A 40,833-nucleotide genomic window follows, 5' to 3' on the forward strand; every position below is an offset into this window, starting at 1 on the left:
GACGGCGGGCGCATGATGCTTGCAGGTGCTGGATCGGGTGGTTATTTTCAAAGCATGGACTTTGACAATAATCCCCGGGAGCCGGCGACGGCGGCGGAGCGGCTGCTCCTGCTGCTGAAGACGCGCGGCAGCCAGAGCGCCGCGGCACTCGGCGCCGCGCTCGGCACCACCGGGGAGGCGGCGCGGCAGCAGCTGGTCAAGCTGGCCGAGGCCGGGCTCGTCGACTCGGCGCCGCAGCGCGCCGGGGTCGGCCGGCCGGTCCAGCTCTGGTCCCTCACGGAGGCCGGCCACGCCCGGTTCCCCGACGGCCATGCCGATATGGTGGCAGGGCTGATCGCCGGCATCCGGCGCGAGCTGGGCGAGGCAGCGCTCGACCGGCTGATCGCGGCGCGCGAGGCCGAGACCACCGCCCGCTATGCCGATGCCGTGGCCGGCGCAACGACGCTGCGCGACCGGGTCGCGACCCTGGCTGGCCTTCGAACGCGTGAGGGCTACATGGCTGGGTGGGAGGAAGACGAAAACGGCTTCCTTCTGGTCGAGAATCATTGTCCGATCTGCGCCGCGGCGGCGGCCTGCCAGGGCTTCTGCCGCTCCGAGCTCGACTTGTTCCGCCGCGTGCTCGGGCCCGAGGCCCGGGTGGAGCGGACGGAGCACATCCAGGCGGGGGCGCGCCGTTGCGCCTACCGTATCCTTCCGCAACCAAGCCGATCAGAAAGTGAGCACGACCATGGCGTTTGAACTCCCCTCGCTGCCCTACTCGCACAACGCCCTCGCCGAGCGCGGCATGTGCCAGGAGACGCTGGAGCTGCATCACGGCAAGCACCACCAGGCCTATGTCACGGCGCTGAACGGCTTCGTCGAGAAGGACGATTCGCTGAAGGGCAAGTCGCTCGACGAGATCGTCACCTTCGCCTACGGCAAGGACAACCTGGCGCCGGTGTTCAACAATGCCGGGCAGCACTGGAACCACATCCTGTTCTGGCAGAACCTGTCGCCGAAGGGCGGCGCCATCCCGGGCGCGCTCGAGGCCAAGCTGAACTCCGACTTCGGCAGCGTCCAGGCCTTCAAGGACGCCTTCAAGGCGGCTGCGATCGGCCAGTTCGGCTCCGGCTGGGCCTGGCTGGTGCTGGGCCAGGACGGCAAGCTGAAGGTCACCAAGACCCCGAACGGCTCGAACCCGCTCGCCACCGGCGAGGGTAAGGTCCTGCTCGGCCTCGACGTGTGGGAGCACAGCTACTATCTGGACTTCCGCAACCGCCGTCCGGACTACGCCCAGAACTTCCTCGACAAGCTCGCCAACTACGACTTCGCCGAGGCCCAGCTGAAGGCCGCCTGACGCCGATCCCGCCCGCCGGTCCGGCCGACCGGCGGGCGGCTCCTACCGATGGCCGTCAGGAACCCACCTTGGTCGCGCGTACCTCGCTTCGTCTGAACCCGGACCCGCATCACCCGCCGGCGGTCTCCCGCACCCGCTTCGCCGAGGCGTTGTCCCGCCTGACCGCGACCGTCTGCGTGGTCGGGGCGACCGAGGCCGACGGCACCCGCCACGGGCGCACGGCCACGGCGGTGATGTCTCTGGCGGCCGAGCCGCCGACCATGCTGGTCTCGATCGACCGCACCAGCGCCATGGCCGGCGTGATCGAGGCGACCGAGGGCTTCTCCGTCGCCATGCTGGCCGAGGACCAGTCCGAGGTCGCCGACGCCTTCGCCGGCAAGCTGCCGATCCCCCGGTCCGAACGCTTCTCCCGCGGCACCTGGTCCGCTTGGCCGTCCGGCCGACCGAAGCTGGAGGGTGCGGTCGCCGTGGTCGATTGCCACCTGATCGGCCTGACCGAGGTGACCACCCATATCCTGTTCGTCGGCCTCGTCACCGAGGTCGAGACCCGCGACGCCTCGCCCCTGCTCTGGAGCCTGCGCCGCTACGCCAGCGTCGCGGCACGCCGGGCCGCCGGGCCTGACGAGGACTGACGCCGGCGCTGCCGGCATCGGAGGGCAGGCGCCTCCTCTAATGCTCGTGCCCGTGCTCCCCGTCCTCCGGCAGGTCAAGCTTGAACACTTCCTTCAGTTCCGAGATCTGCCCCGGCGACAGCAGGCGCGGATTGAGGCCGCGCAGCAGCAGGTGCAGCTTCGCCGTCTCCTCCAGCTCCTCGGTGGCGTAGGCCGCCGCCTCCAGGCTCTCGCCCGCCACCACCGGGCCGTGGTTGGCCAGCAGCACCGAGGAGTAGCGGCCGGCCAGGCCGCGGATGGCGTCGGCCACCGCGGGGTCGCCCGGCCGATAGTACGGCACCAGCGCCGTCGCCCCGACCCGCATCAGGTAATAGGCGGTCAGCGGCGGCAGCACCGCCTTGGGGTCGATGCCCGGCAGCATCGACACGGCGACCGAATGGGTCGAGTGCAGGTGCACGATGGCGCGGGCCGAGCCGCGCGTCTCGTAGAGAGCGCCGTGCAGCGGGATCTCCTTGGTCGGCTTGTCGCCCGACAGCAGCCGCCCCTCCGCGTCGAGCCGCGACAGCCGCGCCGGATCGAGGAAGCCGAGCGAGGCGTTGGTCGGCGTCACCAGCCAGCCGCCGTCGTCGAGCCGCACGCTGATGTTGCCGGAGGAGCCGGGCGTCAGCCCGCGCTCGAACAGCGAGCGGCCGAAGCGGCAGATGTCCTCGCGCAGCTTGGTCTCGTCCATGGATTCGTCCTTCCGATAGCGATCACGCCGTGGCGCCGGTGATGAGCTCGAAACCGAGATCGACGACCGCCGATGGCTCGCGACCGCAGACCAGCCGCGCCCCGACCTCGCCCATCTGCACCCGCGGCGAACGGATGGTGGAGAGCGGCTGCGGCAGCGCCTGGGCCAGGTCGAGCCCGTTGAAGCCGAACAGCGCCACCCGGTCCGGCACGGCGAGACCGCGGGCGAGGCACAGGAAATAGCCGCCCATCGCCATATCGTCGTTGGAGAAATAGACCGCATCGACCCTGGCGCCACGGTCGAGGATGCGGGCCAGCCCCTCCCGCCCCGAGGCGGCGGAGGACCGGCCCGGCAGAAGCTCGGTCGCGACCAGGGCCGCCGGGCTCTCCGCCAGCGCCTCGCGGAAACCCTCGAACCGCTTGGCCGCGCGCCGGTCATGGCCGAGATCGTGGCCGACATAGGCGAGGCGGCGATAGCCGCGCTCGACCAGGTGGCGGGCGCTGGCCCGCCCGACGGCGCGGTTCGACAGGCCGACGACGATGTCGAGCCCGGTGCCGTCGAGGTCCATCAGCTCGGCCACCCGGATTCCGGCATTGGCGAGCATCGCCCGGCCGCGGTCGGTGTGCTCCAGCCCGGTGACGATCAGCCCGGCCGGGCGCCAGGCCAGCATCGCCTCGATCAGCCCCTCCTCCCGCTCCGGGTCGTAGTCGGTGACGCCGACGACCAGCCGGAACCCGGCCGCGTCGAGCACGCCTTCCACCCCGCGCAGCACATCGGGAAAGACGATGTTGGCGAGCGACGGGATGATCACCCCGACCAGGTTCGAACCGGCGGAGGACAGCGTGCCGGCCAAGCGGTTCGGCACGTAGCCGAGGCGCCGAACGATCTCCAGCACCCGATCGCGCGTCTCGGCGGCCACCGGCCCGCCGCGCAGCACCCGCGACGCGGTGATCTTGCTGACCCCGGCGGCGCGCGCGACATCCGCCAGCGTGATGCCCCTGGGATCGGGCCTTCTCGTGCGCGCCATCAGGACACTGCCTCCCGGGATCTGCGTCGACTCGGCCCCCATCATCCCCGCATCCCGGGTGCGAGCGGAAGCCCTCGCACCGCCCGGCTCCAGCCGCCTCGCAGCCTCGCTCTTGACGCCGTTGCCAGCTTCGCCCATGAGTGTTGATACCGATATCATTCCGGCGTCGCAGAATCCAACCCTTTGGGAAGATTGGCGGCAATCCGGAGATGATACCGGCGTCAATGTCCGTCACGGACGAGCCGAGGGAGGAAGGATGAGCGTCCAAGCCATGCCGTTGCCGTGCGAAGCGGCGGGAGCGATCGAGAAGCGGGTCTACCGGACGAGAAGCGGGTCTACCGGAAGGTGTTCTGGCGCATCGTGCCGTTCCTGATGCTGTGTTACGTGATCGCCTATCTCGATCGCGTGAATGTCGGCTTCGCCAAGCTGCAGATGTCGCAGGACCTCGGCTTCAGCGAGGCGGTGTTCGGCCTGGGCGCCGGCATCTTCTTCGTCGGCTATTTCCTGTTCGAGGTGCCGAGCAACATCATCCTGCACCGGGTCGGCGCCCGGGTCTGGATCGCCCGGATCATGATCACCTGGGGCATCGTCTCCGCCGCCTTCATGTTCGTGCCCTCGGCACCGTGGTTCTACGCCCTGCGCTTCCTGCTGGGCTTGGCCGAGGCCGGCTTCTACCCCGGCATCATCCTGTACCTGACCTACTGGTATCCGTCGCACCGTCGGGCCAAGATCATCGCCGTGTTCATGGCCGCCATCCCGGTTTCCGGCATCTTCGGCAATCCGCTGTCCGGCTGGATCATGGACGCTTTCCACGAGACGCACGGCCTGGCCGGCTGGCAGTGGATGTTCCTGATCGAGGCGATCCCCGCCGTGCTGATCGGCCTCGCCGTGCTTTTCGTGCTGGACAACAGCGTCCGCGAGGCGAAGTGGCTGACCGAGGAGGAGAAGGCGGTGATCGAGCGCGAGATCGCGGCCGATGCCAAGGGCAAGGACAGCCCCGCCTCGCTCGGCGCGGTGTTCCGCGACGGCCGGGTCTGGCTGTCCTGCTTCATCTACTTCGCCTTCGTCTCGGGCCAGTACGGGCTGACCTTCTGGATGCCGACCCTGGTCAAGGCGACCGGCGTCACCGGCAACCTCAACATCGGCCTGATCAGCGCCATCCCCTTCCTGTGCGCCGTCGTCGCCATGATTCTGTTCGGGCAGAGCGCCGACCGGCGCCGCGAGCGCCGCTGGCATCTGGTGATCCCGGCGACCATGGGCGCGGTCGGCTTCGTCGTCGCCGCGACCGCCAGCGACACGACGATCGCGATCGCCTTCCTCTCGCTGGCCGCGGCCGGCGTCCTGACCTGCGCGCCGCTGTTCTGGTCGCTGCCGACCGCCTTCCTGCACGGCGCGGCCGCGGCGGCCGGCATCGCGATGATCAACTCGATCGGCAACCTGGCCGGCTTCGCCAGCCCTTACGCCATCGGCCTGTTGAAGGACCTGACCGGCAGCACCGAATTCGGCATGTATATGCTTGCGATCATGCTGGTGCTGGGCGCCGCCGCCGTCCTGACCACCCCCGCGAAGCTCGTCAACCGCTAGGATCGGACGAGGGAGAACCAAAATGACCAAACCGCTTGGCCGTGCCGCTGTGATCGGCCTGGGCTCGATGGGGCTGGGCATGGCCCTGTCCCTGCGCCGGGCCGGATTCGAGGTCGCCGGCTGCGACCTCTCCGCCGCCGCGGTCGAGCGCCTGGTCGCCGCCGGCGGCACCGGCGCCAGGACCCCGGCCGAGGCCGCCGCGGGCGCCGATATTGTGGTCTCGGTCGTGGTCAACGCGACCCAGACCGAATCGGTGCTGTTCGGCGAGAACGGCTGCGCCGCCGCCATGCCGGAACGCGGGGTCTTCGTGTCGTCCGCCACCATGGCGCCGGACGCGGCGCGCAGCCTGGCCGAACGGCTGGAGGCGACCGGCCGGCACTATCTCGATGCGCCGATCAGCGGCGGCGCCCAGCGCGCGGCCGAGGGCGCGCTGACTGTCCTCGCCTCCGGCAGCGCCGCCGCCTTCGCCGCGGCCCGGCCGGCGCTCGACGCCATTGCGGCGAAGCTCTACGAACTCGGCGACAAGCCCGGCACCGGCGCCGCCTTCAAGATGGTGAACCAGCTGCTGGCCGGGGTGCACATCGCCGCCGCCTGTGAGGCGATCGCCTTCGCCGCCAAGCAGGGCCTGGACATCCGCAAGGTCTATGAGGTGATCACCGCCTCGGCCGGCAATTCCTGGATGTTCGAGAACCGCATCCCGCATGTGCTGGACGGCGACTATGCGCCGCGCAGCGCGGTCGACATCTTCACCAAGGATCTCGGTATCGTCATGGACATGGCGCGCAGCGGGAAGTTCCCGGTGCCGGTGGCGGGTGCCGCGCTGCAGATGTTCCTGATGACCGCCGCCGCGGGCATGGGCCGGGACGACGACGCCTCGGTCGCCCGGCTCTATGCCCAGATCGCCGGCCTCGACCTGCCCGGCGCGAAGAAGGAGGATTAGGCCGATGCCGCGCTTTGCCGCCAATCTCAGCCTGATGTTCACCGAGTGGGACTTCCTCGACCGCTTCGACGCGGCGGCAGGGGCTGGCTTTACCGCGGTCGAATACCTGTTCCCCTACGAGCATCCGCCGGAGGCGATCGCCCAGCGGCTGTCCCGCAACGGCCTGACCCAGGCGCTGTTCAACCTGCCGCCGGGCGACTGGGCCAAGGGCGAGCGCGGCCTGGCCGCCCTGCCCGAACGGGCGGAGGAGTTCCGCGCCTCGGTCGCCACCGCCCTCACCTATGCCGAGGCCACGGGCGTCGGCCGCGTGCACATGATGAGCGGCAACGCCGATCCCGCCGACCCACAGGCGCAGCGCGCCTGGCGCGATGCGGTGTCCCTCGCCGCCGAGGCCTTCGCCGAGAAGGGCGTCGACGTCCTGTTGGAACCGCTGAACACCCGTGACATGCCGGGCTATTTCCTGGGCGACTTCAACCGGGCCGCGGCGCTGATCCAAGAGCTGGGCCTGCCCAACCTGAAGCTGCAGTTCGATTGCTACCACCGGCAGATCTTGCACGGCGACGTGACCATGGCGCTGCGCGCCCTGCTGCCGATCACCGGCCATGTCCAGATCGCCAGCGTGCCGGGCCGGCACGAGCCGGATATCGAGGAGCTGAACTATCCGTTCCTGTTCCAGGAGTTGGAGCGGCTGGGCTATGCCGGCTTCATCGGCTGCGAGTACCGGCCCCGCGCCGGCACGCTCGAAGGCCTGGGCTGGTTCGCGCCCTATGCCGGCCGCCGCGAAGGATGAGGAGAAAGCGATGACGCTCGTGCTCGGCTGCGTGGCCGACGACTACACCGGCGCCTCCGATTTGGCGAACACCTTGTCCAAGGCGGGCCTGCGCACGGTCCAAACCATCGGCGTGCCGCGCGACGACCTGGATCTCCCGGCGGTCGACGCCGTGGTGGTGGCGCTGAAAAGCCGGTCGATTCCGGCCGCCGAAGCGGTGGAGCGCAGCCTGGCGGCGGCCCGCTGGCTGCGCGGCCGCGGCGCCGGCCATGTGCTGTTCAAGATCTGCTCGACCTTCGATTCGACCGATGCCGGCAATATCGGTCCGGTGACCGATGCGCTGCGGGCCGAGATCGGCGCCGGGCCGGCCCTGGTCACCCCCGCCTTCCCGGAGACCGGGCGGACAGTCTATCTCGGCCACCTATTCGTCGGCACCGTGCCGCTGCACGAGAGCCCGCTGAAGGACCACCCGCTGAACCCGATGCGGGATTCGAACCTGGTCCGCGTTCTGGGCCGGCAGAGCAAGGCACCCGTCGCCCTCCTGCCCTTGGCCACTGTGGAGGCCGGGCCGGAGACGGTGCGGACCTATCTCCGCCAGCTCGCGTCCGAGGGCGCCGGCGCGGTAATCGCCGACGCGGTGCTGGACCGGCATCTCGAGACGCTGGGCGTGGTCGCGCTCGACCAGCCGGTCTCGACCGGGGCCTCCGGCCTCGGCCTCGGCATCGCCCGGGCGCTGGTCGCCGCCGGCCGGATCACGGCCAAGGGCGCGGGCGAGACGCCGGCGCCGATCGGCGGTCCGGCCGCGATCCTGGCCGGAAGCTGCTCGCAGGCGACGCTGGGCCAGATCGCGGCGGCGGAGCGGAGCATGCCCACCCTGCGGCTCGACCCGGAGGCGCTGGCCGCCGATCCCGGCGAGGTCGGACGCGCCCTCGCCTGGGCCGAGCGGCATCGCGCCGAGGGGCCGGTGCTGATCGCCAGCAGCGCGCCGCCGGAGCAGGTGGCGGCGGTGCAGCAGAAGCTCGGCCGCGAGGCCGCCGGCCATGCGATCGAGCAGGCGATGGCTCGGATCGCCACCGGCCTGGTGGAGGCCGGCGTGCGCCGCCTGGTGGTGGCGGGCGGCGAGACCTCGGGCGCCGTGGTCGATGCCCTGGCCCTGCCCGCCTTCCGCATCGGCGCCGAGATCGCGCCGGGCGTGCCGGTGCTCTACACCGTCGGCCGCGAGCCGCGGATGGTGCTGGCGCTGAAATCCGGCAATTTCGGCGGCCCGGACTTCTTCGCCGACGCGCTCGAGGCGATGCCGTAAGGCGTCGCCTCAGAGGATCACCGGCTCAGGCTCCAGCGCCACACCGTAGGTGGCGCGAACATCGCCCTGGATCTGCCGAGCCAGGTCGAGGATCTCGGCCCCGGTGGCGCCGCCGCGGTTAACCAGGACCAGCGCCTGCCGGTCGTGCACCGCGGCGCGGCCGACCGACCGCCCCTTCCAGCCGCAGCGGTCGATCAGCCAGCCGGCGGCCAGCTTCACCCGGCCGTCCGGCTGCGGATAGCCGACGATGCCGGGGAAGGCCGCGGCGAGATCCTGGTACTGCGCCGCCGGCACGATCGGGTTCTTGAAGAAGCTGCCGGCATTGCCGATCACCGCTGGGTCGGGCAGCTTCTGCCGCCGCACCGCGACCACTGCCTCGAAGATCTCCGCCGCCGTGACGTCCGTTCTGTCGCCGAACACCCGCGCCAGGTCGGGGTAGGCCGTCACCGGCGACCAGGGCCGCGGCAGGCGCAGGGTGACGGCGGTGACGATCCAGCGGTCCGGCTCGCGCTTGAACAGGCTGTCGCGATAGCTGAAGCGGCAGGCTGCCCTATCGAGCGTGACGAAGCCGCCGGTCGCGGTGTCGAAGGCGCGCAGGCTCAGGAACCGCTCCTCCAGCTCCACGCCATAGGCGCCGATGTTCTGGATCGGCGCGGCGCCGACCGTGCCCGGGATCAGCGCCAGATTCTCCAGCCCCGGCTGGCCCTGGGCGATGGTCCAGGCGACCAGATCGTGCCAGACCTCCCCCGCCCCGGCCTCGACCAGCACCGCCTCCCCGCCGTCCCCCGCCAGCCGCCGGCCGGGGATGCGCATCAGCAGGGTCAGGCCGTCGAAGTCGCCGGTCAGCACGACATTGCTGCCGCCGCCCAACAGCCGCCGCGGCAGCCCGGCGAAGCGTGGATCGGCCAGCACCGCCGGCAGGTCGGCCTCGTCGCGGATTTCCACCGCATAGCGGCTGCGCGCGGCGATGCCGAAGCTGTTGGCGGATTGCAGAGGGTGGTCGGTCAGGACTTGGTACATAGGTACAGCTTTAGGGCGCGGTCGCCATCCGGGCAATCGCCGAACCTCACACGATCTCCTCGACCAGCTTGGCGATCAGCGCCTGGACGAAGGTGTCGCGGCCTTCCGCCGTGAGGACGAAGGCGCCGATACCGCCGATCACAGACTGCCGGTAGTAGTTCTCCAGCCAGTCGAATTCGTCGAGGATGACCAGGGCGTTGACCGTCACCCCGGCCTTCTCCGCCGCGTCGCGGGCGAGGGCGGGGTCCGGCCCGGCATTGGAGAAGCCGTTCGAGACGATGTCGACGGTCCGGCGCGGACCATCGAAGCCGTTGCCGTCGAACAGTTCCAGCGAGTCGAGCACGGCGCTGCCGATCGCGGTCGACCCCGCCTCCTCCCCCGCCGACGCCGCCAGCACCGCTTCCGCGAAGGCGTCGGCATCGGCCCCGCCGGCTAGGCGGCGCCAGGGCAGCAGCACCTTCAGGCTGTGCGGACCGTCGAAGCGGGCCAGCGTCACCGCGATGCCGCCGAGCGGGCCGGCGGCGATCGCCGCTTTCACCTTGTCGTCGCGGAAGGCGGCGGCATGGCCGCGGAGCTGGAAGTCGAGCGCACCCGTGGTGATGCTGGCCGAGGCGTCGACCAGCAGCACCAGCTCGAGATCGACCGCCTGCTCCGCCGGCGCCTGGGGGAGCGGCGCGGGAGCGGGAGCCTGTGTCTGGGCCGCGGCCAGGAGCGGCCGGGCCAGCAGGGCACTTGCCAGCCAGCCGGCGAAATGCCGCCGCCTCATGGTGCCAGCGTCGCCAGGAAATCGTCGGCGTCGCGCCAGAAGGCGCCGCGGATATCGTCGCGTTCCATCAGGATCTCGTGCAGGGCGTCCGGATAGGTCATGACCCTGCAATGGGGCATCCGTCGGGCAACCCGGCGGGATGCGACATTGTCGACCAGCGTCTCTCGCCCGGCCAGCAGCATCAGCACCGGCACGCGGATCCCGGGCGCCGCCCGCTGGATCACCCCTGCCGAGCGGAAGGCCGCTGCCAGCCAGCCCCAAGTGACGCCGGAGACGCGGTATTCCGGATGGTCGCGGAACCAGTCGGCGTGGATGCGGTTGCGCACCGGGTCGCTGGACAGCAGCCGGCGCGGGTTGAGCATGCGGTCGCCGTCATAGGCACCCTCGCCCGGCGCATAGCGGCGGCCGTTCCCCAGGGCGGCGGCGATCGGGGACAGCAGCCGCGCCGCCTGCCGGGCATAGGCCACGGCGATCGGCGCGACCATCGGCGCGGTCAGGATCGCCCCCGCCGCCAGGTCCGGCCGGGCCGCCAGCAGACGGAGGGCCAGATGCCCGCCCATGGAATGGCCGAGCAGGATCAGCGGCCCCTCCCCCGCCGGCCGCACCACCTGGTCCGCGATCAGCGCGGCATCGCGCACCAGCGGGTCGAAGCTGTCGTAGTGGCCGGTCTCGTCGCCCACCGGGGTGCGGGACGACAGGCCCTGGCCGCGCCAGTCGAAGCCGAAGACGCGAAAACCGCGGGCGGCGAACTCGCCCGCGGTCTCGCGGTACTTCTCGATGAACTCGCTGCGGCCGTTCAGGATCAGCGCGGTGCCGCGCACCCGCCCCTCCGGCTCCGGCCACGCGCCCCAGCGCAGCCGCGCCCCGTCCGGCGTCGTCAGGACATCGGTGCGGGGCGCGACGGCGAGATCCATCCGCCTGCTCTACTCGGCCTTCACCTCGGAGCGCAGCGCCGCCTGGGCCGCGGCCAGGCGGGCGATCGGCACCCGATAGGGCGAGCAGGAGACGTAGTCGAGCCCGACCGATTCGCAGAAATGGATCGAGGCCGGGTCGCCACCGTGCTCGCCGCAGATGCCGAGCTTGATGCCCGAGCGGGTCTTGCGGCCGCGCTCCGCCGCCAGCGACACCAGCTCGCCCACCCCGTCGCGGTCGAGGGTGACGAAGGGGTCCTGCTCCACGATGCCGGCGCGGGTGTAGTCCGGCAGGAAAGTGCCGGCGTCGTCGCGGCTGATGCCGAAGGTGGTCTGGGTCAGGTCGTTGGTGCCGAAAGAGAAGAACTCCGCCGTCTCCGCCAGCTCATGCGCCCGCAGCGCGGCGCGCGGCAGCTCGATCATGGTGCCGACCAGGAAGTCGAGCTTGATCCCCTTCTCCTTCTCGACCGCGGCGGCCACCGCCACGATCGCGGCCTTGAGGATGTCGAGCTCCTTCTTCGAAAAGGCGAGCGGGATCATGATCTCCGGCGTCACCGTCTCGCCGCTCGCGGCCTGGACCTCGGCCACGGCCTCGAAGATCGCCCGCGCCTGCATCTCGTAGATCTCCGGATAGGAGATGCCGAGGCGGCAGCCGCGATGGCCGAGCATCGGGTTGGTCTCGTGCAGCTGCGCCGTGCGGTGGCGCACCCGGCCGAGATCGACCCCGGCGGTCCGGGCGACCTCCTCCAGATCCTCCTCGGTCCGCGGCAGGAACTCGTGCAGCGGCGGGTCGAGCAGGCGGATGGTGACCGGCAGGCCGGCCATGATGGTGAACAGCTCGACGAAGTCCTGCCGCTGCATCGGCAGGATCTCGGCCAGCGCCGCCTTCCGCGCCTCCACCGTCTCGGCCACGATCATGCGGCGCACGGCGGTGATGCGGTCGGCCTCGAAGAACATGTGCTCGGTCCGGCACAGGCCGATGCCCTCGGCCCCGAACTTGCGCGCGGTGCGGGCGTCGAGCGGGGTCTCGGCATTGGTGCGGATCTTCATCCGCCGCACCTCGTCGGCCCAGCCCATCAGCGTGGCGAAGTCGCCGGACAGCTCGGGCTGCACCGTCGGCACCTCACCCTTCATCACCTCGCCGGCGGCGCCGTCGATGGTGATGATATCGCCGGCCTTCAGCGTGACGCCGCCGACCGAAACGGTCTTCGCCTTCGGGTCGATGCGCAGCTCGCCGGCGCCGGAGACGCAGGCCCGGCCCATGCCACGGGCGACCACCGCCGCATGGCTGGTCATGCCGCCCCGCGTGGTCAGGATGCCGGCCGCGGCGTGCATGCCGTGGATGTCCTCGGGGCTGGTCTCCTCGCGCACCAGGATGACCTTCTCGCCCATCTGGGCCAGGGTCTCGGCCTCGTCCGCGGTCAGCACGATCTTGCCCGAAGCGGCGCCGGGCGAGGCCGGCAGGCCGCGGGCGATGACCTCGCGCTTGGCCTTCGGATCGAGGGTCGGGTGCAGCAGCTGATCGAGCGCCTGCGGCTCGACCCGCCGCACCGCCTCCCGCTTGTCGATCAGCCCGTCATTCGCCAGCTCGACCGCGATGCGCAGCGCCGCGGCGGCGGTGCGCTTGCCGTTGCGGGTCTGCAGGATATAGAGCCGGCCCTGCTGGACCGTGAACTCGATATCCTGCATGTCGCGGTAGTGGCTCTCCAGCCGGTCGCGGATCTCGCAGAGCTGCCGGTACGTCTCCGGCATCGTCTCTTCCATCGACGGCAGGTCGCTGCCCGATGCCTCGCGCGACGCCTTGCTCAGGGTCTGCGGCGTACGGATGCCGGCAACCACGTCCTCACCCTGGGCGTTGACCAGATACTCGCCGTAGAAGGCGTTCTCACCGGTCGACGGGTTGCGGGTGAAGGCGACGCCGGTGGCGCAGTCGTCGCCCATGTTGCCGAACACCATGGCCTGGACGGTGACCGCCGTGCCCCAGCTCGACGGGATGTCGTGCAGCCGGCGGTAGGTGATGGCGCGCTGGTTCATCCAGGAGCCGAACACCGCGCCGATCGCACCCCACAGCTGGTCCTGCGGGTCCTGCGGGAAGGGCTGGCCGAGATCGGTCTGGACCACGCCCTTGTAGCGGTCGACCAGGTTCTTCAGGTCGGCGGCCGTCAACTCGGTGTCGAGCGCCACGCCGCGCTCGCGCTTGATGCCTTCGAGCTCGTCCTCGAAGCGGTAGTGCTCCACCCCCAGCACGACATCGCCATACATCTGAATGAAGCGGCGGTAGCTGTCATAGGCGAAGCGCTCGTCGCCGGTGCGGGCAGCGAGGCCCAGCACGGTCTCGTCGTTGAGGCCGAGATTGAGCACCGTGTCCATCATGCCCGGCATCGAGGCGCGGGCGCCGGAGCGGACCGAGACCAGCAGCGGGTTCGCCTTGTCGCCGAACTTCGCACCGACCAGGCCCTCGATCTGGGCCAGCGCGGCCTGCACCTGCTCCTTCAGCTCGTCCGGATAGGTCCGGCCGTGGTCGTAATAGTGGGAGCACAGCTCGGTGGTGATGGTGAAGCCGGGCGGCACCGGCAGCCCCAGGACGCTCATCTCGGCGAGGTTGGCCCCCTTGCCGCCGAGCAGGTTGCGCATGTCGGCGCGGCCGTCGGCCGTGCCGTTCCCGAAGCCGTAGACCCATTTGGTCATTTCGTTCTTTTCTCCGCCTTGGCGTTCGTGGGAGACGTTGGTCCGATCTTAGACCGGAAACGGCGAGAGCGGTACGCCGGCCCCGGACCGGGCGTTCGGGCCGGCGACGGGCAGGCAGCCCCCTTCCAGAGCCCATGCGGTCGGAATCATCGTACCTCCGCCTCGATCCAGCACAGCGGGAACAACGATTTGATCCCCGCGCGTGTTCCGTGTCTTGCACCGCAGCGAGACGATGAAGTCAAGCGCAGAAAAACCGCGGAATTCCTCAGAGTTTTAGGAGTTTGCAATGCAACATCGCCAATTGCGGAACTGCTAAGGGCGAAGATGAAAATCTGCGCGCATTCGATAAGCGGGCATAGCGAATAACGAGTGTTCGAAGGCCCCAGCGTCTGCATGCCGATGCCGTCGCTTCCATAGAGAAACAAGAACGAATCTGTCTCATACGGACAATAGGCGACAATTCACCCGATCGTGGTACCGCCCTCGGCAACGCGACCGAGATGGGAAGTGCGGCGCCGGAGCTGCGATCGGGTTCGCGCGTGCAAACCCGATCTCTCCACTACCCCTCGACCCGAGAGAAATCGGCGACGGCATCCATTGAGCGGGCCAGATCCTCCAGCAGCGCCAAGCGGTTGCGGCGCAGCCCCTCGTCCGGGTCGTTGACCAGCACCGCGTCGAAGAAGGCGTCGACCGCTGGCCGCCAGCCGGCCAGCGACGTCATCGCCCCGCCGAAGTCTCCGGCCGTCAGCACCGCCTTCAGCGGCTGCGCATCCGCTTCCAGCCGCTCGAACAGCGCCCGTTCCTCCGCCATGGCGAAGCGGGCGGGATCGACCTCGCCGAAGGCCTCGATCCCGTCCTTCTTGCTCTCGATCCGGACGATGTTGCCGGCGCGACGATAGGCGGTGAGGAGATTGGCGCCGTCCTCGCTGCCGAGGAACCCGGCCAGGGCCTCGACCCGGCCGAGCAGGCGAAGCAGGTCGTCCTCGGCCCCGACCGCGAAGACCGCGTCGATCAGGTCGTGGCGTACGCCCTTCTCGCGCATCGCCACCTTCAGCCGGTCGGCGATGAAGGACAGCAGTTCCTCCACCACCGTGACCTGGTCGCGCAGCGGCGTCGCCGGCGGGCGGCCGCCCTGGACCGTCTCCGGGATGCGGTCCCCCGCGTCGCGTGACTGCTCCATGCGCGCATAACCCGCAGCCGCCCCGCTCTCATACAGCCGGTGGGCGATGGCGAAGGCCTCGCGCAGCGGCAGGGCGACGCGGTTCTCGACCACCAGCCGGATCACGCCGAGCGCGGCACGGCGCAGCGCATAGGGGTCGCGGCTGCCGGTCGGCTTCTCGTCGATCGCGAAGAACCCGGCCAGGGTGTCGAGCTTGTCGGCCAGGGCCACGGCGATCGACACCGGCGCGGTCGGGCAGCGGTCGCCCGGCCCCACCGGCTTGTAGTGGTCGGCGATCGCCTCGGCGACTTCCGGCGGCTCGCCCTGGGCCAGGGCGTAGTAGCGGCCCATCAGCCCCTGCAGTTCCGGGAACTCGCCGACCATGCCGGAGGTCAGGTCGGCCTTGGCCAGCCGGGCGGCGCGGTCCGCCCGGGCCGGGTCGGCGCCGAGCTTCGGCGCCAGCCAGGCGGCCAGCGCCGCCATGCGCTCGACCTTCTGCGCCACGCTGCCGAGCTTGGCGTGGAAGATGATCGGCTCCAGGTCGCGGAGCCGGCTCTCCAGCGGGGCCTTGCGGTCCTGATCCCAGAAGAACTTGGCGTCGGACAGGCGGGCGCGCAGCACCCGCTCGTTGCCCGCCACGACGGTGGCGCCGCCGTCCTTGGTCTCGGTGTTGGCGACCACGGCGAAGCGCGCCGCCAGCCTGCCGTCCGCCCCTTCCAGGGCGAAGTAGCGCTGATGCGTGCGCATCGAGGTGACCAGCACCTCCTCCGGCACCTCCATGAAGGCTTCGTCGATGCGGCCGAGATGGGCCACCGGCCATTCGACCAGCCCCGCCACCTCCTCCAGCAGGCCAGGATCATCGCGCAGCACGAGGCCGGCGGCCTTGGCCTGTGCCTCGACCTGCTCGCGGATCAGCGCCTTTCGCTCCTCGCGGTCGAGCACGACATAGGCGTCGCGCAGCTTCGACCTGTAGTCGGCGAAGCCGGTGACCGCGATCCGGCCGGGCGCCAGGAAGCGGTGACCGACCGTCGAATCGACGGCTGCCTTCGCCCCCTCGCCCGAGCCGTCGATGTCCGGCTTGTGCAGGTCGTAGCGGAACGGCACCAGCTTGCCGTCGAACAGCGCCAGCACGTAGTGCAGCGGGCGCACCCAGCGCACCACCTCCTCCGCCGCGCGCATCGACTTCGGCCAGGGCAGGCCGAGGATCGCCTTGCGGATCACTTCCGGCAACAGCTCCGCGGTCGGGCCGCCCGGGATGGTGAGATTGGCGAACCAGATCTTGCCCTTGGGCGTGTCGCGCTGCTCGCACTGGTCGAGCGTCAGCCCGGTTGACTTCAGGAAGCCGTCGATCGCCTGCTGCGGCGCGTCGACCCGCGGGCCCTTGCGCTCCTCGACCACGTCGGGACGAGCGGCCGGCAGCCCGTCGACCACCAGCGCAAGTCGCCGCGGCGTGACGAAGGCCTCGGCACGGTCGAAGCTGAGCCCGGCCGCCTTCAGTGCGTCGGTGACGAGAGTCTTGAGGTCCTCCGCCGCCCGCGCCTGCATGCGGGCCGGGATCTCCTCGGAGAAGAGTTCGAGCAGGAATTCGGCCATGTCAGGCGGCGTCCAGCCAGAGTCGGCAGCAGGCCCGGGCGAGGTCGCGCACGCGGCCGATATAGGCGGCGCGCTCGACCACGGAGATCACGCCGCGGGCATCGAGCAGGTTGAAGGTGTGGCCGGCCTTGAGGCACTGGTCATAGGCCGGCAGCGCCAGGCGGCGGTCCAGGAGGGCCCGGCACTCGCGCTCCGCATCCTCGAAATGGCGCAGCAGCACGGCGGTGTCGGCGTGCTCGAAATTGTAGGCCGAGTATTCGCGCTCGGCTCGCAGGAACACGTCGCCGTAGCGCTTGGCGCCCGGCGTCTGCGGGTCGTTGAACGGCAGGTCGTAGACGCTCTTCACGTCCAGGAGATACATCGCCAGGCGTTCCAGCCCGTAGGTCAACTCGACCGGCACCGGGTCGCATTCGATGCCGCCGACCTGCTGGAAATAGGTGTACTGGGTGACCTCCATGCCGTCGCACCAGACCTCCCAGCCGAGGCCCCAGGCGCCGAGCGTCGGGTTCTCCCAGTCGTCCTCGACGAAGCGGATGTCGTGCAGCGCCGGGTCGATGCCGAGGGCGTAGAGGCTCCGCAGATAGAGGTCCTGCGAGTCCGCCGGCGCCGGCTTCATCAGCACCTGGAACTGGTAGTAGTGCTGCAGCCGGTTCGGGTTCTCGCCGTAGCGCCCGTCCTTCGGCCGGCGCGATGGCTGGACATAGGCGCAGTTCCACACCCGGTCGGGGCCGAGCGAGCGCAGCGTCGTCGCCGGATGCGAGGTGCCGGCGCCGACCTCCATGTCGTAGGGTTGCAGGATCACGCATCCCTGTGCGGCCCAGAAATTCTGCAGCCGCAGGATGATCTCCTGGAAACTCTTCGGGGGTGGGGCGACCACTGCTAAGTCTCGGGGCGGCATGTCTCGGGCTGGCGCTGAAGGAAGGCCGCGCACCATAGGGCGCCGGGCGGGAGGCTTCAAGCGGGGGCAGCGCCCGTCCGGCGCTTCCACCCCTATCTCTCGCAGCGATGCCCGAGGCCGTCGGCGTGGTAGGCGCCGCAGCGGGGGCAGCGGACCAGATCCTCGGCCCCCTTCACGGCCGGCCGCGACCGATGCTGCCGCGACAGCGCATCGCGCCGCGCCGCCGTTTCGCGGGCCATGCCGACGCGGCGGAGCATGCCCATCAGCCAGAGCACGCCGACCACCAGGGCGATCGCAACGAGGATCTTGCCGAGCATAGCGTCCTTACAGCCCGTAGCGGGACCAGAGCAGCCGATCCTCCACCGCGCCGACGGCGCTGTCCACAGCGGCGGCGGCCAGGCTGTCGGCCCGGGTCAGGCGGCGCAGCCAGCCGGTCGGCTGCTGCACCAGCTTCAGCCGCACCTTCGGCCCGAACTTGGCGCGCAGCACGGCATGGGCATGGCCGATACCGTCGGCGAGGCCGAGGGCGCGGCCCTTCGCGCCCGTCCAGAACTCACCATTGAACAGGGTGGCGTCGTCCGCCGTCAGCCGCCCGCCGCGGCGGGCGCGGATATGGGCGATGAAGGCGGCGTGGATCTCGCGCTGCAGTTCCTCCAGCTTGGCCACGTCCTCCGGCTTCTCGGGCTGGAACGGGTCGAGGATCGCCTTGCGCGTGCCGGCGGTGTGCACCCGGCGCTCGACCCCGATGCGCGCGATCGCGTCCTGGAAGCCGAAGCCGGCGGAGACGACGCCGATCGAGCCGATGATCGAGGCGTCGTCGACCCAGATCTCGTCGGCGGCGCAGGCCAGCCAGTAGCCGCCCGAGGCGGCGACGTCCTCGACGAAGGCGTAGACCGGCACCTTCTTCTCCTCCGCCAGGTCGCGGATGCGGCGCGCGATCAGCGAGGACTGCACCGGCGATCCGCCGGGGGAGTTGATCAGGAGCGCCACCGCGGCCACTCGCTTGGCGCTGAAGGCGGCCGCGATCGGGCGGGCCAGCTTCTCCATCGACAGGCCTTGGGCCAGGAACCCGCGTCCGCCCCCGATCACGCCGCGCAGCGGCAGAACGGTCACCAGCGGCGCGTCGCCGCGGCCGAGGAAGGGAAGTCGGGACAGGAGACCCATGGATGCGCTCTCGATCGGTTGCCGTCGGCAGGATATGGCCCGCCGCAGCGCGATTGCAAAAGGCCCTGCTTCAAAGTTGGAGCGGCACCGCGTCGCGCAGCACCGCCTGCGCCGCCGCGGTGAAGCTTCCGTCGGGTTCGTGCAGCACCAACCCGGCCGCGAGGACGGCGGGCGACCGGCCGCCCCGCCGCGCCTGCACCAGCACCCGCCGCGCCGTCTCCCCGGCCCTGGGCCAGAGCGGGAGCAGGGTCAGCGAGCCGAAGGCGGGGCGCAGCGTGGCGCAGATCTCGTCGATCCGGTCGGCGCGATGGATCAGGGTCAGCCAGCCGCGCGGCTTCAGCGACCGCGCCGCGGCGGCGACCCAGCCGGCGAGATCGAGCCCGTGCTCGACATTCGCCGCGGCCTTGACCGGATGGTCGGAGGCGCGGCCGCGGCCCGGCGGCAGGAAGGGCGGATTCATCATCACCCGGTCGAACGGCGCACCCGGGACCGGGTCGGCGACGCTGCCCTCGACGATGGCGGCACGGCCAACCAGCCCGTTCAGCTCGAGATTGTCGCGCGCCAGCGCCACCAGGCCGGGGTCGCGCTCCACCCCGGTGACCGAGACATCCGGGCAGCGCGCGGCGAGGCAGAGCAGCGCCGTGCCGACGCCGCAGCCGAGATCGGCCACGCGCTCGCCGGGCCCGGCCGGCACGGCGGCGGCCAGCAGCACTGGGTCGATCGCGGCGCGGTAGCCGTCGCGCGGCTGCAGCAGACGGACCCGCCCGCCGAGCAGCCGGTCCTCGCCGGCCGCGGCAACTCCCCCCTGCCCCTCAGGCATCGGGCAGGCTTTCCCCCGCAGAGAGCAGAACATAGCGCGCCCTGGTCCAATCCTCGGCCGCCACCATCAGGCGGCGCGGCAAGATGCCCAGGCTTCCTTCCAGCACGGATGTGTGCATATCAAGGATGATGCTTTCGATCCGCGCATCCGCCAGCAGCGCCGTCAGAAAGGACAGCCGGACCGGGTCATTGGTTCGCAGAAGCTCTTTCACGGGGCCGATTTCTCGTCTATGCAGCGCACACACGGGTCATGGTGACACAATCCGGTCCGGATCGCCGCATCTGCTGCGGGCCGGGGCCGGAGATCGGAAGCCGATGTTGAGGAGCCGGGCTTGACCGCCAGTCTTGGAGCGACGAGAGCCGAGTCCCTGCCGCCGGAGCCGGCCAGCGACGCCGGCGCCCTCGACCGCCTGACCGCCCTCGTCGCCGCGGATCTCGAGGCGGTCAATGCCCTGATCCTGGAGCGGATGCAGAGCTCGGTCGAGCTGATCCCCCAGCTCGCCGGCTATCTCATCGCCTCCGGCGGCAAGCGCATCCGGCCGGTCCTCACCCTCGCCTCGGCCCGGCTCTGCGGCCATCGCGGCCGCCGCCACATCGGCCTCGCCGCCGCGGTCGAGTTCATCCACACCGCCACCCTCCTGCACGACGACGTGGTGGACGAGAGCGACCTGCGCCGCGGCCAGGCCTCGGCCAACGTCGTGTTCGGCAACCAGGCCAGCGTGCTGGTCGGCGACTTCCTGTTCTCCCGCGCCTTCCAGGTGATGGTCGAGGACGGGTCGATCGACACGCTGCGCATCCTGGCCAACGCTTCGGCCGTGATCGCCGAGGGCGAGGTGCTGCAGCTCTCGGCGGCGCACGACACGGTGACCAGCCGCGACACCTATCTCCGCATCATCCGCGCCAAGACGGCGGAGCTGTTCGCCGCGGCCTGCGAGATCGGCGCCGTGGTCGCCGATCGCAGCCCGGCCGAATGCGCCGCCATGCGCGACTTCGGGACGGAGCTGGGAATCGCCTTCCAGATCGTCGACGACGTGCTGGACTACTCCGCCCGCCAGGCCCGCCTGGGCAAGACCATCGGCGACGACTTCCGCGAGGGCAAGATCACCCTGCCGGTGATTCTGGCGGTGGAGCGCGGCGGCGAGGAGGAGCGCGGCTTCTGGCGCCGGACGCTGGAGGAAGGCCAGCAGAGCGAGCAGGATCTCGACCATGCCGTGGCCCTGCTGCAGCGCCACGACGCGCTGGCCGACAGCATGGCGGCGGCGCGCTTCCATGCCCAGAACGCCATCCGGGCGATCCGTCTCCTGCCCGCCTCGCCGATGCGCAAGGCTTTGGAGGACGTGGTCGATTTCGTGGTCGAGCGGGATTTCTGACGGAACTGCGACACAGGCCTTGCAGCCCCCCGCCAGTCCCGCTATAAGCCCATCCGCCGGTGCGACGGAGTGTAGCTCAGCCTGGTAGAGCGCTACGTTCGGGACGTAGAAGCCGGAGGTTCGAATCCTCTCACTCCGACCATTTCCAACCGGTTTGACGGCGCCCTCCCGAGGCGCCGTTTTCGTTTGCGCTCCCCGGACGTGAAAGGAGGCCGGCCCGGTTGCGGTGCGGGCCGGCCCTGGAGTGGAGCAATGGAGTCAGTCCGGCGAAGCCTTCGCCGGCCACCCCGACCGGGTCGAGGCGGTAGTTGGAGTGTCCGTGATCCCGGACCGGCCCGACACCCCCATTTGGGAGGGCGCGTGGAATTTCGGCCGATCTCAGCGCCGCCCCCGCCACTCCATCCGGTCCTGCCGCGTCGCCTCGGCGACCTTGCCGGCAGCGTCGCGCAGCCAGGCGGGCTTGCGCGCCTCGAGGTCCGCGGCGATGGCGCGGGCACGCGAGCGGCGGGCGGAGTGCAGATTCGCCAGCTCCGCCCCCATCGCGGTCAGCAGGCGGCGCGCCAGGCCGCGATCGGCCAGGGCCGGGAAGTCGAGCTTGCGGCTGTTCGGCGCCAGGCGGCGGACGACGATGCCCTTGCGCGCCTTGAGCCAGGGATCGGGGACGCGGAACCTGCCGGAGGCGATCTCGGCGAAGCGCAGCTTGCGGTCGCCGCCCCGCACCAGCGACCAGGCCGAGGGCAGCAGCGGCTTGGCCTCGCGCGCCGCCGGGCCGCCATGCCAATCGGCAATCGCGACCCAGCGCGGCCGGCCGAGGCTGCCGATCCCCGCCGTCCGCCGGGCCGTGACGACCGCGAGATCCGGATCGGGCATCGCCGCAGCCAGCGCCTCGCGATAGCCGCGCGGTGGCGATTCGCGCGGCAGATCCTCCAGCTCGGCCCAGAACCGCTCGCGCCTCTCGTCGCTCGCCAGCACCAGGTCGCGCAGCCACAGGTGCCGGCGTTCCAGCACGAAGGCGCCGGGCGCCCGCAGCCCCTCGACATAGCCCCCGAGGACCGCGGCGCAGACCTCGTCGGCCGAGACCGAGCGGTCGCGGCCGCGGGCCAGGAGGGCGCTGGCGGCGAGGCGGACGAGGTCCAGGGCATAGGGCGTCTCCGCCGCCTCGTCGAAGTCGTTGACGCCCCAGACCAGCCGCCCCTCTGCATCGCGCCACAGACCGAAATTGCCGATATGCGCATCGCCCACCGCGACCACGCGCGGCGCGTCCATCAGGCCGGGGCACAGCTCATGCGCCGTCTCGGTCCAGCGGAAGCAGGTGGCGCGCAGGAAGAGGAAGTCGTTCTCCTCCATCTTCCGGTGCTTGCGGTCGAGATCGGCCTGGACGAGCTGCCGGCCGAGCTGTCCCTCGAGCCAGACCTCGTAGCGCTTGACCGACGCGGTGATGGACCCCATGGAGACCCCGGCGCTGCACCGCGGCCATCATAACCGGCCGCGGCCCGCCGTCCACCGCTGCGCAGGGCTTCGCTGCAGGCTTAGTGCGGCAGGGTCTCGACCGCCTCGACCACCAGCGGGTTCAACTCCACGTCCTTCGCCGCCACCTTGGCGCGGATCTGCTCCTTCATCCGCGGCTCCCAGAAGTCCTGGATATGCTTGCGCACCCCGGCCACCGCCTCCTCCTTCGGGTAGGCGGCGAAGAAGCCGGCGATCTGGTTCGCCATGCGCGTGATCTTGTCGGCGCTCATGCCTCGACCTTGGCTGGAAGCAGTGGGGAGAAATCGGTGTAGGCGGTCATCGCATGGCCGCGGGCGAAGGCGACCAGGGTGACGCCGGCCGCCCTGGCCGTGTCGATGGCCAGCGTCGTCGGCGCCGAGATTGCGATCACGATCGGGATCCCGGCCGCCGCCGCCTTCTGCACCATCTCGAAGCTGCAGCGGCTGGTGATGACGCAGAAGCCCTGGCCCGCGTCGATGCCGGCCCGGGCCAGGGCCCCGACCAGCTTGTCGAGCGCGTTGTGCCGGCCGACATCCTCGCGCACCAGCCGGATCCGGCCCTCGCGATCAGCCCAGGCGGCGGCATGGACGGCGCCGGTACGGCTGCGGATGTCCTGGAACGCATCCAGGTCGCGCAGCGCCCGGCGGATCGCCGCCCGCTCCACCTCGATCGGCTTCGGGGCGCGGCGCTTGCGGCCGTGCAGCGTGTCGAGGTCGCTGGTGCCGCAGATGCCGCAGCCGGTGCGGCCGGTGATGTTCCGCACCTTCTGCAGCATCTGCGAGAACTGCGCGCCGCGCAGCGTCATCCGCACCTCGACGCCGCGCTCCTCGTCGGCCACCACCTCCTCGACCGTGAGGTCGGCCGGCGCCTCGGCCAGGCCCTCGGTCAGGCTGAAACCGAGGGCGAAGTCCTCGAGATCGGCCGGCGACGCCATCATCACGGCATAGGACATGCCGTTGTAGACCAGCACCACCGGCACCTCGGCCGCGACCACCTCCTCCACCGGCTCGGCCCGGTCGTCCCGGGTCAGCCGCCGGGCCGGCAGGCGCAGATCGGTCGCCGGGAGTTTGGTGGGGGGCAGGACCATGCTACTCCGCCGCCTCCTGCGGCTGCTCGATCCGGATCGTCTTCTCGCGCAGCTCGCGATAGGCGATCTGCCAGTCGGAGAGGTGGTTCACCCGCCGCACCTGCACCGCCGTCACCTTGTATTCCGGGCAGTTCGTGGCCCAGTCGGAATAGTCGGTGGTGACCACGTTGGCGCCGGTCTCGGCATGGTGGAAGGTGGTGTAGACGACGCCCGGCTGCATCCGGTCGGAGATCTTGGCCCGCAGGCTGGTCTCACCCGACCGGCTGGCCAGCGCCACCCAGTCGCCGTCGCGGATGCCGCGGTTCTCGGCGTCGGACGGGTGGATCTCCAGCACGTCCTCGTCATGCCAGGCGACATTGTCGGTGCGCCGGGTCTGGGCGCCGACATTGTACTGGCTGAGGATGCGGCCGGTGGTCAGCACCAGCGGGAAGCGCGGGCCGGTGCGTTCCTCCGTCGGCACGAATTCGGTGATCATGAACCGGCCCGAGCCGCGCACGAAGCGGTCGATATGCATGATCGGCGTGCCCTTGGGCGCCGCGTCGTTGCAGGGCCACTGCACCGAGCCGAGCTCGTCCAGCCGCTGGTAGGACACGCCGGCGAAGGTCGGCGTGGTCCGGGCGATCTCGTCCATGATCTCGCTCGGATGGCTGTAACGCATCGGATAGCCCAGCGCTTCGGACAGCATCATCGTCACCTCCCAGTCGGCATAGCCGGCCTTGGGCGGGATGGCGCGACGGACACGGCTGATCCGCCGCTCGGCATTGGTGAAGGTGCCGTCCTTCTCGAGGAAGGAGGAGCCGGGCAGGAACACATGGGCGTAGCTGGCGGTCTCGTTCAGGAACAGGTCCTGGACGATGACGCATTCCATTGCCGCCAAGCCGGCGGTGACGTGCTTCACGTCGGGGTCGGACTGGGCGATGTCCTCGCCCTGGATGTAGATGCCCTTGTAGGTGCCCTCGACCGCGGCATCGAGCATGTTCGGGATCCGCAGCCCCGGCTCGGCCGAGAGCTTCACGCCCCACAGCTCCTCGAAGATCTGCCGCGTCGCGTCGTCGGAGACGTGGCGGTAGCCCGAGAACTCATGCGGGAAGGACCCCATGTCGCAGGAGCCCTGGACGTTGTTCTGGCCGCGCAGCGGGTTCACCCCCACGCCGCGCCGGCCGATATTGCCGGTCAGCATGGCGAGGTTGGCCATGCCCATGACCATGGTCGACCCCTGGCTGTGCTCGGTGACGCCGAGGCCGTAATAGATCGCGGCGTTGCCGCCGGTGGCATAGAGCCGCGCTGCCGCCCTCACCTCGGCTGCCGGCACGCCGGTGATCTCCTCGACCGCCTCCGGTGCGTGCCGCGGATCGGCGATGAAGGCGGCCCAGCGCGAGAACTCCTCCAGGTCGCAGCGCTCGCGGATGTAGTCGTCCGCCGCCAGCCCCTCGGTCACGATCACATGCGCCAGGGCGTTGACGATCGCGACGTTGGTGCCGGGTTTCAGCTGCAAGTGATGTTCGGCCCTGATGTGCGGCGACTTCACCAGGTCGATGCGGCGCGGGTCGACCACGATCAGCCGGGCGCCCTCGCGCAACCGGCGCTTCATCCGGCTGGCGAAAACCGGATGCGCGTCGGTCGGGTTGGCGCCGATCACCACGATCACATCGGACTCGTCGACGCTGTCGAAATCCTGCGTGCCGGCCGAGGTGCCGAAGGTGGTCTTCAGCCCGTAGCCGGTGGGCGAGTGGCAGACCCGGGCGCAGGTGTCGACATTGTTGTTGCCGAAGGCGGCCCGGATCATCTTCTGGACGAGGAAGGTCTCCTCATTGGTGCAGCGCGAGGAGGTGATGCCGCCGATCGCATCGCGGCCGTAGGTGGCCTGGATCCGCTTCAGCTCGGAGGCGGCATAGGAGATCGCCTCCTCCCACGACACCTCGCGCCACGGATCGGTGATCTTCTTCCGGATCATCGGCTTGGTGATCCGGTCGCGGTGGGTGGCGTAGCCCCAGGCGAAGCGGCCCTTGACGCAGCTGTGGCCGTGATTGGCCTTGCCGTCCTTGTACGGCGTCATCCGCACCACCTCGGTGCCCTGCATCTCGGCCTTGAAGGCGCAGCCGACGCCGCAATAGGCGCAGGTGGTGACCACCGAATGCTCCGGCTGCCCGGCCTCAATGATGCTGTTCTCCATCAGCGTCGCGGTCGGGCAAGCCTGGACGCAGGCGCCGCAGGAGACGCATTCGCTCTCCTTGAAGCCGTCATCCTGGCCGGCCGAGACGAAGGAGGCGAAGCCGCGCCCGTCAATGGTCAGGGCGAAGGTGCCCTGCACCTCCTCGCAGGCCCGGACGCAGCGCGAGCAGACGATGCATTTGGTCGGGTCGAAGGTGAAATAGGGGTTTGAGGTGTCCTTCTCGCCCACCAGGTGGTTGGCGCCGTCATAGCCGTAGCGCACCTCGCGCAGGCCGACGACGCCCGCCATGTCCTGCAGCTCGCAATCGCCGTTGGCGGCGCAGGTCAGGCAGTCCAGAGGGTGGTCGGAGATGTAGAGCTCCATCACGTTCCGGCGCAGCTTCGCCAGCTTCGGCGTCTGCGTCCGGACCTTCATCCCCGGCTCGACCGGCGTGGTGCAGGAGGCCGGCGTGCCGCGCCGTCCCTCGATCTCGACGACGCAGAGCCGGCAGGAGCCGAAGGGCTCCAAGCTGTCGGTCGCGCACAGCTTCGGGATCGCGGTCTCGATCTCGGCCGCCGCGCGCATCACCGAGGTGCCGGCCGGCACGGTCACGGTCCGGCCGTCGATCTCCAGCGTCACCAGGGTCGCCGAAATCCGCGCCGGGGTCCCGAAATCCTGTTCCGTCACGAGAGCCATCGGATGGCCTCCCTATTCCGCGGCCTGCGCCGGGGCGGGCGCGCGGTCGAAATCCTCGGGGAAGTGGGTCAGGGCGCTGAGCACCGGATAGGGGGTAAGGCCGCCGAGGGCACAGAGCGAGCCGTCGAGCATGGTCTCGCAGAGGTCCTCGATCAGCGTCAGGTTGCGCCCGAGCTCGCGCCCGCCCGTATCCCGGTTGGCGATGATCTTGTCGATCACCTCGGCGCCGCGGGTCGAGCCGATGCGGCAGGGCGTGCACTTGCCGCAGCTTTCGATGGCGCAGAACTCCATGGCGAAGCGGGCCTGGACGGCGAGGTCGACGCGGTCGTCGAACACCACCACGCCGCCATGGCCGAGCATACCCTTCTTCGCCGCCATCGCCTCGTAGTCGAGCGGCGTGTCCAGCAGGCTTTCGGGGAAATAGGCGCCGAGCGGGCCGCCGACCTGGACCGCACGAAGCGGCCGGCCGCTGGCGGTGCCGCCGCCGAATTCCTCGATCAGCTCGCGCAGGGTCAGGCCGAAGGCGACCTCGACCAGCCCGCCGCGCTTGACGTTGCCGGCCAGTTGCAGCGGCTGGGTGCCGCGCGACCGGCCGGTGCCGTAATCGGCGTAGAAGGCGGCGCCCTTGTCGAGGATGATCGGCACCGAGGTCAGCGACAGCACGTTGTTGATCACCGTCGGACGGCCGAACAGGCCCTTCAGCGCCGGCAGCGGCGGCTTCGGCCGGACCATGCCGCGCTTGCCCTCCAGGCTTTCCAGCAGCGAGGTTTCCTCGCCGCAGATATAGGCGCCGGCGCCGACCCGCACCTCCAGGTCGAAGCGCTTGCCGCTGTCCAGCACGCTGGGGCCGAGCAGGCGGCGCTGATAGGCGATGTCGATCGCCGCGTTCATCGCCGCCACCGCATGCGGGTATTCCGAGCGGATGTAGATGAAGCCTTTGGTCGCGCCGGTGGCGATGCCGGCGATGATCATGCCCTCGATCAGGAGGAAGGGGTCGCCTTCCATGATCATGCGGTCGGCGAAGGTGCCGCTGTCGCCCTCGTCGGCGTTGCAGACGATGTATTTCCGGTCGGCCTCGGCCTGCAGCACGGTGCGCCATTTGATGCCGGTCGGGAAACCGGCGCCGCCGCGGCCGCGCAGGCCGGAGGCCGTGACCGTCTCGACGATCGCCGCCGGCTCCATGGCGAGCGCGTTGCGCAGGCCCTTCAGCCCGTCATGCGCCTCGTAGTCGTCCAGCGACAGCGGGTCGGTGATGCCGCAGCGGGCGAAGGTCAGACGCTGCTGCCGGGCGAGATACGGGATCTCCTCCGGCCGGCCCTGACGCAGCGGGTGGTCGCCGCCCTCGGCGAAGCCGGCGGCGAACAGGCCGGACACGTCCTCCGGCGCCACCGGGCCGTAGCCGATGCGGCCGGCCGGGGTCTCCACCTCGACGAAAGGCTCGAGCCAGAGGAGGCCGCGCGAGCCGTTGCGGACGAGCTGCAGCTCGATGCCGCGGACGGCGGCCTCGGCCTGGATCGCGCGAGCAACGTCGTCGGCACCGACCGAGATGGCGGAGGCATCGCGGGGGACGAAGACCTTCACGGCGTCGCCTCCCCCCAGCCTTCCATTTTGTCGACGATCCGATCGAGGCGCCGGGCGTCGACCCGTCCGACCAGTTCCCCGTCTGCCATGGCCGAGGGGGCACAGGCGCAGTTGCCGAGGCAGTAGACCGGCTCGACCGTGATCCGGCCGTCCGCCGTGGTCTCGTGCAGGCCGATGTCGAGTCGCCGCCGCAGATGCTCGGCCAGGTCGCGCGCACCCATCGACTGGCAGGCCTCGGCCTGGCACAGCTTCAGCACGTGGCGGCCCGCGGGTTCGGCCCGGAAATCATGATAGAAGGTGATGACCCCGTGCACCTCGGCACGGGACAGGTTCAGCGCGTCGGCCAGCAGCGGCACGGCTTCGCGCGGCACATGGCCGAAGATCGACTGCAGGTCGTGCAGGATGGGCAGCAACGGCCCCTCGGTCGCACCATGCGATGCGATCACATCACGCGCCAACTCGGCGTCCCAGCCCCGGCGTTCGGGCATCCGTTCCACTCCCTTTTCGGGTTCGTTGGTCCGGGCGGCCCTTGGCTGCCACCCGATAAATTTAGGATGGCTGGCCGCGTATACCAGATTCAAATACAAAGCCCGGATGGATCGATAAACAGAACTTATTAACTAGCGTTGGCTGTCCTGCCCTCGGGACCCAACGCCAGTCTTCACAGCATCGCTCAACAGACGCGTCATCGCGAGACGCGCAGCGCCGTGGCGATCCAGAAGCCGGCGCACTGGATGGCCACGCCCCTGCGGGCTCGCCATGACGGTTTCATGTTTCGAACGGCCGGTGGGTGCGGATGCCCTGACTATGGCGATCGACAGCCGCACCAGCGGGAGACTCGAGCTTGCATCAGCTGAAATCGGGCGGCGACGGCACCGACGTCGTCTTCTGCTGCATCGCGATCATGCGTTTGGTGTGCATGTCGATCTCGATCAATTCGCGCAGCGTGTCCCGCACCCACTCTGTCCAGTTCGAGTCAGGGTCGCGGATCTCGCCGGCATCGCGGTCAGCGTGCATCATGCTCATGGAACATATAATGAACAAAATCGGAAGTTAACGCAATTGAAGATTGCGCTTCTGCCCGCAGCGAGCATCTGGCCGACCGGCTGCCGCCACCTCGTTGAGGCGGATATCCGGCAGGAGCCCGCATCAGCTTGCCGGATCGAGCGGCGTGGCCTGGAGCTCGGCGTCGAGGTCCAGGGTGCGGGCGGTGTCGAACAGGCCGCGGGCCAGGGGCGACGGCGGGTCGCGGTCGGTCATCACCAGCCCCATGGTGCGCGTCGCCTCGGGATCGACCAGCCGCAGCGCGCGGGTGCCGGCCGGCACGCCGAACAGGTGCAGCAGCGCCCGCGGCATGACGCTGGACCAGAAGCCGGAGCGGACGTGGGAGCAGAGGTTGATGATGCTGTCGGTCTCCACCGCCGCGCGCGGCGCGCAGCCGACGGAACGGAAGATGCCGTCGATGATCCGCCGGTTCTGCATGGTCGGGGTCAGGAGGCACAGCGGCAGCTCCGCCGCCTCGGCCCAGCGGATGGTCCGGCGCGACGCCGGCACCTGCCCCGCCGGCATCAGCAGGATGTAGTCCTCCTGGTACAGCGGCAGGCTGCGGACATGGCGCAGCGGCTCGTTGTCGAGATAGGTGACGCCGACATCGATCTCGAAATTCTCGAGGCCTGATTCGATCTGGATCGAGGTCTGCGAGAGCACCGAGACGGTGACCGCAGGATGGGTCTGGGCGAAGGGCGCTGTGATCAACGACACGACCGGCAGGGCCGAGGGCACGGCGCCGATCCGGAGCCTGCCGGCCAGGCCCTGCTGCAGCATCGCCAGCTCCTGCGACAGGCCGTCGCGGTCGGCCAGGATCTTCTTGGCCCATTCGAGCACCAATGTGCCTTCGCGGGTGAAGCCCCGGAAGCGGTGGCCGCGCTCGACGATCGGCACCTGCAGCTCCTCCTCCAGCTGGCGCAGGGCGGTGGACAGGGCCGGCTGCGACACGCGGCAGGCCTCTGCCGCGCGGGCGAAGTGCTTCTCGCGGGCCAGGGCGACGAGGTATTCGAGCTGACGGATGACCATCGGGCCTCCGGAACGGCTGCTTGATAACGCATGGTTATCGGCCGCTTCCAGCCGGCAGGCAATCGCCGCAGCCATGCCGACGGAGCCATAGTCCGTGGGACGCTGCCGATCCTATAGTCGCGCGACACGATCTTGCGCCGGCCCAGATGACCACCCCCGATCCGTCCCGCGCCTCCGACCTGATCGAATGGCTGTCGGGCGACGAATGCCACGACGCCACCGACACCGCGATGCTGGAAGGGCTCGGCCGCCGGCTGCGGGCGCTCGGCCTGCCGCTCGACCGGCTGGGCCTGCACCTGCGCACGCTGCACCCGGAGATCCTGGCCCGCACCCTGGCCTGGACCGAGGGCGAGCCGGTGGAGATGCGCGACCGCGACAACTCGGTCGAGCGCCTGCCCTTCTTCGCCACCTTCCCGATCCGGCGGGCGATCGAGACGCGACGCTGGCTGACCCTGGCAACGCCGGAGGCCATGGCGCCCCTCGAACAGACGGACTTCTACCAGGGCCGCGGCCTGGCGGTGGCGGAGATCGTGCCGCTGGTGATGGGCCACGGCCCGGCCAGCGCCGCCAGCTTCGCCACCCGGCAGCCGGACGGATTCGGACCCAACGGCCGCGCGGCGCTGCAGCGCATCGCCCCGGCCCTGCGCAACGCCTGCGAGATCCGCCTGCTGCGGCTGACCGAGGCGACGCTGCTCGACACCTATGTCGGCCGGACCACCGGCCGGCGCATCCTGGACGGGCACATCCGGCGCGGCGACGTCGATACGCTGGAGGCGGCGCTGCTGCTGTGCGACCTGCGCGATTTCACCGTGCTGTCGAACCGGCTGCCACCGGAGCAGATGCTGGACCGGCTGAACCTCTACTTCGACCAGCTGGTGCCGGCCATCACCGCCGGCGGCGGCGAGGTGCTGAAGTTCATGGGCGATGCGGTGCTGGCCTTCTTCCACCATGAGGGCGGGCCGGCGGCGAGTTGCGCCGCGGCCTTCGAGGCGGCCCGCGAGGCCCTGGGCCTGATCCACTCCGCCTCCCAGGCCGGAACGCCGCTCTCCGCCGGCGTGGCGCTGCATCACGGCGAGGTCGCCTATGGCAATATCGGCTCCGGCGGGCGGCTGGACTTCACGGTGATCGGCCGCGATGTCAACCTGGTCAGCCGGATCCAGACCGCCTGCGCCGCCACCGGGCATCCCCTCCTGATGTCGCCGCGCTTTGCGGCGCTGCTGGACCGGCCGGGCAGCCGCAGCATCGGCCCGCATGCGCTGAAGGGCTTCGCCGAGCCGCTGGAGCTGTTCGCCTGGGATCCCGCATGAGCCCGTCGACCGTGAGCGCGACCGCCCCGGGCAGCGACCGCCTGCTCGACCACCCGTCCTTCCCGGTGTTCTGGGGCGCGCGGGTGCTGTCCGCCATCGCCTTCCAGATGTCGGCCGTCGCCGTCGGCTGGCTGGTCTATGCCCGCACCGGCAGCGCCTACAGCCTCGGCCTCGTCGGGCTGGTCCAGTTCCTGCCGATGGTCGCGCTGACGCTGCTGGTCGGGCATGTCGCCGACCGCTACGACCGCCGGCGCATCGTCCAGGTCTGCCTGCTGATCGAGGGCGTGACGCTGGCGGTGCTGGCGGCGGCCATCCTCGGCGACTGGCTGAGCGTGCCGGGCATCTACGCCGCGGTGCTGGTGCTGGGCGCGGCCCGCGCCTTCGAGCAGCCGACCATGGCGGCGCTGCTGCCGGCGGTGGTGCCGGCCGGGATCCTGCCCCGTGCCCTCGCCGTCTCCTCCTCCGCCATGCAGACGGCGACGATCGTCGGCCCGTCGGTGGGCGGGCTGCTCTACGCCGTCGGCGTCACCGTCCCGTTCGCCGTGGCGGCCGGCTGCTTCCTGTGCGCCTGCGCGTTGATGGTGCTGATGCGGCTGGAGCGGCCGGCGCCGCGGCGCGAGCCGGCGACGCTGCGCTCGGTGTTCTCCGGCATCGCCTTCATCCGCAGCCAGCCGATGATCCTCGGCGCCATCTCGCTCGACATGTTCGCGGTGCTGCTGGGCGGGGCGACGGCGCTGCTGCCGATCTACGCCCACGACATCCTGCAGACGGGGCCCTGGGGGCTGGGCCTGCTGCGCGCCGCCCCGGCGGTGGGGGCGCTGGCGATGTCGGCGGTGCTGACCCGGGTGCCGCTGCGCCGCGCCGTCGGCCGCAAGATGTTCGCGGCGGTGATCGTGTTCGGCGCCGCCACCGTGGTCTTCGCCGCCTCGACCAGCCTCGCCCTGTCGCTGGTGGCGCTGGCGGTGCTCGGCGCCGCCGACAACGTCAGCGTGGTGATCCGCAGCTCGCTGGTGCAGCTGCTGACGCCGGACGAGATGCGCGGCCGGGTCAGCGCCGTGAACGCGCTGTTCGTCGGCACCTCGAACCAGCTCGGCGAGTTCGAGTCCGGCATGGCGGCCGGGCTGCTCGGCGCCGTGCCGGCCGGCATCCTCGGCGGCGTCGGCACCATCGCCGTCGCCCTCCTGTGGATGCGGCTGTTCCCGCAGCTGCGGAGGGCGCAGACGCTGTCGGGTTGAGCGCGCCTCAGGTGAAGGCGTCGGGCATGCTCTCCTTCTTGCGGCGCATGAAGTCCTGCAGCGCCTCGTCGACCGCGGGGTCGATCGCCGGCGCCTCGTACTCCTCCAGCATGCGCTTCCACAGCTTGTTGGCGCGCTGGGCCGCGTCCTGCCGGCCCTCGGCCTCCCACTGCTCGAAGGAATTGTTGTCGGCGACGGTCGAGCGGTAGAAGGCGGTCTCGAAGTTGCGCTGGGTGTGGTCGCAGCCGAGATAGTGGCTGCCCGGGCCGACCTGGCGGATCGCGTCCATCGCCTGACCGTTCTCGCTGAGGTCGATGCCCTCGGCCATCACCTGCATCATGCCGAGCTGGTCGGCGTCGAGGATGAACTTCTCGTAGGAGCTGACCAAACCGCCTTCGAGCCAGCCGGCGGCGTGCAGCACGAAGTTGACCCCGCCGAGCATGGTCGGCAGCAGGGTCTGGGCGCTCTCGAACGCCGCCTGGGCGTCCGGGGTCTTGGAGCCGCAGAGCGAGCCGCCGGAGCGGAACGGCACGCCGAGGCGCCGGGCCAGGGCGGCGGCGCCGTACAGCACCAGCGCCGGCTCCGGCGTGCCGAAGGTCGGCGCGCCCGACTGCATCGAGATCGAGCTGGCGAAGGAGCCGAACACCACCGGCGCTCCGGGGCGGCACAGCTGGGCCGTGGCCATGCCGGCCAGGCTCTCGGCCAGGGTCTGGGTCAGCACGCCGGCGCTGGTCACCGGCGCCATGGCGCCCGCCAGGATGAAGGGGGTGACGATCACCGCCTGGTTGGCGCGGGCATAAGTCTTCAGGGCGCCGAGCATGGTGCCGTCCCACACCATCGGCGAGTTGGCGTTGATTAGGCTGATCAGCACGCAGTTCTCGTCGACGAACTGATCGCCGAACACGAGGCGCGCCATCGCGACCGTGTCCTCCGCCCGCTCCGGCGCCGTGACCGAGCCCATGAAGGGCTTATCGGAGCACTTGATGTGGGCATAGACCATGTCGAGATGCCGCTTGTTCACCGGCAGGTCGACGGGCTCGCACACCGTGCCGCCGGAATGGTGCATGGCCGGCGTCATGTAGGCGAGCTTCACGAAGTTGCGGAAGTCCTCGATCCGGGCGTAGCGGCGGCCCTCGTCGAGGGTGCGGATGAAGGGAGGTCCGTAGACCGGGGCGAAGACGGTGGCGTCGCCGCCGATCTGCACCGACCGGTCCGGGTTGCGGGCGTGCTGGGTGAACTGGCGCGGCGCCGTGGCCTGCACCAGCTGGCGGCACAGGCCGCGCGGGAAGCGGATGCGGGTGCCCTTGACGTCGGCGCCGGCCGCCTTCCACAGCTCCAGCGTCTCCTCGTCGTCGCGGAACTCGAGGCCGACCTCCTCCAGCACCGTGTCGGCGTTGTGCTCGATCAGCTCCAGCCCGTCGGTCTTCAGCACCTCGTAGAGCGGGATCTTGCGCGAGATGTATTTCAGCTGCTGCAGCCCGCCGCCGCGGCGCAGCGCCCGCCGGGCCTCGGCGCCGCCGCGGCCGCGCCGGCCCGCCCGGCCGCCGCTGTCCTGGGCCTCGCCGGCGGCGGACGGATCCGTGGGAATCGGGGCAGGCTCGGTCATGCGCTTCCTCCTCGCAACGGTCCGATGCTACGCCGCGAGGCCGGGCCGACCATCGCGCCTGCGACCCGGCCTCGCCCGCCCACGACACCGCCCGCCCGGCCCGCACGCGCCGCCTTGAACCCGGCCCGCCGCCGGGTTACCTGGAGGGCATCATGGCCGCCGACCTTCCGCCCATCGTCTCGCCCTGCATCGGCGTCTGCACGCTCGAGGCCGACACCGGCCTGTGCGCCGGCTGCCTGCGCACGGCGGAGGAGATCGCGGCCTGGCGCGACGCCGACAACGGCTGGCGCCTCGCCACCCTGCAGCGGCTGAAGGAGCGCCGCCGCGCCCGCGGCCGCACCAGCGCCGCCGACAGCCGGCCGCGCCGGCGCCAGATGCAGCCCGTCTGAGGACCATCCATGACCACCGTCACCGTCGCCGCCACCCAGACCTTCTGCAGCTGGAACGAGGCCGAGACCCTGGGCCGGGTCGAGGCGCTGGTGCGCCGGGCCGCGGCCCAGGGCGCGCAGATCGTGCTGCCGCAGGAGCTGTTCGCCGCCCCCTACTTCTGCCGCGACGAGCTGCAGAAGCACTTCGCCCTGGCCAAGCCGATCGACGGCCACCCGGTGGTGGAGCGGTTCCGCCGGCTGGCGGCGGAGCTGCAGGTGGCGATGCCGGTCAGCGTGTTCGAGCGCGCCAACAACGCCTATTACAACTCGATCGCCATGGTCGACGCCGACGGCAGCGTGCTGGGCGTCTACCGCAAGTCGCACATCCCCGACGGGCCGGGATACGAGGAGAAGTTCTACTTCAACCCCGGCGACACCGGCTTCAAGGTCTGGAAGACCCGCTACGGCGCCGTCGGTTGCGGCATCTGCTGGGACCAGTGGTATCCGGAGGCGGCGCGTTGCATGGCGCTGATGGGCGCCGACGTGCTGCTGTACCCGACCGCGATCGGCAGCGAGCCGCAGGACGACGGCCTCGACAGCCAGGCGCACTGGACCCGGGTGATGCAGGGCCATGCCGGGGCCAACCTGATCCCGCTGGTCGCCTCCAACCGCATCGGCACCGAGGAAGGCGAGCGCTTCAGCCAGACCTTCTACGGCTCCTCCTTCATCGCCGGCCCGACCGGCGAGCTGGTGGCCCAGGCCGGCCGCACCGAGGAGGAGGTGCTGGTGGCGAGCTTCGACCTCGACGCCATCCGGGCCCAGCGCGCCAGCTGGGGCGTGTTCCGCGACCGCCGGCCCGAGCTGTACGGCGCGATCCTGACCTATGACGGGGTCACGCGGCCGGTCTGATGCCGGCTCGACCGCACGTGACCTCTCCCGCGGGGCGGGAGAGGCAACGCGAGAACGAGGCCTGTGACGATCGCGGACCTCACCCGGCATCGGATCCCTGCCTCTCGTCCGCCGCGATCTCGGCCAGGACCCAGTCGCGGAAGGCGGCGATCTTCGGCACCTCGGCGCGGCTTTCGAGGTGGACGAGGTAGTAGGAGCCCTCGTCGCGGATGGTCGGCGCGAAGGGGCGCACCAGCTCGCCCGAGGCCAGCTCGTCGCGGAAGAAGGCCGGGTTGACCAGCGCCACCCCCTGCCCCGCCTGCGCCGCGCGGCCCATCATCTGCTGGCTCTCGAGCCGCATGCCGCCGTCGGAGACCGACTCCGGCACCGCCACCCCGGCCGCGGCGAACCAGCGCTGCCAGTAGGCGTCGCCGCCGTCCCAGAGCAGCGGCAGCCGCAGCAGGTCGCGCGGATCGGCGAGGCCGCCGGCGCGGTCGCGCAGCGCCGGGCTGCACAGGGCGGTGTACTCGATCGGCATCAGCCGATGGGCGGCGAGGCCCGGCCACACCCCCATGCCGTGGCGGATGCCGATGTCGTGGTCGCCGCGGGTGAAGTCGACGAGGCTGGTGTTGGTGTCGAGCCGCACGGCGATGCCGGGATGGGCCAGCTGGAACCGGCCGAGCCGCGGCACCAGCCAGTTGGTGGCGAAGGTGTGGATCGAGGTGACCGACAGCAGCCCGCCGGTGTCCTCGCGCGCCGCGGCGAAGGCGCCGGCCAGCCGGGCCAGCGCCTCGGTCACCGCCGGCGCCAGCCGCGCCCCGGTCTCGGTCAGCTCCACCTTGCGGGTCAGGCGGCGGAACAGCGGCGCGCCGACGCGGTCCTCCAGCAGGCGGATCTGGTAGCTGACCGCCGCCTGGGTCATGCCCAGCTCCTCCGCCGCGCGGGTGAAGCTGAGATGCCGGGCCGCCGCCTCGAACACCCGGATGGCCGGCAGCGGCGGCAGGCGCGAGGGCGATCCTTCATCCATAAAGAGGGCTTATCCGTTGCTTATCGAGAACGCGTTGGTCAGGCGCCCGCGGACCGCCGATATTCCTCTCACACAGACCCCATCGCAACGACGGCCCGTCGACACGCATCAGCAGGGCTGATGCATCCGGGCCATCCGGAGACCGAGATGACCAGCATCGTCCAGCGGGCGCCCGCGCGCCCGATCCCCCGGCTTCGCCCTCGCCGAGGCCTGCTCTCCACCCTCCGCCGCGCCCTGGGCGCCGCCGCCTGCCGGATGCTGCGCCCGGCCGCCGGCCGGGTGCTCGACCCGAGGGCGCTGTCCGACCAGATGCGCCGCGACCTCGGCTTTGACAGGAGCTGAGCCGCGCCATCATCGCGATCAAACCAATCCCTCTCCCGCCTGGCGGGAGAGGTCGGGCTCGCGCAGCGAGACCGGGTGAGGGCTGGCTCAGGCCTCGACGAAATCCCCTCACCCGGAGCCGCTTCGCGTCTCCGACCTCTCCCGTAAACGGGAGAGGCAATCGGATGGCGCCTGTCGAGGTGTGAAGAGTCCCGATCATGCGGCGCTGGCCTCCCGCGCCGCCATCGTCTCCGCCGCCTCGGCCAGGAGCCAGTCGCGGAACAGGGCGATCTTCGGCACGTCGCGGCGGGTCTCGAGATAGACGACGTAGTAGGCGCTGTCCTCGCGCAGCAGCGTCGGGAAGGGCTGGACCAGCTGGCCCGAGGCCAGCTCCTCGGCGAAGAGCAGCGGGTTGAGCAGCGCCACGCCCTGCCCCGCCTTCGCCACCTGGCCCATCATCTGCTGGGTGTCGAGCCGCAGCCCCTCATCGGCGACCGAGGCCGGCACCGCCTGCCCCGCCGCGGCGAACCAGCGCTGCCAGGCGTCGGCGTCGTCCCACAAGAGCGGCAGGCGCAAGAGGTCGCGCGGATGGCTGAGGCCGCCGGCGCGCTCGAGCAGCGCCGGGCTGCACATCGGCGCGAAGTCGACCGGCATCAGCCAATGCGCGGCCAGGCCCGGCCACAGGCCCTTGCCGACGCGGATGCCGAGATCGTGCTCGCCGCGGGTGAAGTCGACCAGCCTGGTGGCGGTGTCGACCCGCACCGTATAGCCGGGATGGGCCGCCTGGAACCGGCCGAGCCGCGGCACCAGCCAGTTCGAGGCCATGGTCAGCACGGTGGTGACCGAGATCAGCCCGCCCGCGTCCTCGCGCAGGGCGGCGAAGGCCCCGGCCATGCGCGACATCGCCTCGGTCAGCACCGGCGCCAGCCGCGCCCCGGCCTCGGTCAGCGCCACCCGGCGGGTGAGGCGCCGGAACAGCGGCGTGCCGACCCGGTCCTCCAGGAGGCGGATCTGGTAGCTGACGGCGGCCTGGGTCATGCCCAGCTCCTCCGCCGCGCGGGTGAAGCTGAGATGCCGGGCCGCGGCCTCGAACACCCGCACCGCGGACAGCGGCGGAAGCTGGAAGCCTGGCTGGGTGTCCATGGGTCAGGGCGTCGGCGGGCGGTTCAGGATATGTTCCATTCTCGCCGCGGACGCGCGGTACTACAAGTGCGACGGCGCTCCCCCTCACCCTCCCGTCGCCTGCGGCGCCGGGCCCCTCCCTCTCCCCGAGGAGAGGGAAGAGGAGCTACGTCCCCTGCACCTGTCCCCGACACCGTCATTGCGAGGAGGCAAAGCCGACGAAGCAATCCAGGGGCCGGTGCGAGCGGCCCTGGATTGCTTCGCTACGCTCGCAATGACGATGAGGGAGATGCCGCCTCAGTCCAGCGACTGCAGGGTCTCGCGCAGGGTGTCGACGAGGCGGTCGATCTCTGCCTTCTCGATGATGAAGGGCGGCGACAAGGCGACGATGTCGCCGGTGGTGCGGATGCCGACGCCCTTCTGGAAGCACTTCACGAACAGGTCGTAGGCCCGGGCGGTGGGGCGGCCCGGGATCGGCTCCAGCTCCACCGCGCCGATCAGGCCGAGGTTGCGGATGTCGATGACGTGGCGGGTGCCCTTCAGGCTGTGCAGCGCCTGCTCCCAGTACGGCGCCAGCCCGGCGACGCGCTCGAACAGCCCCTCCTCGCGGTAGACGTCGAGGGTGGCGAGGCCGGCGGCGCAGGCCAGCGGATGGGCCGAGTAGGTGTAGCCGTGGAACAGCTCGATCATGTGCTCCGGCCCGGTCATGAAGGCGTCGTAGATGTGCTTGCGCACGCCGACGGCGCCGGCCGGGACGGCGGCGTTGGTCAGGCCCTTGGCCATGGTCACCATGTCCGGCTGCACCCCGAACCAGTCGGCGGCGAAGCTGGCGCCGAGGCGGCCGAAGCCGGTGATGACCTCGTCGAAGATCAGGAGGATGCCGTGCTTGTCGCAGATCTCGCGCAGCCGCTGCAGATAGCCCTTGGGCGGGATCAGCACGCCGGTGGAGCCGGCCACCGGCTCGACGATCACCGCGGCGATGGTGGAGGCGTCGTGCAGCGCCACGATCCGCTCCAGGTCGTCGGCCAGCTCGGCCCCGTGCTCCGGCAGGCCGCGGCTGAAGGCGTTGCGCGCCAGATCGTGGGTGTGGCGCAGATGGTCGACGCCGGTCAGCATGGTGCCGAAGGTGCGGCGGTTGGCGACCATGCCGCCGACCGAGATGCCGCCGAAGCCGACGCCGTGATAGCCGCGCTCGCGCCCGATCAGCCGGGTGCGGGTGCCCTGGCCGATCTGGCGCTGATAGGCCAGCGCGATCTTCAGCGCGCTGTCCACCGCCTCGGACCCGCCGCCGGCGGCGAAGAAGACGTGGTCGAGGTCGCCCGGCAGCAGCTGGGCGACGCGGGAGGCCAGCTCGAACGCCTTGGGGTGGCCCATCTGGAAGGACGGGGCGTAGTCCATCTCCGCCGCCTGGTCCTGGATCGCCTGGACGATCTTCGGGTGGCAGTGGCCGGCGTTGACGCACCACAGGCCGGCGGTGCCGTCCAGCACCTGGCGGCCGTCGACCGTGGTGTAGTACATGCCCTTGGCCGAGGCGTAGAGCCGCGGCGCTGCCTTGAACGACCGATTCGCGGTGAACGGCATCCAGAAGGATTCGAGGTTGTTCGGGGCGCGGACATCGCCGCGAGGCAGGGCATCGTCCATGGCAAGCAACTCCGGTCGGCTGTGGAGGGAACCGAACATGCCGGACGGCCGGCGCCGGCCCGCCCCCAGGTCATGAAGGGCCGGAGGGGAGCCTAGGACCGCCCGGATGGCTGGACAAGCGGGCGCGCGCTCCGGACAATGCGAAAAGCGCCGGCGGAGGCCGCTCCGATGCCGGCGTTCGGGATCTCGAACAGGAAAACACCCATGGCCGATGACGTTGCGGCCGCCCCTCCCCGCTCCGGCGCCGACGACCCGGGGATCGACATCGGCGGAAGGCTGCGGCGGCTGCGCGAGGAGCATGGCCTGAGCCAGCGCGAGCTGGCGCGGCGGGCCGGCGTCTCCAACGCCACGGTCTCGCTGATCGAGCAGAACCGCGCCAGCCCCTCGATCGGCTCCCTGAAGCGGGTGCTGGACGGGCTGCCGCTGAGCCTGGCCGAGTTCTTCGCCCTGCCCGAGGGGCCGGAGGACCCGGTGTTCTTCGGGGCGGCGGAGCTGGTGGAGATCGCGGGCAAGCCCGGCGGGCACGGCGCCGGACCCGAGGGACCCAGCGGGCCTGGCGGGCTGATCTCCTACCGCCAGGTGGGCTGCCACCCGGGCCGGGCGCTGCAGATCCTGCACGAGCGCCTGGCCCCCGGCGCCGACACCGGCCCGACGCCGCTCTCCCATGCCGGCGAGGAGGGCGGCGTGGTGATCCGCGGCCGGGTGGAGCTGACGGTGGGCCCCCGCCGCCGCATCCTGGGCCCCGGCGACGCCTATTACTTCCAGAGCCGCCTGCCGCACCGCTTCCGCGTGGTCGGCGAGGAGCCGGTGGAGATCGTCTCGGCCTGCACGCCGCCGAGCTTTTGAGCACCGCCCGGGCCGCAGGCCCGGGCGCTCGTAGAAGGCATTCCTTCGTGCCTCTCCCGCCGATCCCCGGGTCAAGCCCGGGGAGGAGAGGTCGACAGCGCGCAGCGCTGTCGGGTGAGGGCCGGCACCGGCCCCTCCCCTCGCCCTGAACCGCAAGCGCCACCGCCCTCTCCCGCGCCGCGGGACAGGCGAAGCCATCGGATCTGTCCTATGTGAGGGAACGCTCGACAACGAACGGCGCTCAACTGCTGTCCGGCTTCGCGGGCCTGGACCGCGGGCAGCCGTCTTCGGCCTCGTCCGGCTGTTCAGGCCAGCCATTCCCGGCTCCGGCGTCCGAGGCGCGGCATTCCATTCCCTCGCCGGGCGAACCGCCGGAGGCGTTGTCATTGGCCTTGGCGACATCGTCCCAGCCCGGCGGCAGCCGGCTCGGGTCCAGCCGGCGGCCGAGCCAGCGGCAGACCTCGCGCACGAAGTCACCGGCCGACAGGGTGTCGAGCCGCACGTCCAGCACCTCGTCCTCGGCCAGCCGTTCCCAGACCTGCTCCCGCAGGCGTTCGGTCTCCTCGGGATCGACGGCCTGGCCGGCCGCGGCGAGGTCCGCGGCCTCGGCCGCCGCGACCGCCTCGCCCACCGCTTGGGCGGCCTGCTCCCGCCGCCGCCGGCGGCGCTCCAGCGCCCCCGACTCCTCGCCCTCGGCCCGGCGGTGC

At 70.8% G+C, this 40,833-nt stretch carries 39 protein-coding genes and 1 tRNA gene; 15 read left to right on the forward strand and 25 right to left on the reverse strand.

Annotation, left to right across the window (positions count from 1 at the left end):
* The first annotated feature begins 54 nt into the window (after window positions 1–54).
* From G537_RS37625 to G537_RS37630, 3 genes are all read left to right on the forward strand, one after another.
* A complete protein-coding gene (locus tag G537_RS37625) occupies window positions 55–738 on the forward strand; it encodes a helix-turn-helix transcriptional regulator (protein ID WP_034851436.1) in 684 nt (227 codons plus the stop codon).
* Window positions 728–1,336, forward strand: a complete 609-nt coding sequence (locus G537_RS0112085) for a superoxide dismutase (protein WP_026870338.1) — start codon at window positions 728–730, stop codon at window positions 1,334–1,336. The genes G537_RS37625 and G537_RS0112085 overlap by 11 nt, the downstream gene beginning before the upstream one ends.
* 68 nt (window positions 1,337–1,404) lie before the next feature.
* Window positions 1,405–1,968: a flavin reductase family protein gene (locus G537_RS37630; RefSeq protein ID WP_051248337.1), complete on the forward strand. Its 564-nt coding sequence runs from the start codon at window positions 1,405–1,407 to the stop codon at window positions 1,966–1,968.
* A gap of 37 nt (window positions 1,969–2,005) precedes the next feature.
* Here the strand turns inward: G537_RS37630 and otnC are convergent, their stop codons facing one another.
* Both otnC and G537_RS0112100 read right to left on the reverse strand, forming a co-directional pair.
* On the reverse strand, window positions 2,006–2,677 hold the full coding sequence (otnC, locus tag G537_RS0112095) for a 3-oxo-tetronate 4-phosphate decarboxylase (protein WP_026870339.1): 672 nt from the start codon (window positions 2,675–2,677) through the stop codon (window positions 2,006–2,008).
* Window positions 2,678–2,699: 22 nt separating this feature from the next.
* A complete protein-coding gene (locus tag G537_RS0112100) occupies window positions 2,700–3,704 on the reverse strand; it encodes a LacI family DNA-binding transcriptional regulator (RefSeq protein WP_026870340.1) in 1,005 nt (334 codons plus the stop codon).
* A 345-nt stretch (window positions 3,705–4,049) separates the two neighbouring features.
* On the opposite strand from G537_RS0112100, the gene G537_RS0112105 reads away from it, so the two are divergent.
* From G537_RS0112105 to otnK, 4 genes are read left to right on the forward strand one after another with little or no spacing between them, the layout of a single operon-like run.
* The gene (locus G537_RS0112105) at window positions 4,050–5,288 is read left to right on the forward strand and encodes an MFS transporter (protein WP_245578999.1); all 1,239 of its coding nucleotides are present in this window, start codon (window positions 4,050–4,052) and stop codon (window positions 5,286–5,288) included.
* Between the two features lie 22 nt (window positions 5,289–5,310).
* Window positions 5,311–6,228, forward strand: coding sequence for an L-threonate dehydrogenase (gene ltnD, locus G537_RS0112110; RefSeq protein ID WP_026870342.1), 918 nt, complete (start codon window positions 5,311–5,313; stop codon window positions 6,226–6,228).
* 4 nt (window positions 6,229–6,232) lie between these two features.
* Window positions 6,233–7,018: a 2-oxo-tetronate isomerase gene (otnI, locus tag G537_RS0112115; protein WP_026870343.1), complete on the forward strand. Its 786-nt coding sequence runs from the start codon at window positions 6,233–6,235 to the stop codon at window positions 7,016–7,018.
* A gap of 10 nt (window positions 7,019–7,028) precedes the next feature.
* On the forward strand, window positions 7,029–8,300 hold the full coding sequence (otnK, locus tag G537_RS0112120) for a 3-oxo-tetronate kinase (protein ID WP_026870344.1): 1,272 nt from the start codon (window positions 7,029–7,031) through the stop codon (window positions 8,298–8,300).
* A gap of 9 nt (window positions 8,301–8,309) precedes the next feature.
* Here otnK and murB read toward each other — a convergent pair whose 3' ends face one another.
* From murB to G537_RS0112170, 10 genes are all read right to left on the reverse strand, one after another.
* The gene (murB, locus tag G537_RS0112125; protein ID WP_026870345.1) at window positions 8,310–9,320 is read right to left on the reverse strand and encodes a UDP-N-acetylmuramate dehydrogenase; all 1,011 of its coding nucleotides are present in this window, start codon (window positions 9,318–9,320) and stop codon (window positions 8,310–8,312) included.
* A 46-nt stretch (window positions 9,321–9,366) separates the two neighbouring features.
* The gene (locus G537_RS0112130; RefSeq protein ID WP_026870346.1) at window positions 9,367–10,086 is read right to left on the reverse strand and encodes a DUF1194 domain-containing protein; all 720 of its coding nucleotides are present in this window, start codon (window positions 10,084–10,086) and stop codon (window positions 9,367–9,369) included.
* Complete coding sequence (locus G537_RS0112135; RefSeq protein WP_026870347.1) at window positions 10,083–11,000, reverse strand: alpha/beta fold hydrolase; 918 nt, start codon at window positions 10,998–11,000, stop codon at window positions 10,083–10,085. Before G537_RS0112135 ends, G537_RS0112130 begins: the two co-directional genes overlap by 4 nt.
* 9 nt (window positions 11,001–11,009) lie before the next feature.
* Window positions 11,010–13,685, reverse strand: coding sequence for a pyruvate, phosphate dikinase (gene ppdK / locus G537_RS0112140; protein WP_026870348.1), 2,676 nt, complete (start codon window positions 13,683–13,685; stop codon window positions 11,010–11,012).
* 559 nt (window positions 13,686–14,244) lie between these two features.
* Complete coding sequence (gene glyS, locus G537_RS0112145; protein WP_026870349.1) at window positions 14,245–16,437, reverse strand: glycine--tRNA ligase subunit beta; 2,193 nt, start codon at window positions 16,435–16,437, stop codon at window positions 14,245–14,247.
* A gap of 1 nt (window position 16,438) precedes the next feature.
* The gene (locus G537_RS0112150; protein ID WP_026870350.1) at window positions 16,439–17,314 is read right to left on the reverse strand and encodes a glycine--tRNA ligase subunit alpha; all 876 of its coding nucleotides are present in this window, start codon (window positions 17,312–17,314) and stop codon (window positions 16,439–16,441) included.
* A gap of 113 nt (window positions 17,315–17,427) precedes the next feature.
* Complete coding sequence (locus tag G537_RS0112155) at window positions 17,428–17,652, reverse strand: hypothetical protein (protein ID WP_026870351.1); 225 nt, start codon at window positions 17,650–17,652, stop codon at window positions 17,428–17,430.
* A gap of 7 nt (window positions 17,653–17,659) precedes the next feature.
* On the reverse strand, window positions 17,660–18,499 hold the full coding sequence (locus tag G537_RS0112160; RefSeq protein ID WP_026870352.1) for a S49 family peptidase: 840 nt from the start codon (window positions 18,497–18,499) through the stop codon (window positions 17,660–17,662).
* 70 nt (window positions 18,500–18,569) lie between these two features.
* Entirely contained in the window at window positions 18,570–19,319 is a 750-nt protein-coding gene (locus G537_RS0112165) for a tRNA1(Val) (adenine(37)-N6)-methyltransferase (RefSeq protein WP_026870353.1), read from the reverse strand.
* Window positions 19,312–19,530, reverse strand: coding sequence for a putative signal transducing protein (locus G537_RS0112170; RefSeq protein WP_026870354.1), 219 nt, complete (start codon window positions 19,528–19,530; stop codon window positions 19,312–19,314). The genes G537_RS0112165 and G537_RS0112170 overlap by 8 nt, the downstream gene beginning before the upstream one ends.
* Before the next feature lie 156 nt (window positions 19,531–19,686).
* Here G537_RS0112170 and G537_RS0112175 point away from each other — a divergent pair, with 156 nt between their 5' ends.
* Window positions 19,687–20,688, forward strand: coding sequence for a polyprenyl synthetase family protein (locus G537_RS0112175; RefSeq protein ID WP_026870355.1), 1,002 nt, complete (start codon window positions 19,687–19,689; stop codon window positions 20,686–20,688).
* 65 nt (window positions 20,689–20,753) lie between these two features.
* Window positions 20,754–20,830, forward strand: a tRNA-Pro gene (locus G537_RS0112180).
* 236 nt (window positions 20,831–21,066) lie between these two features.
* On the opposite strand, the gene G537_RS0112185 is transcribed toward G537_RS0112180, so the two are convergent.
* The 8 genes from G537_RS0112185 to G537_RS0112220 all read right to left on the reverse strand — a co-directional run bounded on the left by G537_RS0112185 (window position 21,067) and on the right by G537_RS0112220 (window position 29,765).
* Window positions 21,067–22,137, reverse strand: coding sequence for a DUF2252 family protein (locus tag G537_RS0112185; RefSeq protein WP_026870356.1), 1,071 nt, complete (start codon window positions 22,135–22,137; stop codon window positions 21,067–21,069).
* 80 nt (window positions 22,138–22,217) lie between these two features.
* On the reverse strand, window positions 22,218–22,427 hold the full coding sequence (locus G537_RS0112190) for a formate dehydrogenase subunit delta (RefSeq protein ID WP_026870357.1): 210 nt from the start codon (window positions 22,425–22,427) through the stop codon (window positions 22,218–22,220).
* Window positions 22,424–23,263 (reverse strand): formate dehydrogenase accessory sulfurtransferase FdhD, encoded by an 840-nt coding sequence (gene fdhD / locus G537_RS37635; RefSeq protein WP_051248339.1) that lies wholly within the window; start codon window positions 23,261–23,263, stop codon window positions 22,424–22,426. The genes G537_RS0112190 and fdhD overlap by 4 nt, the downstream gene beginning before the upstream one ends.
* Before the next feature lies 1 nt (window position 23,264).
* Window positions 23,265–26,111, reverse strand: a complete 2,847-nt coding sequence (gene fdhF, locus G537_RS0112200; RefSeq protein ID WP_026870358.1) for a formate dehydrogenase subunit alpha — start codon at window positions 26,109–26,111, stop codon at window positions 23,265–23,267.
* Between the two features lie 12 nt (window positions 26,112–26,123).
* Entirely contained in the window at window positions 26,124–27,692 is a 1,569-nt protein-coding gene (locus G537_RS0112205; protein WP_034851439.1) for a formate dehydrogenase beta subunit, read from the reverse strand.
* Window positions 27,689–28,180, reverse strand: a complete 492-nt coding sequence (locus tag G537_RS0112210; RefSeq protein ID WP_026870360.1) for a formate dehydrogenase subunit gamma — start codon at window positions 28,178–28,180, stop codon at window positions 27,689–27,691. Before G537_RS0112210 ends, G537_RS0112205 begins: the two co-directional genes overlap by 4 nt.
* Before the next feature lie 361 nt (window positions 28,181–28,541).
* Window positions 28,542–28,718 (reverse strand): hypothetical protein, encoded by a 177-nt coding sequence (locus G537_RS43620; protein WP_155888586.1) that lies wholly within the window; start codon window positions 28,716–28,718, stop codon window positions 28,542–28,544.
* A 123-nt stretch (window positions 28,719–28,841) separates the two neighbouring features.
* A complete protein-coding gene (locus tag G537_RS0112220; protein ID WP_026870361.1) occupies window positions 28,842–29,765 on the reverse strand; it encodes a LysR family transcriptional regulator in 924 nt (307 codons plus the stop codon).
* 146 nt (window positions 29,766–29,911) lie between these two features.
* On the opposite strand from G537_RS0112220, the gene G537_RS0112225 reads away from it, so the two are divergent.
* Window positions 29,912–31,072 (forward strand): adenylate/guanylate cyclase domain-containing protein, encoded by a 1,161-nt coding sequence (locus G537_RS0112225; protein ID WP_026870362.1) that lies wholly within the window; start codon window positions 29,912–29,914, stop codon window positions 31,070–31,072.
* An 11-nt stretch (window positions 31,073–31,083) separates the two neighbouring features.
* Window positions 31,084–32,307, forward strand: a complete 1,224-nt coding sequence (locus G537_RS0112230; protein WP_026870363.1) for an MFS transporter — start codon at window positions 31,084–31,086, stop codon at window positions 32,305–32,307.
* Window positions 32,308–32,314: 7 nt separating this feature from the next.
* On the opposite strand, the gene G537_RS0112235 is transcribed toward G537_RS0112230, so the two are convergent.
* Entirely contained in the window at window positions 32,315–33,913 is a 1,599-nt protein-coding gene (locus G537_RS0112235; RefSeq protein ID WP_051248341.1) for a trimethylamine methyltransferase family protein, read from the reverse strand.
* A 152-nt stretch (window positions 33,914–34,065) separates the two neighbouring features.
* Between G537_RS0112235 and G537_RS37640 the strand changes: the two genes are divergently transcribed.
* Window positions 34,066–34,302 (forward strand): DUF1289 domain-containing protein, encoded by a 237-nt coding sequence (locus G537_RS37640; protein WP_051248342.1) that lies wholly within the window; start codon window positions 34,066–34,068, stop codon window positions 34,300–34,302.
* Between the two features lie 9 nt (window positions 34,303–34,311).
* Window positions 34,312–35,190, forward strand: a complete 879-nt coding sequence (gene aguB / locus G537_RS0112245) for an N-carbamoylputrescine amidase (protein WP_026870365.1) — start codon at window positions 34,312–34,314, stop codon at window positions 35,188–35,190.
* Between the two features lie 79 nt (window positions 35,191–35,269).
* On the opposite strand, the gene gcvA (G537_RS0112250) is transcribed toward aguB, so the two are convergent.
* On the reverse strand, window positions 35,270–36,196 hold the full coding sequence (gcvA, locus tag G537_RS0112250) for a transcriptional regulator GcvA (RefSeq protein ID WP_026870366.1): 927 nt from the start codon (window positions 36,194–36,196) through the stop codon (window positions 35,270–35,272).
* Window positions 36,197–36,343: 147 nt separating this feature from the next.
* Here gcvA (G537_RS0112250) and G537_RS0112255 point away from each other — a divergent pair, with 147 nt between their 5' ends.
* A complete protein-coding gene (locus G537_RS0112255) occupies window positions 36,344–36,538 on the forward strand; it encodes a hypothetical protein (RefSeq protein WP_026870367.1) in 195 nt (64 codons plus the stop codon).
* A 195-nt stretch (window positions 36,539–36,733) separates the two neighbouring features.
* On the opposite strand, the gene gcvA (G537_RS0112260) is transcribed toward G537_RS0112255, so the two are convergent.
* On the reverse strand, window positions 36,734–37,660 hold the full coding sequence (gene gcvA / locus G537_RS0112260) for a transcriptional regulator GcvA (RefSeq protein WP_026870368.1): 927 nt from the start codon (window positions 37,658–37,660) through the stop codon (window positions 36,734–36,736).
* Window positions 37,661–37,936: 276 nt separating this feature from the next.
* Complete coding sequence (aptA, locus tag G537_RS0112265; RefSeq protein WP_034851442.1) at window positions 37,937–39,280, reverse strand: omega-aminotransferase AptA; 1,344 nt, start codon at window positions 39,278–39,280, stop codon at window positions 37,937–37,939.
* A 204-nt stretch (window positions 39,281–39,484) separates the two neighbouring features.
* Here aptA and G537_RS0112270 point away from each other — a divergent pair, with 204 nt between their 5' ends.
* On the forward strand, window positions 39,485–40,126 hold the full coding sequence (locus G537_RS0112270; protein ID WP_051248343.1) for a cupin domain-containing protein: 642 nt from the start codon (window positions 39,485–39,487) through the stop codon (window positions 40,124–40,126).
* A gap of 241 nt (window positions 40,127–40,367) precedes the next feature.
* On the opposite strand, the gene G537_RS44265 is transcribed toward G537_RS0112270, so the two are convergent.
* Window positions 40,368–40,833 (reverse strand): hypothetical protein (locus G537_RS44265; protein ID WP_026870371.1); only part of this gene is annotated, 466 nt, incomplete at its 5' end.

It is taken from the genome of Inquilinus limosus DSM 16000 (assembly GCF_000423185.1).
Classification (GTDB): domain Bacteria; phylum Pseudomonadota; class Alphaproteobacteria; order DSM-16000; family Inquilinaceae; genus Inquilinus; species Inquilinus limosus.

Coding starts and splice junctions, on each gene's coding strand:
- G537_RS0112185 (WP_026870356.1), bottom strand. CDS start 22,137: ATGGGGTCCATCACCGCGTCGGTCAAGCGCTACGAGGTCTGGCTCGAG.
- G537_RS0112225 (WP_026870362.1), top strand. CDS start 29,912: ATGACCACCCCCGATCCGTCCCGCGCCTCCGACCTGATCGAATGGCTG.
- murB (WP_026870345.1), bottom strand. CDS start 9,320: ATGTACCAAGTCCTGACCGACCACCCTCTGCAATCCGCCAACAGCTTC.
- gcvA (WP_026870368.1), bottom strand. CDS start 37,660: ATGGACACCCAGCCAGGCTTCCAGCTTCCGCCGCTGTCCGCGGTGCGG.
- G537_RS0112160 (WP_026870352.1), bottom strand. CDS start 18,499: ATGGGTCTCCTGTCCCGACTTCCCTTCCTCGGCCGCGGCGACGCGCCG.
- G537_RS0112135 (WP_026870347.1), bottom strand. CDS start 11,000: ATGGATCTCGCCGTCGCGCCCCGCACCGATGTCCTGACGACGCCGGAC.
- otnK (WP_026870344.1), top strand. CDS start 7,029: ATGACGCTCGTGCTCGGCTGCGTGGCCGACGACTACACCGGCGCCTCC.
- G537_RS0112130 (WP_026870346.1), bottom strand. CDS start 10,086: ATGAGGCGGCGGCATTTCGCCGGCTGGCTGGCAAGTGCCCTGCTGGCC.
- otnC (WP_026870339.1), bottom strand. CDS start 2,677: ATGGACGAGACCAAGCTGCGCGAGGACATCTGCCGCTTCGGCCGCTCG.
- G537_RS0112220 (WP_026870361.1), bottom strand. CDS start 29,765: ATGGTCATCCGTCAGCTCGAATACCTCGTCGCCCTGGCCCGCGAGAAG.
- G537_RS0112155 (WP_026870351.1), bottom strand. CDS start 17,652: ATGCTCGGCAAGATCCTCGTTGCGATCGCCCTGGTGGTCGGCGTGCTC.
- fdhD (WP_051248339.1), bottom strand. CDS start 23,263: ATGGTCCTGCCCCCCACCAAACTCCCGGCGACCGATCTGCGCCTGCCG.
- G537_RS0112270 (WP_051248343.1), top strand. CDS start 39,485: ATGGCCGATGACGTTGCGGCCGCCCCTCCCCGCTCCGGCGCCGACGAC.
- otnI (WP_026870343.1), top strand. CDS start 6,233: ATGCCGCGCTTTGCCGCCAATCTCAGCCTGATGTTCACCGAGTGGGAC.
- G537_RS0112085 (WP_026870338.1), top strand. CDS start 728: ATGGCGTTTGAACTCCCCTCGCTGCCCTACTCGCACAACGCCCTCGCC.
- G537_RS0112100 (WP_026870340.1), bottom strand. CDS start 3,704: ATGGCGCGCACGAGAAGGCCCGATCCCAGGGGCATCACGCTGGCGGAT.
- G537_RS0112165 (WP_026870353.1), bottom strand. CDS start 19,319: ATGCCTGAGGGGCAGGGGGGAGTTGCCGCGGCCGGCGAGGACCGGCTG.
- G537_RS37640 (WP_051248342.1), top strand. CDS start 34,066: ATGGCCGCCGACCTTCCGCCCATCGTCTCGCCCTGCATCGGCGTCTGC.
- glyS (WP_026870349.1), bottom strand. CDS start 16,437: ATGGCCGAATTCCTGCTCGAACTCTTCTCCGAGGAGATCCCGGCCCGC.
- gcvA (WP_026870366.1), bottom strand. CDS start 36,196: ATGGATGAAGGATCGCCCTCGCGCCTGCCGCCGCTGCCGGCCATCCGG.
- ppdK (WP_026870348.1), bottom strand. CDS start 13,685: ATGACCAAATGGGTCTACGGCTTCGGGAACGGCACGGCCGACGGCCGC.
- G537_RS0112255 (WP_026870367.1), top strand. CDS start 36,344: ATGACCAGCATCGTCCAGCGGGCGCCCGCGCGCCCGATCCCCCGGCTT.
- G537_RS37625 (WP_034851436.1), top strand. CDS start 55: ATGGACTTTGACAATAATCCCCGGGAGCCGGCGACGGCGGCGGAGCGG.
- G537_RS43620 (WP_155888586.1), bottom strand. CDS start 28,718: ATGAGCATGATGCACGCTGACCGCGATGCCGGCGAGATCCGCGACCCT.
- fdhF (WP_026870358.1), bottom strand. CDS start 26,111: ATGGCTCTCGTGACGGAACAGGATTTCGGGACCCCGGCGCGGATTTCG.
- G537_RS0112210 (WP_026870360.1), bottom strand. CDS start 28,180: ATGCCCGAACGCCGGGGCTGGGACGCCGAGTTGGCGCGTGATGTGATC.
- ltnD (WP_026870342.1), top strand. CDS start 5,311: ATGACCAAACCGCTTGGCCGTGCCGCTGTGATCGGCCTGGGCTCGATG.
- aguB (WP_026870365.1), top strand. CDS start 34,312: ATGACCACCGTCACCGTCGCCGCCACCCAGACCTTCTGCAGCTGGAAC.
- aptA (WP_034851442.1), bottom strand. CDS start 39,280: ATGGACGATGCCCTGCCTCGCGGCGATGTCCGCGCCCCGAACAACCTC.
- G537_RS0112190 (WP_026870357.1), bottom strand. CDS start 22,427: ATGAGCGCCGACAAGATCACGCGCATGGCGAACCAGATCGCCGGCTTC.
- G537_RS0112235 (WP_051248341.1), bottom strand. CDS start 33,913: ATGACCGAGCCTGCCCCGATTCCCACGGATCCGTCCGCCGCCGGCGAG.